Consider the following 57,005-nt stretch of genomic DNA (forward strand, 5'->3'; position numbering starts at 1 on the left):
GGCTTCCCATGTGAAAGTAGAACATCGTCAGGGCCAAATAAAAGAAACCCGTTGCAGCAATGCGACGGGTTTTTTGCATTTGAAGTAAAGTACTACCATGTAGTATCTCCCCTTCGCTTATCCATGCGCTCATTTCCCCGAACTGCGAAGCGTTGCTTCGGTTTCTTGTCACCCAAACTCAGAAGTGAAACAAAACAGCTCGAAGGCGAGCCCCGCGAAGGGTCGGCCCCGGTCAATGATAGTGTGGGCTTCCCATGTGAAAGTAGAACATCCTACTTCGTAGCGAGCCAAGGCCTTATTAAAGGTCGATTAACAGCATTCATCCATGATTCTAATCGACATTAGTACATCCATGTACGTCAAACCCGTTGCAGCAATGCGACGGGTTTTTTGCTATGTGGGGCATAGAGATTTGAGATATAAAACCTCGCGAGGTAAACTCGCTCCTACCACAGCATCAGCACTGAGCTGCGTGGTCGGAGGTGGTTTACCCGCCGAGCTGTTGGGCTCCCCAAACAAAAAGAATAAAACATCCTACTTCGTAGCGAGCTAGGACCTCATTGAAGGTCGATTAACAGTATTCATCCATGGCTCTAATCGACATTAGTACCTCCATGTACGTCAAACCCGTTGCAGCAATGCAGCGGTTTTTTTGCTATGTGGGATTTGAAAAGAACATATCACAAGCAATCAACACATCGCGAGGCAAGCTCACTCCTACAATAGCATCAGCACTGAGCAGCATTGTGGGAGCGCCGATAGCTTGTAATGAAAAGAACACAGAGTCAGTCTTTGCTTGTTTTCGCTTACGCTTAATAGCAATTAGTCTTAATACGTGCTCAATTAGCAGGAACAGATCTGACGCTAATAGTGTTAAAAATTTCTCATTTAGAACAAATAAATAGAAAAGTTTCGCCTTGCCTAAATGGATGTAGGTACCTCGTTGATAGTGGATACAGTAGTGGTGTTATCTACAAGGTTTTCTCGCCTCAAAAATGGAGCGTGTAATTATGCTAATTGGTATAAAATATGTTGAATAAAGAAACATTTGCGATTTTTTTTGAGCTGTATATACTTACAGTAAATAAACCACTGTATGGAATACCAGTTAATGCGTCCTCTAACGAAACGACAAGAACAAATCTTTGAATTAATAAAAGTATTCATAAAAGATACTGGCATGCCTCCAACTCGTGCTGAAATAGCTGATGCTTTGGGTTTCAAGAGTGCAAACGCAGCAGAGGAGCACCTTAAAGCTCTTGCTAAAAAGGGAGTTATTGAAATGGTCCCAGGAGCAAGTCGTGGAATTAGACTTGTAGAGGATGAACCTGAGCAACTAGGCTTACCTATTATTGGCCGTGTTGCAGCTGGAGAGCCGATACTGGCAGAGCAACATGTTGAAAGCCACTTTAATGTGGATGCCAGTTTTTTTAAACCGAATGCTGATTACCTTTTGAGAGTTAATGGTATGAGCATGAAAGATATTGGGATTATGGATGGTGATCTACTAGCGGTCCATAGCACTCAAGTGGCTGAGAATGGCCAAGTGATAGTTGCTCGTGTAGAAGAGGACGTGACTGTTAAGCGCTTAGAAAAGAAAGGAAAGAAAGTTCTCTTGCATGCTGAGAATGAGGAATTTAAAGCGATCGAAGTGGATCTAGAGCATCAAAATTTCTCTATTGAAGGATTAGCCGTAGGTGTGATCAGAAGCGCCGACTGGATGTAGTTTATGAGGGCGAGCGTAGCGTTAAATATCAAGTTGCGCTCGCTTTAACTATATATAGTGAAAAAAGTAATAATTAACTTTTCTAACTGTGTGAAAGTAAGATAATTATCGTGACTTTTCCATATCTCAATATTTTTTAGTTTTCTGATCTTTATACACAATTTTTCATCACTCTTCGTTTTACTACCAGTAGCCCCATTTTTGATTCTAAATTCAGTCTTCTCAAAAATCTTGCATTTTGTTTATTTTTTGACTAATTGGTTAATAGTCGTGCAGTAAGTCTATGTACAAATAGGCAATATGACAGTCATCCAATAATAACAAAAGGCAACCATGAGTCGCCTTGAAGGAGACGTCAAATGAAAATTTGTCGATTAGTTGTAGCATTGATCGCAGTGCTAATCGCCATGCCCTCACTCGCTAACAGCGCTTACAATATGAGGCAAGGCGTTACAGACATTAGCCATCAAGTATACGAGCTTCATATGACCATATTTCTAATATGCTGCGTCATTGGGGTGATTGTGTTTGGGATTATGTTTTGGGCGCTTTTAAAACATAGAAAGTCAAAAGGCGTTGTTGCAGCGCAATTTCATGAAAGCACCAAAGTGGAGATACTTTGGACTGCTATTCCCTTCCTGATACTCATTGGCATGGCAATACCAGCTACAAAAACACTCATTGCTATGGAAGACACTAGCAAAGCTGATTTAACGATTAAAGTTACGGGGTCGCAGTGGAAATGGCACTATGAGTACATGGGACATGACGTCGAATTCTATTCTTTACTATCCACTCCGAAAGAAGAAATCAGTGATCTTAAGGAAAAAAATGAAAATTATCTGCTCGAAGTAGATAAACATCTGGTTATCCCTACTGATAGGAAAGTTCGTTTTTTGATGACATCTGATGACGTTATTCACTCTTGGTGGGTGCCTGATTTTGCTGTGAAGAAAGATGCCAATCCGGGCTTTATAAATGAAGCATGGACTAAGGTAAATGATGAGGGAATTTACAGAGGCCAGTGTGCTGAATTATGTGGAAAAGATCATGGCTTTATGCCCGTCGTCGTCGAGGCTGTGAGTCCTGATCAATTTGATAAATGGCTGGAGGGGGCTAAGGAAGAAAAAGCAAAAGCAGAAGCAGAGTCACAAGCAGTAGCCCAGCAAACTCTTACCAAAGAAGAGTTGATGGAGGTAGGTGAACAAGCTTACATGGCTTACTGTGCTGCTTGCCATCAACCTACAGGGCTTGGTCTACCGGGGGTCTTCCCTGCAATGAAAGGGAGTAAAGTTGTCACAGGAGATGTTAAAGAGCATATAGATATTTTGCTTTTAGGTCGGCCTGGGACTGCCATGCAATCTTTCGCAAAGCAATTAACGATCAAGCAGATCGCAGGGGTAATTACCTATAAAAGAAATAGCTGGGGTAACGACACTGGTGATGTTATTCAACCCAGCCAAATTCAGCGTGAGATAAATGCATTAGAGGAGAGTAAGTAATGAGTGCCATCGTAGAAGAACATTCACACCATACGGCTCCCAAAGGTATTAAGCGCTGGTTGTTTACAACAAATCATAAAGACATTGGAACATTGTATTTATTGTTTTCACTGACCATGTTTCTAATTGGTGGTGCCATGGCTATGGTGATTAGAGCTGAGCTTTTCCAGCCTGGTTTGCAGCTTGTAGATCCACATTTTTTTAATCAAATGACGACAGTTCACGGGCTAATAATGGTATTTGGAGCGGTGATGCCCGCGTTTACCGGCCTTGCTAACTGGATGATCCCAATGATGATAGGAGCTCCTGATATGGCGCTCCCGAGAATGAATAACTGGAGCTTTTGGATACTACCGTTCGCGTTTGCAATTTTACTGATGTCATTATTTTTGGAAGGTGGTGGGCCCGCTTTTGGTTGGACTTTTTATGCGCCTCTCTCTACAACGTACAGCAACGACAATACCGCATTTTTTGTGTTTTCTGTACATATAATGGGTATTAGTTCCATCATGGGCGCTATTAATGTGATTGTGACCATTGTTAACTTAAGAGCTCCGGGCATGACATGGATGAAGCTCCCCTTGTTTGTCTGGACTTGGTTGATAACCGCATTCCTTCTGATAGCAGTTATGCCAGTACTTGCTGGCGCTGTGACTATGGTGCTGACCGACAAGTTCTTTGGGACAAGTTTTTTTGATGCTGCAGGTGGTGGTGATCCAGTGATGTTCCAGCACATATTCTGGTTTTTCGGCCACCCTGAAGTATATATCATGATATTACCCGCCTTCGGCATAATTTCTACGATAGTACCTACATTTTCAAGAAAGAAACTGTTTGGCTACGCATCGATGGTTTATGCAACTGCATCGATCGCATTGTTGTCGTTTGTCGTTTGGGCTCACCACATGTTTACCACAGGTATGCCTTTAGCTGGTGAGTTGTTTTTTATGTATGCAACTATGCTCATCTCAGTACCCACTGGCGTTAAGGTTTTTAATTGGGTAGCTACGATGTGGCGAGGCGCAATTAGTTTTGAAGTACCCATGTTGTTTGCCATTGCATTTATTGTGCTTTTCACAATAGGTGGGTTTTCAGGGTTGATGTTAGCGATCACACCCGCGGATTTCCAATATCACGATACTTACTTTGTTGTCGCTCACTTCCATTATGTGTTAGTTACTGGGGCTGTGTTCTCAATAATGGCCGCAGCATATTATTGGTTACCAAAATGGACGGGGCATATGTTTGATATCAAATTGGCTAAATTTCACTTTTGGTTCTCCTTGATTAGTGTGAACGTATTGTTCTTCCCTATGCACTTTGTTGGTCTTGCTGGCATGCCTAGGCGGATCCCAGATTATGCTCTGCAGTTCGCTGATTTCAACGCGATTATTAGTGTTGGAGGGTTTGCTTTTGGTCTTTCTCAACTGCTGTTTGTTGCAGTGGTTTATAAATGTATAAAAGGCGGGGAACAGGCTCCTGGAAAAGTGTGGGATGGGGCTGAAGGGTTGGAGTGGCAAGTACCATCTCCAGCTCCTTATCATACCTTTTCAACGCCTCCGGAGATTAAGTAATGCAACATGGACGCCTGCTTAGGAAGCTTATTTTGTTGACGCTAGGCATGTTTGCTTTTGCCTTTGCACTGGTTCCTCTATACGACGTTTTTTGTGATGTCACTGGCCTCAATGGTAAACCATCCATGGAAGTCGCAAGGCAGAGCGAGTCAATAGCACAAAGTCGACAAGTAGATGTGAGCTTCACAACGCATAGTCAAAGTCAGGCGCCATTTAAGGTCGATGCCGTTGAACATTCGGTTAGTGTTCAACCTGGAAAGCTAACCGATGTGAAGTTTATTGCAAAAAATCTGAGTGATAACGAGCGTGTGTTGCAAGCGATCCCTTCAGTGTCCCCTGGGAAAGCTGCAAAGTATCTACACAAAATGGCCTGCTTTTGTTTTGATCAGCAACCGATGAAAGGCAAAGAAGAAGTTGAATTTGTCTTGAGATTCTATGTAGATACGGAGCTTCCCATTGATGTTGAGGAACTCACGCTTTCATATACGTTGTTTGATATTACAGAGCGAGTTAGCAAACAAGACAGTGATGGGGTGAGTATGCTAGCCGCTCAAGAGGAGTTCAAATATGAACCATGAACAAGAAAAATATTACGTACCTGAGCAAAGCCCATGGCCGATAGTCGGTGCTTTTGCGTTGTTTTTCATCGCTGTTGGGGCTGCACTTACCATTATTCAGCTAAACTCTTCTGGGAACAGTGGAGTAATGTTACTGCTTGTGGGTATTGCTGTGCTGGTATATATGCTGTTTGGTTGGTTCAGGAATGTGATCCAAGAATCTCAAACCGGATTATATTCTGCCCAAATGGATCGTTCGTTTAAGCAGGGAATGGGATGGTTTATCTTTTCTGAAGTTATGTTCTTTGCAGCTTTTTTTGGTGCGCTTTTTTATGCACGGATGATTGCTGTTCCGTGGTTAGGTGGTGCAAGCAACAATGCCAGTACAAATGAGGTTTTATGGCCTCAATTTGAGGCTGTTTGGCCATTGCTCACAACACCAGATGGAACTGTTACTCAAGCTATGGGTTGGCAGGGACTTCCACTTATCAATACTATCATTCTATTAGCATCATCAGTAACCCTTAGCTTTGCTCATGTAGCTTTGGAAAAGGAGCAAAGGGCGAAAGTAAAGGCGTTTTTGGGGCTAACTGTACTACTTGGAATTGCATTCTTAACGTTGCAAGTGGAAGAGTATATTCATGCCTACCAAGATCTTGGGTTAACTCTGCAGTCGGGAGTATACGGCAACACATTCTTTTTACTTACAGGATTTCATGGGGTTCATGTCACACTTGGCGCGATCATTCTGTTCGTTATATGGATCAGAGTGTTGAAGGGGCATTTTACCGCTAAGAACCATTTTGCTTTTCAGGCTGGGGCTTGGTATTGGCATTTTGTTGATGTGGTTTGGCTATGTCTATTTGTATTTGTTTATGTGTTGTAACACCGGGTGAAGAGTGTAGTTTTATAAGATCAAATTGAGCTGCAAGACAAATTATAAGTAGCACAGCTATTGAAGCATAAACTCTTTTTTGCAATAGCTTCGCCATTGACTCTTGTTGCTCTGACTTGAGCATGACCAGCATAGCTTTAAATAAATTAAAAAAAACGAGCAGTAGTAATACAACAATAATAATTTTAATCATAAGGGGTGTCCGATGGATTTAGGTGCACTTTTTAAAGGTAGATCAAAAACCCCCATATTGGCAGCGTTAATCGTTGTTCTCTTATGCGGTTCACTTTCTTATTGGCAATTGCAAAGAGCACAGCAAAAACATGTGCTGCAGCAAAAAATTGAGAGAAAAAAGGCGCAAGACGTAATTAACGGACCGCAAGCAACGCCCCTGCCGCTCACTCAAAGTATTAATGCTGAGGTTTCGATAACAGGGAGCTTTGTAGACGGTGCTGTTTGGTATTTAGATAACCAAGTTGTAAAAGGCCGGATTGGTTTTGATGTGATTGGTATTTTTAAAATTTCCAAAACTGATGAGCACTTGGCTGTTAACTTAGGCTTTGTGCCGCAACAGGCTAGTCGCGTACCTACCGCTTTTTCTCTTCCAACCGGTACAGTTTCTCTACCTGTTTATATCAAATCTAGTGAAAACAAGCGGTTCACACTAGCCAAGTCTGCAGTAGATGAGGCGACAAGACAACCTGTGATCCAGTACATTGATGTCAATTACTTATCTAAGGAGTCAGATAAACCTCTTTTACCTTTAATCGCCTATATGACTAAAAATAGGTTGGCTGGAACTGAGCCTCACTATCAGCCTGTAGTAATGTCACCGCAAAAACATGAAGCTTACGCTTTGCAGTGGTTACTCATTGCCTTGGCCGCGTTGGTTATTGGCTGGAAGCTTTCAAAAAAGGAGATTAAAAATGTCTAAAAGTGCAGCGTGGTTTATAGGGCTATTCGTACTCCCAGTGTTGTTGGCATTTATTGCTTTAAAAGTCGGCTGGATACCTGATGGTACCACTAATCATGGTGAATTTTTAAGTCAGGAGGTTCGTCAATCAGAGCTAGCGCTAGAGACCGAATGGAGTATTGTTTATCAGCGACCAAAGCAGTGCAATAAGCAATGCTCTTTACTACTCGACAGCTTACCTAATTTGTATTTAGCACTTGGGAAAAACCAGCAAAAAGTATCGCTTGTGGTATTACAAGATCAAAATGAAAAAAGTATTGAGTTCGCAACTTCTTTACCGATACACCTCAACCAGCTAGAAGATAATTATCTATATTTGGTTGATAATAAAGGGTTATTTGTACTTAAGTATGCACCGGTAGATAGTCTAGAAGCAATGCGAAATGTACAAAAAGGGCTTTTGAGTGATCTAAAGAAACTATTGAACTACTCTCGCTCTAGTTAGGAGGTAAATATGTCCAAGGTAAGAATAAAAGTCGCAGTATTTACCTGTTTTGTTGCAATAACAGTGGTGACACTTGGTGCTTTTACGCGTTTAAGTGATGCAGGACTTGGGTGTCCAGATTGGCCTGGGTGTTATGGCTTTCTAACGGTACCAAATGAGAGTCATGAATTATCGGCAGCCAAAGACAACTTTCCACATTTAGATGTGGAAGAAGAAAAAGCTTGGATTGAAATGATCCATCGCTATTTTGCCAGCTTTCTTGGGTTACTTATATTAGTACTTGCATGTGTGAAACTGTTTAGTAAGCGAGAAACGGAGGGTCCTAGTCGTCATTATTACTTGCTGTTATTGCTCGTGTTATTTCAAGGGGCACTCGGCATGTGGACCGTGACTATGAATTTACAGCCAGTCATCGTGATGGGTCATTTGCTAGGGGGGTTTAGTATTCTTGCATTGCTGGTGTTATTGGTTCTAAGGCTGAAATACAACACTATTACTGCTAGCGTAACTAAGCTTACCTATCGCTTATGTTATGTGGCTCTTGGTGTGTTGATTATCCAAATTGCGTTGGGTGGGTGGCTTGCCGCCAATTATGCTGCACCGCATTGTACTGGGTTGCCGCTCTGTGACAATCTGCAACTTTTTTCGTGGCAGAGTTTATTGACGCTTCCAGAAGCCTCAGCGACTTACGAGTTTGGAGTGCTACCGTTCGAATCTAGAGTATCTATTCACTTCATCCATAGGGTGTGGGCAGTCACTACTGTTTTAATGCTACTTGCAGCGTGCTGGCCGTTGCTCAAAGTTAGTCAGAATCAAATACTCAGACGCTCAGCGCTTGTCGTCTTAGCTTTAGTCTCTATACAAGTTTTGGTGGGGGCTGCAATAGTACATTTCCAGTTTCCTCTACTGTTGACACTATTCCATAATTTCATGGCGGCTATGGTGTTATTAGCAATGGTTAGATTGTGCTTTTTTATCAGTCTGGCGCAAAAAGTTGGGGGAAAGTATGTATCAATTAACTAATTTTCCAGAGCTCCAAAAAGCAACTACGCTATTCAAAGCTTATTTTGGCATGTGTAAGTTCAAAGTAGTATGTATGTTGGTGATCACTGCGTGGGTCGGGATGATGTTAGCACCACAAAGTGATAAAACATTATTGGCACAATTCATGAGCTTATTTGGCATTGGTTTACTCTCAAGTAGTGCAGCAGCTGTAAATCATATAGTAGATAGAGAAATAGATAAAAAGATGGCGCGAACACGAAACCGGCCGTTAGCGACAGACTCTGTTTCTGTATCATCAGCTCTAATTTTTGCGATAAGCTTGGCAGTTTCCGGTTATGCTCTTTTAACAATTTTCGCCAATCAACTGTGCGCGCTTCTCACCTTAGCTGCATTATTCGGTTATGCCGTGGTTTATACGTTATTATTAAAGCGCGCAACACCTCAAAACATAGTAATAGGAGGGCTAGCGGGAGCAATGCCCCCATTGTTAGGTTGGGTCAGTGAGACTGGCCAACTCGGTGCTGAGCCTTGGTTATTGGTAATGATCATTTTTGCGTGGACACCACCGCACTTTTGGGCATTGGCGATTGCCCGTAAAAGAGACTACGAAAAAGCCGGAGTTCCTATGTTACCAGTAACGCATGGAAATGAATTTACAAAACTCTGCGTGCTATTCTATACCATCATTTTGACTTTGGTTTGTTTGCTACCTTACTTAGTGGGAATGTCAGGCTGGATCTATTTGCTGGCCTCTGGTATAGCAAATGTTGCTTTCATCTACAAAGCCACCAAACTTATGAAAACAAATAGTATAGAGTATGCGATGAGCGTATTTTATTTCTCTATCTGGCATCTTTTGATAGTGTTCGTTGCACTTTTTGTGGATAAAGCATTTATATGAAAAAGTTACTCTTAATCGTCTCTATTTTTATACTGTTTGGTTGTGGACCTGCACCAGATGTATCAGAAAAAGTGGTTTGGTACCCTAAACCGAAAGCTGTCAAAACGTTTGAATTAAAGGATCAATACGGTGAGGTAGTTACTAACCAAGACTTTACAGATAAATGGAATTTACTATTTTTGGGTTACACCAGTTGCCCAGATGTTTGTCCTATGACGCTGTTGAAATTAACTCACGTATATCAATCAGTAGAAAACAAAGATAGCCTTCAAGTATGGTTTATTTCAGTCGATCCTGAAAGGGATACAGAGGAAAAGCGTTTAGCCTACATTAGGCACTTTGATCCTGATTTTAAAGCGGTATCTGCTGAGCACTCTGTCTTATTTCCATTTGTTAGAGATCTCGGTTTAATTTATGCGATAAATCAGGAACAGACGAAAGAATATTATGTTGATCATAGTGCATCTGTAGCATTAATTAATCCAAAAGGTCAGCTTGAGGCTATTTTTAAGCCAACACATGCAGCAGGAGCTGTACCTACAATTGATGATAAATTACTTCTAGCCGATCTAGAAAAGATCATCAATTAATCTTATAGCGGCACTATTCAAGCTCGGTGTCGCTCTACTATGTTATCTCTAACACGTTAATTATTTGCGGATTTTTAATCAATCTTTGTGGCATTTTTACCATCACGGTCTAAGCTAATTTTATTACTCATTTTTACAAGGATAGTCTTCAGCTCATGTTGAAACTTCCACCTGAAATGGCGATTAACCATGTGGAAAGCCTGTACCATCAGATTTTCCAAGACTCTATGGAAACATCAGACATCACGATTGATATCAGTGAAGTACAAAGAGCCGACACGGCATCTATACAACTGCTATGTGCCGTACAGAAGCACTTGCTCTCGTTAGAACATAAAATTGTATGGCATGGTGAAAGTGAGGCTTTAGCGCAGGCGGTAAATGAGTTGGGATTAACCCATTATCTATTCCATAGTATTGAAAATTAAGAGGTGAATATGAAAAAGATTTTAGCTGTGGATGATTCTGCGTCAATGCGCCAGATGGTTGGCTTTACTTTGAAAAAAGCAGGTTTTGAAGTCACAGAAGCAAAAGATGGGAGTGAAGCGCTGTCTATTGCCAAACAGCAAGGGTTTGATGCTGTGATCTCTGATGTAAATATGCCTGTGATGGATGGAATTACTCTTATTAAAGAGCTGCGCAGTCTACCCAACTATAAGTTCACTCCTTTGCTAATGCTGACAACTGAGTCTGGATTAGATAAAAAAACAGAAGGTAAAGCGGCGGGTGCAACGGGTTGGATAGTAAAGCCGTTCAACCCTGAACAACTACTAGCGGTATTGAAAAAAGTCATAAGATAGATACAGAGAGGCGTCGATATGAGTATTGATTTAAGCCAATTTTTTGATGTCTTTTTTGAAGAAAGCTTTGAAGGGCTAGACGCAATGGAAGCTGAGCTGTTGAATTTACAGCCAGGCCATGAAGACTCAGAAACAATCAATACTATCTTTCGCGCAGCACACAGCATCAAAGGTGGTAGCGGAACGTTTGGTTTTACTTCTGTCGCGAACTTCACGCATGTATTGGAAACCTTACTCGATCAAATCAGAGATGGTCGTCGACAGTTAACCGCTGAACATGTCAATTTATTGCTCCAATCCGTTGATTGTTTGAGAGCCCTACTAACTGCCTTGCAAGCTGAAGAAACACCGGATCTTTCAAACGCGAATGATTTGAAAGTCAAATTCGAGGTAATTTTAGGTGGTGAAGAGAATGCTAGCTCAGATACTGTAGATAACGCACCTCAAGGGCGAGAATCTCAAACTTATCAAGTTGATTTCAAACCGCTTCCCCACTTGTTTAAAACTGGTAATGAGCCACTTTACATGCTTAGTGAGCTATCAGAACTAGGTGATTTAGAAACTCACGCGTTTTGTGATGCGATACCTGAAATAGATGATTTCAATCCTGAGGATTGTTACTTAAGTTGGCGGTTATATCTGACAACTAGCCAACCTGAATCAGCGATAAAGGAAATATTTGAGTGGGTCGAAGATGACGCTGAAATCTCCGTCACTTTATGCGGTGGTTTATTTGAAGATGATGTGAGTGCCTCTGCAACGCCTGAGCCTGAGTTTGATAAGGAAAAAACTACGGGCAAAGAGACTCAAAATATTGATGTAACAAAAGCACCTTTAGCGGCAAAGGCTAAGCCAGAGACTAGTAAAAAATCTGCAGAATCGACTTCGATCCGTGTTGGAATTGATAAAGTTGACTCGCTTATCAATATGGTAGGGGAGTTAGTTATTACCCAAGCTATGTTGACTCAATTAGGTGAGCAAGAGCCAACAGAAAATACGCTTGCCGCAATGCAAGAAGGTCTCGCTCAACTTGCCCATAACACGCGTGATTTACAAGAAAATGTAATGCGTATCAGGATGCTACCTATTAGTTTTGTATTCAGTCGTTTTCCCCGATTGGTAAGAGATACGTCACAGAAGTTGAATAAACAGGTAGAGCTGAAACTGCTAGGAGAGCAGACAGAATTAGACAAAACCGTGATGGAAAAAATTTCAGACCCTATGGTGCATTTAGTAAGAAACTCTCTGGATCACGGTTTGGAAACACCGGAAGACAGAATAAGGGCCGGAAAAGATCCTGTCGGTACAGTGACACTGAATGCTTTCCACCAAGGCGGAAATATTGTAATTGAAATCATGGATGATGGCAGGGGCTTGAATACCGAAAAAATAAAAAACAAAGCAATTGCCAATGGCTTAATTCAAGCCACAGACGAGCTGACTACCGAAGAGGTTAACGAACTTATCTTTAGGCCCGGGTTTTCAACGGCTGATGAAGTGAGTGATATCTCTGGTCGTGGAGTGGGTATGGATGTTGTTCGACGAAATATCCAAGCATTAAATGGTAGCGTTGAAGTAACTTCTGCAAAAGGGGTTGGCTCGACATTTACAATTAGGTTGCCATTAACACTTGCCATTCTTGATGGCCAATTGGTTAAAGTCGCCAAACATACCTACATTATTCCACTTATCTCTATTGTCGAATCGTTGCAGATACAAATTAAAAAAGTGAGCAAAGTCGGTAATGGTTTAGAAGTGCTCAGGCTAAGGGATGAATACATTCCTATACTCCGCTTGTATCAACTATTTAACCATGATGGCGCGATAGAAGAGTTAGATAAGACTTTGCTGGTAGTCGTTGAGAGTGACAATCATAAAGTAGGATTGCTGGTGGATGATTTATTGGCGCAGCAGCAAGTCGTAATTAAGAGCCTTGAAGCAAATTATCAGAAAGTAAATGGGATCTCAGGGGCGACAATTTTAGGTGATGGTAGAGTTTCTTTAATTGTCGATATTAGTGGTCTTATCAAACTAAGTGGCTTAAAGCGCCCTGGAACCCAAGAGTTATTGGTAGAGCAAGAGCTGGATGAGGCGGTGTCATGATCACTGAGAAAGCTTCTATTAATGAGCAAGTCATACTTGCCGACAGGGATGGGGACACACAATTTCTCACCTTTATGATGGCTGGCGAAGAGTACGGTATGGATATTTTAGCTGTACAAGAGATTAGAGGGTGGGAAGAAGTTACTGCTATTCCAAACTCACCTCAGTATGTGAACGGTGCAATAAATTTACGTGGCACGATAGTACCAGTCATAGATTTAAGAGTTCGATTCGGCCTACCACAGATCGACTATGGGGCCCTAACAGTTGTCATCGTTGTTTCTGTTGTAATAAAAGAGGCAACAAAAATTATGGGGTTAGTTGTTGATGCGGTATCTGATGTATACAGCATCGATGAAGAAACAGCGAAAGATGTTCCAGACTTTCAAGACTCGGAAAATAGTCAATTTGTACAAGGACTTGTTAATGTTGGTGAAAAAATGGTCGTACTTTTGAATTTGAAGAAGATATTGGATCTTGAAGTAAAGCATAGCGAGCAATTGGTTGTCGGGGGATAACATGAGCGATCAAGCATTAGCAAATCAACTCAATAATAGAGTTCTGATTGCAGGTGGCATCATATTTGTGGGCTTGGCAATTAGTGTTCAGATGTTGAATATTAATATGTCTACACAAGTCTATGTTGCAATGTTTATAGCTGCTGTCAGTGTGGTACTGGCAATTCTACTACTTAAGCAAAGCGCAAACTTACTGCTTGTTAAGTTACATGATGTTGAAAAAATCATTCCCGCTATAGAAAGTAAAGATGCGAGCTTGCTGAATGCAAGTAGTGTGTCATGTCAATCATCTTTATACAAAGCGGTTGCAAATTTATTAAATGGTGACGCGGCAGATAGTCAAGACCATAGCCAAAGTTTGTTACTGGCTTTGAAGGTCTGCCAAGCCAACATTATGCTGGCAGACGCCGCACTCAATATTGTGTACTTGAACGATTCAGTAACAAGTATGCTGCGTAAGAATCAGGCTAGGTTACAGCAAGAGTTATCTGGTTTTAACGTTGATAGCTTGATTGGTGCAAATATTGACATATTCCATAAAAACCCTAGTCATCAAAGAGGGATCCTAGCTAATTTGACTCGTCCACATGTCGCGCAAATAGAAGTGGCAGGATTGACCTTTGATCTTATCGCCACACCTGTTTTCGACGATGAAGGACAAAGGATCGCGACTTTAGTTGAGTGGAAAGACCTTACAAGAGAATTAGCGCTAGAGAAAAAGCAGGCGGATTTGGCGAGCCATAATGCTCGTATATCTAGCGCGCTGGACGTTTGTCAGGCAAACGTAATGCTAGCGGATGAAGGGTTGAATATTATTTATGTTAATGACTCTGTCGTTCGAATGTTGAGAGACAATCAAGCACAGCTAAGAAAGGCATTACCGAATTTTGATGTGGATACGCTGGTTGGGCAGTGCATTGACGTATTCCATACCAATCCCAGTCACCAAAGAGGTTTGCTTGAAAAACTGAGTGACGTCTATCGAACAGATATTAAAGTCGCGGGTTTTACGTTTGGTTTAATTGCGACACCGGTATTTGATGACGAGAGGAAACGGATTGGTACCGTCGTGGAATGGGATGACAAAACAGAACGCTTAGTTCGTGAAAAAGAAGAAAAAGCAGCAGCAGCTGAAAATTTACGCGTCCGAAGGGCATTAGACAACGTTTCAACGAATACGATGATAGCAAATGAGCAGTTTGAGATCGTTTACTTGAATCGCGCAGTGAAAGACATGATGAGAAATGCTGAGAGCGATTTAAGACGTGACTTACCTAATTTCGATAGTAACCACCTTCTAGGCGCGAATATTGATGTATTCCACCGTAATTCGAGTCATCAACGCAGTATGCTTTCTCGACTCGAAACTGAGTATAAAACCGAAATTACTGTTGGTGGAAGAACTTTTGGTTTAGTTGCTAACCCGATATTTGGTAGTAACCATGAACGTGTAGGTACTGTTGTCGAATGGGAAGATAGAACCACAGAAGTTACGATTGAGAAAGAAGTGAGTAGCCTAGTTCAGTCTGCAAATGGTGGCAATTTGAGTGCTCGTTTATCAGAAGATGGGAAAGATGGCTTCTATCTGAGACTGACACAGGGCTTAAATAGCCTAGTCTCCACAATTGATGAAACGGTTACAGACATGGGAGATATGTTAGATGCATTGGCAACCGGTAACTTAACTAGACGTATTGAAGGTGATTACCGTGGGGCTTATGAAAAGCTGAAGAAAGACGCAAATACTACCGCAGATAAGTTAACCGAGGTGCTGGGTCGAGTTCGTACTTCTGCAAATTTAGTTGCCAGTGGTGCTGATGAAATTTCCCAAGGTAACGCGGATTTAAGTCAGCGAACTGAAGAACAAGCATCCTCACTAGAAGAAACTGCTTCTAGTATGGAAGAGATGACGAGCACTGTTAGACAAAATGCAGATAACGCCAAAGTTGCGAACGAGTTGGCTGAAGAAACGTGTGACAAGGCGACTAAAGGTGGTGAAGTCGTTACACGAGCAGTCGAAAGTATGTCTGAAATTAATGATTCGAGTAAAAAAATTGCGGACATTATAGGTGTTATTGATGAAATCGCCTTCCAGACAAACTTATTGGCACTAAACGCTGCTGTTGAAGCCGCGAGAGCGGGCGAGCAAGGTCGAGGTTTTGCTGTGGTTGCTGGTGAAGTGCGTAATCTAGCTCAACGTTCTGCGGCAGCAGCTAAAGAGATTAAAGATCTGATCAGAGACAGTGTAAGTAAAGTCGAAGACGGTACGCTACTTGTGAATGAGTCTGGTGAAACGCTGAAAGAAATCGTAGAGTCAGTTAAGCGAGTAACTAATATGATTTCCGACATTGCCGAAGCTTCTATTGAGCAGAGTTCAGGTATTGAGCAGGTCAATAAAGCAGTGTCACAAATGGATGAAATGACGCAGCAAAATGCAGCCTTAGTTGAAGAAGCATCGGCTGCTGGGGAGTCGATGGCTGAACAAGCTAATGATATGAGAAGACTATTAAATTTCTTCACACTAGATGAATCATCAAACCGTAGCTTGGAAGCACCTGAGCCACCGAAAAGCTATAAAGCGCCAGAAAAACAATTACCAAAACGGGCAACGAATTCCAAAAAGGTCCCGCAGCAAAACACGAGAAGTAATCATTTTGCAGATGACTCGGAAGAGTGGGAAGAGTTCTAGGATAAGGTAATAGAGCTCCCCTACTTGGGGGGGCTGAAGGAATACGACGATGCGAGAGTTTCTGTTGACTGACAAGGATTTTTCCGAGATCGCAGCTCGGGTCTATGACACATGCGGTATAGTACTTGGACCGCATAAAAAGGAAATGGTTTACTCTAGATTAGCAAGGCGAATAAGAGCAAATGGATTGAAATCGTTTGAGGCGTATTTATCTTTTTTAGAAGAAAACCAAGATGTAGAGTTTAGTCATTTTATTAATGCAATAACGACTAACTTAACTTCTTTTTTTCGAGAAAACCATCACTTCGATTTTTTAGCAAAGAGAATAGTTCCTGAAATTATTGCCAGGCACAAACACGATAGAAAAGTCAGGATCTGGTCTGCCGGATGCTCAACAGGTGAAGAGCCCTACAGTATTGCAATGACCATTGCGAATGCTTTTCCTGGCGGCTGGGATGTCAAAGTGCTGGCAACTGATCTAGATTCCAATGTATTGGACAAAGCGAGCTTAGGAGAGTACACAGCAAGCAATGTTACGGGCTTAGATGAAGACAAGCTCAAAAAGTGGTTTCTTAGAAGTGCTGATGGAGCAATGTATAAAGTGAAGCCTAAATTGCAGTCCTGTATTCATTTCAAGCGGCTCAATTTGTTAGAGCCATGGCCAATGAAGGGGCCATTTGATGTTATTTTCTGTCGTAATGTTTTGATTTATTTTGATAAAGAAACCAAAGATAAGTTGTTTGAGCAATATCATGACATGTTAGTTCCCAATGGTTACTTACTTATTGGGCATTCCGAGACGATGGGAAAAGAGCACCTAGAATTTAAAAATTTAGGTAAAACCATTTATCAAAAAGGCCAGTTAAATGAGAGAGTTTAGACCGGTTCTCAGAGGCTTCGAACATGTAAAGCGCTTTTGGGATTCTGGGCGCGCTAAAGTCGTTGCAAAAGTACTTCCTGGGGAGTTCTATGTATCCAAGCAGGATGAACTGATTTCGACTGTACTAGGCTCCTGCATCGCCGCCTGCGTATACGACGAAAAATTAGGGATAGGTGGTATGAATCACTTTATGCTACCCGGAGCAAAGGCGCTAAGAGAGGTGCATGCGGATGACTTAAATTGCCGCTATGGTAATTGGGCAATGGAGTATCTGATAAATGAAGTACTCAAAAATGGGGCGTCTCGAAGCAATTTAAAAATTAAACTTTTTGGTGGCGGAAAAATCATCAGCGCCATGACTGATATTGGTGAAGGCAACATCAGGTTTGCGCAAGCCTATGTGGAAGAAGAAAGTCTGAATTTAATTTCACAAGATGTTGGTGGTCCTTGGCCAAGAAAAGTTATCTTCCATCCCCAAAGTGGCAAAGCGCAAGTTAAAAAGTTACGAACCATGCACAATAACACAATTGAACAACGTGAAGTGCGTTACTTACATGACATAGAGGCTCAAGACAATAAAACGGATATTGAGCTATTTTAGGTGTGAAATATGATCAAAGTTCTGATTGTTGACGACTCGCCGTTAATTCGTGGGTTGCTAAAAGAAATATTAAGTCAGGCGGATGGTATTAAAGTCGTTGGCACCGCAGAAGATCCTTATGAAGCTAGAGAACTCATTAAATCGACTTCGCCTGACGTATTAACGTTAGATATAGAAATGCCAAAAATGAATGGCATAAACTTTCTAAAAAACTTAATGCGTCTAAGGCCTATGCCTGTAGTGATGATCTCAACATTAACCCAGGAGGGGTCGCCCGCCACTATAGAAGCATTAGAATTGGGTGCAGTTGATTTTATTTCAAAGCCGACCAGTAATGTCGCTAACACTTTAATGTCTTATTCGGATTTGCTGATTAAAAAAATTAGGGTAGCGGCTGGTGCAAGAGTGAGGGCTTTTAAAGCACCAAGCCAAGAAAGTGAACTAGAAATTGGCCGTAACTATACATTTTCGCGTAATACTATTTTAGCAATAGGCGCCTCAACTGGGGGAACTGAAGCTATCAGAGAAGTGCTTATGCGATTACCAACACACGCGCCACCTGTTGTAATCACTCAGCATATTCCACCAGTTTTCAGTACTTCATTCGCACAAAGAATGGATCGCACCTGTGCTGTATCAGTAAAAGAAGCGGAAGATGGTGATATTTTATTACCCGGGCATGTGTTCATAGCTCCGGGAGACAAACATCTGAAGGTGGCACACACCACAACCGGATATGTATGCCGATTAGATGATACAGAGCCTGTTAATCGTCACAAACCTTCAGTTGAAGTGCTATTTAACTCCCTTATACCAATGGGCAAGCATGTTTGTGCTGCAATGCTCACGGGAATGGGCAGTGATGGCGCAAAAGCGATGCTAGCTTTGAAAGCCGCTGGTGCCAATACATTTGCGCAAGATGAACTTAGCTGTGTGGTATGGGGAATGCCTAGAGCTGCGTACGAGCTTGGTGCAGTACAAAGTCTGGTACCTTTGAGTAAGGTGACTGAAACTATGCTGAGCGCAGTTAAAAAGTAAGGGTAGGAGCGAACTTGTTCCTACCCAAAGCTGTTATTTCTCAATAACCCAAGGTTGTGAAAACCAATAATATCGGCCTGTGTCTTTGATCGAAGGCGCGGTACAGTTATATCGTGACCTTCCTATGGGCAGTGCTTTTGGGGTTTGGATACGTACGCTGGTTTCTGATAGCCACGTCAGCTCAGCTTGCCCAACACCTGAAACGTAGCATGCAAATTGACTCTGATGAAAATCCTTATTGTTAAAATGCAACGTGATTGCTGGCGTTTTATTATTCGTGACGCTATCAAGGTAATCTAATTTTTGTAGAGAGAACGCTTTGGTCTCGAGCTTAGTTTTTAATGTTTCTAAGCTGCTGTAATTTCCTGATGCGGGAAAGCGAGCGATACGTGTAAAATCTGAAGAAATACCAACCGCACCAGAGTGCTGTCCAATACCAATAAAGCCAAGCTCTGCCACTAGCTTTTGTAATTCATGGTTAAACTCGCCGTAGGGGTATGCGAGGTATGGGTAATCGTGGCCAATTTCTTCTTTAATACGGTGCTGTGACCATGTGATATCGTGCTCAATGCGTGCACGCCACTGCGCTGCTGTTTCATTTTTTAGTTTGAGATGGAGGTAATCGTGCTTAGCACTATGATTTGCGATAATAGCCCCGCGTTTTGCTAATGTTCTCAACTCATCCCACGTCATCACATAGCTTTTCTTTTCATCAATAAGTTGAGGGTTGACGAAAATGGTATAGGGAAAGCCAAAAGATTCCAGGATCGGGGCCGCCGCAGTGATATTGTTTTCATAGCCATCATCAAAGGTGATAGCTAACGTTTTTTCGGGTAGAGACTTACCTGCCTTTAGGCTATCTAGCAACTGTGGTAAAGGTATCACCGAAAAACCATGTTCTTTAATATGGTTAAGATGAGATTTAAAGGTTTCTTCACTCACGCTCGTAACCGCCGGGAGTTTCTCACTCACGTGATGATACTGTAAGATAACCGCACTCCAACTATTTGCTGAGAATAGGGCCAAACCAAAAATAATATGTTGTATCAATTTCTTAAATGCCATAAAGCGCAACATCTGAGCCTCTTACTACTTGCAGGTCCGATGATACTATCAAATATTACGGTGCCACTGTTAGGATTAGTCGATACTGCAGTGATTGGTCATATGGGGGAAGCGCATTTTTTGGCTGGGATTGCGCTTGGCTCTAGCGCTATTTCGGTACTATTTTGGCTTGCAAGTTTTCTGCGAATGAGTACAACAGGAGTGATCGCTCAATCAAGCGGCCAGCAAGACCATGACAAGCTAATACGTTCACTATATACCAGTATGCTTATCGCGCTACTCTTTGCCGTGAGTTTGATTGTGTTATCTCCTCTGTTGATCCAAGTTATTGCTCAGCTTTCAAATGCTTCTACTGAAGTATTTGAGCAGGCAAAATTATATTTTCAAATCCGTGTATTTAGTGCGCCTGCAGCAATGTTGAATCTTGTGCTGCTGGGCTTTATGCTTGGGATGCATTATGGGCGAGGGCCATTTTACCTGGTGCTGTTCACAAATATAGTGAATATCGCCTTGGACATTTTATTTGTTGTCGGATTTGAGTGGGGAGTGGCAGGTGCGGCTTGGGCTTCACTCATTGCAGACTACTCGGCATTAGGCTTATCCTTGTTTTTGAGTGCATTGGTCGCAAAGCGCCACGGTATTGCGTTGAAATTCATTCTACCAAAGCGTGCGCAGTGGCTCAGCTTACTCACCTTGAATCGTGATATTTTTATTCGTTCCTTGATCTTACAATTCTGCTTTAGTTTCATGACTTTCTATGGTGCAAGGCTTGGTGAGGTTACGTTAGCGGCCAACGCTGTCTTACTGAATTTTTTGATGTTAGTTAGCTTTGCGATGGATGGTATCGCTTATGCTGCGGAGGCTAAAGTCGGCAGAGCAAAAGGACAAGGCTCGTTGGGGCAATTGCAATTATGGGTAAAAGTAAGCCTGTTTTGGGGGGCTGCATTTGCGCTTTTATATAGTGCTATTTTTTATCTAGCTGGTGGCTGGATCATTAGTTTATTAACCGATATCACGGAGGTAATTACGTTGGCAGGTACTTACTTACCTTGGTTAGTCCTATTACCTATGATTGCCATGAGTTGCTTCTTGTTTGACGGCATCTTTGTTGGGCTTACTCGTGCTAAAGAAATGCGAAATAGCATGCTAGTTTCTGCGGTATTCGGTTTCTTCTTGCCATTTTTGATTGCCTTGCCACTCGGTAATCATGCGCTCTGGCTTGCGATGAGTTGTTTTATGGGGTTGCGTGGATTGACCTTGGCATATAAATATCACCAGCTCACTCGAGAGGTCGCTTTACTCGAATAATGGGGCTGCGTTAAGCAAATGGGTCGTTATCTTTTAGAGTTTGGCGGCGTTTTTCTCTGGCCTCGATAACTTGAGAAAAGCGATTAGCAAAAATACCAATATAACCGTAAAAGGCACAGCATAAACCAGGAAGCAAAAGCACTAAACCAGCGATTTGAAAGCGATGATCTTGATAGTAACCCAGTGCGATAAAAGCGCTCGCTAGTAACACAATAACAAGGCCAGAAAGGAAGAATTTGAGACTTCGCTTAGGGTGAGACCCTAAGCGATAAATGAGGGTTTTGCTCATTAATAGTAAGAATGTTCGCCGCGCGCGTGTTCCGTGATGTCACGTACGCCGTTGATTTCTTCAAACTTAGCGATCATCTCTTTTTCGATGCCTTCTTTTAATGTGACATCAATCATTGAGCAGCCGTTACAACCACCGCCGAACTGAAGAACTGCAATACCATCTGCGGTAATTTCTACTAGGCTAACTTGACCACCGTGATTGGCCAGTTGTGGATTTACTTCTGTCACAAGCATGTGCTCTACGCGCTCAGCAAGGCTCGCATCGTCACGTAATCGTTTAGCTTTGGCATTTGGTGCCTTAAGCGTCAACTGACTCCCCATTTTATCAGTAACGAAGTCGATATCGGCTTCTTCTAAAAATGGTGCGCTTTCTTCATCAACGATGGCTTCAAAACCATTAAATGGTAAGCGGATATCGCTCTGTTCAACGGCATCGGCTGGGCAATATGACACGCCACACTCAGCTTGAGAGGTGCCTGGATTAACCACGAAAACTCTAATATTAGTGCCTTCAGCCTGATCGGCTAATAGTTTCGCGAAATGGCTTTGGGCAGAATCTGAAATATGGATCATAATTCGCTCTATACTTGACTAAATTACTCGGTTAATACGTATCATACTCTCCTCGTCGTGTTGTCGCTAGTGTTCGGCGTAAAAATTTGGCAATCGACGGTGCGCTTGTTAGCTTGAAAAGTAATCGGAATTAAAGGACATTATCATGCGGTTAATAAGCTGTATTATCGTGCTGTTGAGCTTTAGCTTGCAGGCCAAGCCCATTGCCTATTATTTTGGCGATGAAGTAAAATTTAATCCCACAATAACTACGCCAAAACAAGCATTTGGATATGAAGTTGGGCAGTGGCATTTGCGCCACGATCAAATCGTTAATTATCTACATACCCTTGCAAGTGAAAGCCCAAGATTGAGTGTCGAAACAATCGGGTTTAGCCATGAGCGGCGTCCTTTGCTACTCCTAAAAGCGAGCTCGCCACACAACCAACAAAACTTGGCGCGTATTCAGCAAGATCATATTGCTTCATTGAGCAGTAGCCAAAACCGTTCAGACCAGCCTGTTGTGATGTGGATGGGCTATAGTGTGCACGGTAATGAGTCTTCAGGAAGCAATGCAGCGGTACTTATGGCATATTATTTAGCTGCGGCGCAGGGCGAGTCTGTTACGCAGCTCCTTGATAATGCAGTGATATTGTTAGATCCAGCCTTGAACCCTGATGGCTTATCACGTTTTGCTACATGGGCAAACGCCAATAAGAGCATGTCTCTATCAACCGATCCTGCACATCGTGAGCATAATGAGTCCTGGCCTTCTAGTCGCACTAACCATTATTGGTTTGACCTCAATCGTGATTGGTTACTACTACAACATCCCGAGTCAAAAGCACGGATCAAAGCATTCCACCGTTGGAAACCTAACGTACTGACCGATTTCCATGAAATGGGCCCAAATAGTACGTATTTTTTTCAACCTGGGATCCCATCAAGGACTCATCCAATTACCCCACTACAAAACGTAACGCTAACCAATGAGATTGGTAAGTTTCATGCTAAAGCCCTTGATGCACAAGGGGAGTTATATTTTACCCAAGAGAGCTTTGATGACTTTTATTATGGCAAAGGCTCCACGTACCCCGATGTAAATGGTGCGGTTGGCATTTTGTTCGAACAGGCAAGTAGTAGAGGGCATGCACAAGAAACTCAGTACGGTGTGTTGAGTTTTCCTGAAACGATTAAAAACCAGGTCACGACGAGTCTCTCAACATTCCAAGCTAGCACGACGCATCGACGCGCTTTACTTGATTATCAGCAGCAGTTTTATCAACAAGCGAACGAGCTTGCGAGTAAAGATGAAATCAACGGCTACGTTGTTGCACGGGGCAAAGATAGTTATCGCTTTCAAGCGTTTGTGGATTTATTGAAACAGCATCAGATAGGGGTGAAATATCTCTCAAAAGCTAAAGAGGTTGATGACACCGAATATCAGCAAGGGGATTTATACATTCCACTAGCCCAGCCGCAATATCGCTTGATAAAAGCACTATTTAGCACACAGACGCATTTTAAGGACAACACGTTCTACGATGTTTCAGGTTGGACGATGCCGTATGCTTATGATCTAGATTTTGCCGCAGTAAAAAGTGGCTGGGGTTTAAAGCTTCAAGGTGAATCGAGCTCTGACTCAAATCTATTGGCTCCCGTTGCAGGAAGTTATGCTTACACCATAGAATGGCATCATTACCTGGCGCCACAATTAGCAAATCGCCTCTTACAGGCTGGAGTGAAAGTAGCAGCTGCAATGTCACCATTTTCAGCATCAACCACCTCAGGCTCTCATGACTTTCAGGCCGGGACATTGGTGATAGCAAGTGGTATTCAGCAGCAAGCGGACTGGTTTACTCAGCTTGAAACAATCGCCAGAGAGCTTTCACTTCCAGTATATAGTGTGACTACAGGCATGACACAAAGTGGCGTCGATTTTGGGTCAAGACAGATGCTGCAGCTGCAAAAGCCAGAAGTCCTCATCATAGGTGGTGCGGGTGTAAGTCAATATGAAGCGGGTGAGCTTTGGTATCATTTGGATAGGCATTTAAAACTTGCCCCGTCGATTGTGGAAAAGCTGCATATCGAGAAACTCGATCTTACGCGCTATACCCACATTTTATTGGCTGATGGTAAATATGGAGATTTAAGTGACAAGAGCAAAGCTAAGCTCTTGAGTTGGGTTGCTAAAGGCGGTGTGATTTGGGGACAAAAGCGAGGTGCGCAGTGGCTAATCGAACAGCAGCTACTAGACGCTGAAATGGTTTCAAGCAAAGAAATGCGAGCCCAGTTTGACAGCAAAAATCTTACCTTTGCAGATCAAGATAGCCTTTCAGCAAAACAGCGGATTGCCGGCGCGATTTTTGATGCGCGTTTGGATTTAAGCCACCCCTTGTCTTTTGGCTTTGAGAACCGGGAATTACCTGTCTTTAAAAATAGCACTTGGGTGATGCATCGTAATAATAAGCCATTTATCGAGTCGTTGACGTATACTAAAAAGCCTTTATTGGCAGGGTATGCTGATAATACTAACGTTGAGCAGATCGCAGGTTCCTCAGTCTTGATTGCGTCAAAGTCTGGACGTGGAGTGGCTGTAGGAATGACTGATAACCCGGTATTTCGTGGCTTTTGGTTCGGTTCTAGCCGACTGCTAAATAACGCGTTGTTCTTTGCTCACGGCATATAAGGTCCAGATAAGTTTATCTGTGCAGTGAGATTTTTAGCGATTTGATTGATATCTATTGTCGTGATATCAAGCAAATAATACGCTTTTTAAGCGTCGAATGGTGTGAGGCTGATAGCCATCGCCCACACCATTTTTGCCCCGTTTTGTTTACACACTTTTGCCGCTGCATTCATGGTCGCGCCCGTTGTGATCACATCCTCAAGCAATATGATATTTTTTCCTTCAACAGATTGGTTGAGTACAAAGGCATTGTTTAAATTATGTTTTCGTTTAGCTTTGGTCAGCTCAGATTGCGGCTTGGTGTGCTTTGTTCTTTTGAGTATTGTTTGGGTGAGTGGTAGCCCTTGCCAAATTTGCTCAACTTGATTGTAACCTCGTCGGATTAACCGTCTTCGGTGTAGTGGCAAACAACAAACAAGGTCTACAGGGAAGCCATTTTCTTCACTGAAGCGCTGCCATAGTGTTTGAGCCAGCAGATTTAAGGCACATTGATACGCTTTACTGTGGTTAAACTTTACTCCTTGCAACCATGTGTTTATAGGCGTGCGATACCAAGTTGCCACGGTTAACCCATCGCAGTCTTCAAGGCTAACCATGCGTTGGATATTGGGGTAATTAAGTAGGTTAATCTCTTGATCCATAAAGTCTAAGCAGGCTTGTAAGCAGTGTGGACAAAGCAAGGTTTCTGTTGTGCGTTGTTCACAGCATACACAAGGCTGACACCACTTCTTAGGTAATAACCGATTAAGTTGGATCATTGCTTTCCATCCCGGGTTAGCTATCATGGCGTCAAGTTTGGTATAGAGAACAGATAAATGCAAAATGAAGTTATGCTGCTCCATGGTTGGGGGATGAACAAAGCGGTGTGGCAGTTATGCGAGGAAGCTTTAGCACCTACAACGCCAGTTAAAGCGGTCAATATTCCTGGATTTGGTGGTACACCAAGCGCCGAGGGGGATTATTCTCTTGAGCGTAACGCTTTACTTATTGCTGAGCAGCTGATGCCGCAAAGCGTGTTGATAGGCTGGTCTTTGGGCGGCTTATTTGCATTGTATTTAGCTGCTCATTTTCCAGACAAAGTTAGCAAGGTTATTTTGGTCGCTTCAACGCCATTTTTTTGTGAGCAAGCTGATTGGCCCGGAATAGCCCCTAAGGTGCTAAACAACTTTGAGACTCAACTGCAAACCAATAGCGCAAAAACGATAGAAAGGTTTTTAGCTATTCAAGCGATGGGCAGTGAACATGCCAGAGAAGACGTCAAACAACTTAAAGCGTTACTGGGTACACTGCCGGAAGCGGAGGCGAAAGCACTAGCTGGTGGACTGGAGATATTGAAATCGCAGGACTTACGTGATGAATTTTCACGGCTGCAACTCCCCACAATAGGCATATTCGGCCGTTTAGACTCTCTTGTGCCACAAGCGGCTGTAGAGAAAATGCAGGTACTCAATCCAAATTTTAAGGCTCATACGCTTGCAAAAGCCTCTCATGCGCCTTTTATCTCTCATAAAGAAGCCTTTTTATCACTCCTTAAATCAATTATTTAGATATTTGGAACAATAAAGCGGCAAAAAATTGCCGCTTTTACTTTTCTTTGTTGATATTTTGCGCAATAATTAGTCAGTAAGAAAAGGTTTATCTAGGTGCGAATATGCCAATAGGTGATGTGTTAAATAATGGAATCGACGGTTATAACCGCGCTGCTCAGGGGATTGCCCAAGCAAGTGCTGATATTAACCGCGCTGCCATCGATCAACAAAGCGATTCTGAACGTGCGTCTGGGCGGCAGTTGCAGGGTGCCAGCGCCGGTGAAGCTGTGACGGCTCCTGTGAGCGAAACCCCAAGCTTGACCGAATCCGTGGTAGCCTTAAAAGTTGAAGAGTTTAACGCGAAAGCCAATGTACAAACTATTCGCACTGCAGATGAAGTGCTAGGTACGTTGATTGATATTAAAGTGTAATGAACATAGTAACGCCACCACCGGCGATGAATTTAAACACTGCCAACGTGTACACCGAAACGGTTGTACGCGATAACCAGCTGCGTGAAGCGATCCCAAAACCTGCGCCAACTAATCCCTCATTTACTGAAAACCGCAACCTTTCCGATTCAGAAAAAGGCCGCTCTTCTGACGTAGACGATGCAAAAGTTTACGGTTCTGATGGTAAAACAGAGCAAAGCAAAACCATTCAAGGCGAAGAGGAAGGCGAAAAAGGCGAAAGCCAAGAAAAAGATAAGAGTGAGCAAGAGCAGCAGCAAGCCGAGCAAGATGAGCAGGTAATTCAAGAATTAAAAGCTCGAGATAGGGAAGTAAGATTACATGAGCAGGCTCATGCCAGAGTAGGTGGGCAATATGCTGGTTCTCCGAGTTATGAATATCAGCGTGGTCCTGATGGCAATAACTACGCTATCGGCGGTGAGGTAATGATCGACGTTACGCCGCTTGAAGGGGACCCGCAGGGCACGATTGAAAAAATGCAAACGGTGAGAGCGGCAGCGTTAGCACCAGCAGAACCCTCTGGCGCTGACAGAGCTATCGCGGCGGATGCGACTCAAAAACTCTCGGCGGCGCAGGCTGAGTTGGCAAAAGCTTCTATCAGTGGTGAAGAGCAAAGTGATAGCAAGCGGGTACAAAACATTCAAACTCGCCGCTTGAGTGGTGAGCAGGCAAAAGCAGAGAGTGAAGAGGAGCAAGCTAAGCTTAAGCAGGATGCAGATCCTTACGCTGTTGCGATGCCAATTGAAGCTGATCCTGAAATCCAAGCAAGATCACTCAGGATCTCAAATTTTTATCAACATGTAGCGATGCCAAACCAACCTGCATCGCTATCTGTACAGATTTAACCGTAGGTACTGGCCTTTTCCTCCGCGGGTCATTGCAGTGAAAACGAGTTAAAACCCCCGACAAACAAAAAGCGCGACTAAGGCCGCGCTTTTCTTTGTTCGCTGTTCTGTTGAGATTACTTCTTCAGCTTTGCGAAGGCTTCAGCAAACGCATTACCCATCGCAGCATTACCCGCATCTCGTGACTTTGGCTTAGAAGACTTAGGCGCCGGTTTTCCTTGATGTTTTTTTGCGCTCTGCTTTTGCGCTGGAACTTGAGATATGTCATCGTTTAGGCGCATGGTAAAGCTAATGCGTTTACGAGGCACATCAACCTCAATCACTTTGACCTTAACGATATCTCCCGCTTTAACGACTTCACGCGGATCGGAAATAAACTTATCCGTGAGTGCTGAAATGTGAACAAGTCCATCTTGATGTACACCTACATCCACAAAAGCCCCAAAGTTGGCGACATTAGAGACCACTCCTTCTAAAATCATACCGACTTTTAGGTCTGTGATTGTCTCAACACCTGCTTTAAACTGCGCTGTTTTAAATTCAGGGCGAGGGTCTCGGCCTGGTTTATCTAATTCTTTGATAATATCAGTGACCGTTGGTACTCCAAACTTATCATCTACATAGTCGTTTGCCACAAGGCCATTCAAGACCTCACGATTACCGATAAGGGAATTCACTTCTAGATTTTGTTTTTGACAGATCGCTTTGACAACAGGGTAAGCTTCTGGGTGCACTGCCGATGCATCCAGTGGATCGTCGCCATTGGCGATACGTAAGAAACCAGCCGCTTGTTCAAATGCTTTCGGTCCTAATCGCTCAACTTTTTTAAGCGCTTTGCGATCCGTGAAAGAGCCATTTTCGTCGCGGTACTTTACGATGTTGCTGGCTAATGTTTTATTCAAACCCGAGACGCGCGTTAATAATGGTATCGATGCAGTGTTCACATCAACACCTACCGAGTTTACGCAGTCTTCGACCACTGCCGTTAGTGTTTGACCTAACTGGCTTTGAGAAACATCATGCTGGTATTGGCCAACACCGATTGATTTAGGTTCGATTTTCACAAGCTCTGCTAACGGGTCTTGCAGTCTTCTTGCGATGGAAACTGCGCCGCGTAGAGATACATCAAGATCTGGAAATTCATTTGCGGCAAACTCAGACGCAGAGTACACCGATGCGCCCGCTTCACTCACCATGATTTTGTTGAGTTTTAATTCGGTAGCGCTTTTTAGCAGTTCTGCGGCCAGCTTGTCGGTCTCGCGAGATGCGGTTCCGTTACCGATGGCAATAAGCTCAACTTTGTATTGGCGACACATTTGCTCTAGTGTCTTTAGTGACTTATCCCACTGGTTTTGAGGGGCATGGGGGTGGATAGTACTGGTTGCAATCAGTTTACCTGTGGCATCGACAATGGCGACTTTACACCCAGTACGTAATCCCGGATCAATACCCATTGTCACTTTTGCACCAGCAGGCGCAGCCATCAGCAGATCTTTTAGGTTTTTCGCGAAAACTTCGATAGCGTCTAGCTCTGACTTTTCACGCATTGACCCTAAGAATTCGTTTTCCAAGTGCAGGGCGATTTTAATCTTCCATGCCCACTGGACCACACCCATCAACCAATCACTAGCAGCTTTACCAGAGACCGCGAGGTTATAATGATCAGCAATGATCTGTGCACAAAATTGAGCGGCGTCTTCTGCGCTTGGTTCCGGGTTGATAGATAACTGCAAAAAGCCTTCGTTACGTGCTCGTAGCATCGCCAGCGCGCGGTGTGATGGAATTTTATTTAGCAGCTCATTATGTTCAAAGTAGTCACGGTATTTGCTTCCTGCTTCTTCTTTACCTGCGATGACTCTTGCTTCGATTTGCGCGTTGTCTTTAAGGTGTGCTCGGAGCTTAGCAAGTAGTTTAGCGTCTTCTGCAAAACGCTCCATGAGAATGAATTTAGCGCCATCTAAAGCCGCTTTGCTGTCAGCAACGCCTGTGCTTTCATCAATGAAAGGGGCCGCTTGTTGTTCTGGGTCTAATGTTGGATCTGCAAATAAAGCGTCAGCTAAGGGTTCCAAACCTGCTTCTATCGCGATTTGGCCTTTTGTTCTGCGCTTTGGTTTGTATGGGAGATATAAATCTTCGAGTACGGTTTTGCTGTCGGCGGCTTTTATTTCTGCATTTAACTCAGCAGTAAGTTTACCCTGCTCATCGATGGTTTTTAAAATAAACTCGCGACGTTCATCAAGCTCTCGTAAGTAACCTAACCTTTGCTCAAGCAAACGCAGTTGAGTGTCATCTAAGCCACCCGTTACCTCTTTACGGTAACGTGCAATAAATGGAACGGTTGCCCCTTCGTCTAGCAAACTAATAGCAGCGTTAACTTGCTGTTCTCTGGCGTTAAGCTCAGTTGCTAAACGTTGTGTGATATTGCTCATGCAAAATCCTTATACTCTTCTTAATCGGTCTGTGCTGCCTAGATAATACTCATCTTTGGCAAACAAAATTTAGTTCAATGTTATCATTGTTCGGTGTTTCTGCGATATTCGATTTGGTTGATATACCAAAGTCTTTGGCCGTGCGGTGTGGTGACCGTAATTTCATCATCGACTTGTTTGCTTAGTAAGGCCCTAGCCATTGGCGCATCGATGGAGATGTAGTCATTGCGCTCGTATATCTCATCAGGTCCAACAATACGAAATGCACGAACCTCGCCTTCTTCGCTTTCCACTTCTACCCAAGCGCCAAAAAATACTTTACCTTCTTGTTCGGGACTGTATTCCACGACTTTTAGTTCGGGCATACGCTTTCGTAAAAAGCGCACCCGTCTATCTATCTGCCTTAATAAGCGTTTATTGAAGGTGTAGTCGGCATTTTCGGAGCGATCGCCTAAACTCGCAGCCCAGTTCACAATTTTGGTGATCTCTGGGCGCTTTTCAAACCACAGATGATCATGTTCTTGCTGCAGTTGGCGGTATCCTTCGGGCGTGATCAAATTCGTTTTCATGTTTCTCAGGTATTTTGGGTTAAACCCTTGTAATGTTCGGTAACAATCTAGTATCAATGTATGGTGTCGAAAAGCACCAAATTCAATTATATTTAAGCATAATAATATCATGGTCCATTATCGCCATGAGCGTTAAATGAACAGGATGATGATTTGTGCACGAAATGTCGCAGATCAGCAAGCTTTAGTAAATTAATAAATAGAAGAAATATAAATGGGAAATGAAACCACCAAAGTGCTCGTAGTTGATGACGATATGCGTTTACGCAGTCTGTTAGAACGTTATCTCGTTGAGCAAGGATTTATCGTCCGCAGCGCAGCCAATTCTGAACAAATGGATAGATTACTTGAACGCGAAAACTTTCACTTGATGGTGTTAGACTTGATGCTTCCTGGAGAAGATGGCCTTTCCATCTGTCGTCGTTTAAGACAAAAAGAGAATGAGATCCCAATTGTCATGTTGACGGCGAAAGGTGACGAAGTTGACCGTATTATTGGCCTTGAGCTTGGCGCGGATGATTACATTCCAAAACCCTTCAACCCAAGAGAACTGTTGGCGCGAATAAAAGCCATTCTCCGTCGTCGTGCCAAAGAAGTACCAGGTGCACCTGCGGCAGAAGAAAACGAAGTGAGCTTTGGTAACTTTACCCTTAATTTAGCGACGCGAGAGATGCAACATGGGGAAGCGACGATTTCACTTACCTCAGGTGAGTTTGCGGTACTTAAAGCACTGGTGAGTCACCCGCGAGAGCCGCTTAGTCGAGATAAGTTAATGAACCTTGCTAGAGGGCGTGATTATAGCGCACTTGAGCGTAGCATTGACGTTCAGGTTTCGCGCTTGCGTCGTATGATTGAAGATGACGCGTCAAATCCTCGCTATATACAAACGGTGTGGGGTCTTGGGTACGTATTTGTGCCAGATGGCGTGAAGTAGCCAGCATGTTACCTCGTAGTGCATTTGGTCAAACTGTCTTCTTTGTTGGCGCGTTGCTATTGATAAATCAAGTCGTGTCTTACATTACTGTTACCTTATACGTCTTCAAACCAACCTTTGAACAAGTGAACCTGATGCTTGCTAAGCAGGTTAAAACGGTCTTCATTGATTGGGAAGATGGTGTTGAAGTTGACAATACACTATCTCGCAAATTTTTTGAGATAACCGGCATTGAGGTGATGACACAAAGAGAGGCGTATGTAAATGGGCTGGGGCAGGCCAAAGAATATACATTGCTGTCTCGTAGTATGTCGGAGCAACTTAATGGCTCTGCGCGAGTCAGGATAAGCCAAGGAGATCCGGTTGTTTATTGGGTTGAGCCACCACAAGCGCCAGGGTATTGGGTAAGAGTGCCGCTGAGCGGACTCAGTGAAACAAAAATGGAGTTTTTAGTTTTCTACCTCTCCAGTATTGGTTTCTTAAGTGTGTTAGGGGGTTGGCTTTTTGCTCGGCATCTAAATAAACCGCTAAAATCACTACAAATTGCTGCTAGTCGAGTAGGCGTCGGGGACTTTTCAACCCGTCTTGTTGAAGAAGGGTCTACTGAAGTCATAGAGGTGACTCGGGCATTTAATAAAATGTCTAAGGGGATCGCAGACCTAGAAAGTGATAGACGACTGTTAATGGCTGGTGTTTCACACGATTTACGTACACCCTTAACCCGAATTCGTCTAGCAACTGAAATGATGTCGGATGAAGAAGACTACCTGCGCGAGGGAATAATCGATGATATTGAAGATATGAATGCGATTATCGACCAATTCATTGAATATCTCCGTCATCACAATGGTGCAGAAATGTCGGCAGATGACGTTAACACGGTTATTGAAGAAGTCGTTCATGCAGAGCAGCAGCATCAGCGACCAATTCACTTGCAAGCAGAGGAATACTTACCTGCGGTGATGATGAATGCCGTCGCGTTAAAGCGAGTGTTCACTAATATGATTGAAAATGCGATCCGTTATTCTGAACAAGATATTGAGGTGACAACAGAATACAGCCCCAAGCACCGTGCTGTTATCGTAAAAGTAATGGACAGAGGGCCTGGTATCCCGGAGTCAGAGTTAGAGTCTGTATTCGAACCATTTAAACAGGGAGATCAGGCTAGAGGGAGTGAGGGAAGTGGCTTAGGGCTTGCCATTATCAAACGTATCGTGACCACACATGGCGGTAAAGTAAGACTGCGAAATCGAGATGGTGGTGGTCTGATCGCGGAGGTTTCTTTGCCTGCTTATCGGGGAAAGCTTGAGCAAGCATGATTTTCAAAAGAGTGGGCGAGCAAGTTGAGCACAATAAAGCATAGGGATTTAAGCTATCAAAAGGGAATGTTAGATACACTGTATTTAAACCAATTGAAGCGAGTGATAGCGACAAGCTTTTCCAATGTAGAGGTAGAGCATTACTTTGCACTGTACTTTGAAAAAGGTGAAAGTACAAAGCGCAGACTTCGGTTGTTTTTATCAGGCGGGGATATTGTCGGCTATTGCTTATTGACCTTTGATGATAGCAATAATGACGTTTGTATTGTTGGCGCTTCAGCTGCTTTTTTACCTGACTTTAGAGGGAAAAACAGTACCTTTAGGTTTTCTCTTATCGAGGTATTAAAACGTTATATACGTAACCCACGTAGAAAACTGTTATATGCAGATACCATGCTAAGTCCCGCTATGTTTAGGGCTATGGCAAAAAATATCGCCGAAGTCTATCCGAATAACTTGTCTCAAAATAGCGCGATAGCAACGCTCTATGACACTATCAACCCGAGTGGCTTGGTAAGTTCTTATAATGGTTTAAGATGTTTGAAGGTTGTTGGGCGTAAAACCAATTATAGTGAGGCTGAAATTGTACGCTTTAGAGAAAGCAGCAAAACTGAGATTGCACTTTACTGCAGTGTTAATCCCGACTTTGATAAGGGAATTGCGCTTGTGACTATCATTCCAATCTCGATAAAACAATTTGTATTAACCTTTAAAAAGTTGGTGTTAAATAAGCTTTGGAGCACGTCGTAATAGGGCGGACTTCCGCCCTATTAACGGGTTTGATTTCTAGCAGATATCTGCTGAACGGCAAAGTCCCATTGATTCACAAATCGCAGGGTGAGTATCACAAATTTGCCAACTACCACAATCAATCCTAGAGCCAAAAGTCGCGCCCGCGGCAGCAATCTTTCTGGTCGCCTGATTGTTTAGATCTTTCGCTTGCAGCGATTTTAGTTGTTTCTTCTTTAATTTTAATTTCATGGTTTTCCTTATACATGCTGTTTAAATAATCAGCAATATATAAGCATGTATGTACCTAAATGTTAATACCAAGTTTGTTGAAAGATATTCATGTGTAAAATGGGCATAAAAAAACGCCCAAACAAGGGGCGCTTTTGATAAAGGAATCTTTCTTAGATTTAGCCGCGAGGACCTGCTGCTTTGATCGTTTCAGAAACATCGTATTTAGCGAAGTTTTCTTTGAAATCAGCTGCAAGCTTAGCTGCATATTCCGCATACTTAGCTTGATCTTGCCATGTATTTACTGGATTAAGTAGCTTGCTATCAACACCTTCCACTGCCACTGGTACATCTAAATTTAGTGCCTCAATGTGCTGTGTCTCAACGCCTTCTAATGTATCGTTCACGATTGCGTCAATCACGGCGCGAGTTGTTGGAATGTCAAAGCGTTTGCCAATACCATAAGGACCACCAGTCCAACCTGTGTTTACTAGGTAAACTTTAGCGCCAAACTCACGCACGCGTTTCATTAGTAGCTCAGCGTACACGCCTGCTGGGCGAGGGAAGAAAGGAGCACCAAAACAAGTCGAGAAAGTTGATTCGATATCAGAGGTTGAACCAATCTCAGTTGAGCCTACTTTCGCTGTGTAGCCACTAAGGAAGTGATAAGCCGCAGCTTCTTCGCTTAGGATTGAAACAGGAGGTAATACGCCACTCACGTCACAAGTTAAGAATACAACTGCACGAGGCTCGCCTGCGCGGTTTTCAACTTTACGTTTTTCAACATGCTCAAGTGGGTAAGCTGCACGCGTATTTTGCGTTAAGCTTGAATCGGTATAATCAGGAGTACGCGTTTCATCTAGTACGACGTTTTCTAAAATAGTACCGAAACGGATTGCATCCCAAATAACTGGTTCGTTCTTTTGTGACAGGTCGATACATTTCGCATAACAACCGCCTTCAATGTTGAATACGCTACCAGGCGCCCAACCGTGCTCATCATCACCGATAAGAAAACGCTTAGGATCCGCAGAAAGCGTGGTTTTACCTGTTCCTGATAGACCAAAGAATAGCGTCGTGTCGCCACCTTCACCTACGTTTGCACTGCAGTGCATAGGTAGTACGCCTTTTGCTGGTAGTAAGAAGTTCTGTACAGAGAACATCGACTTCTTCATTTCACCGGCGTAATGCATACCTGCGATAAGTACTTTGCGCTGTGCAAAGTTAATGATAACGGTACCGTCGCTGTTTGTGCCATCACGCTCAGGATCACAAACAAAAGAAGGTACGTTCATCACCTGCCATTCAGGTAAATCAGCTTTGTTATAAGAGTTAGGTTCGATAAACATGTTTTTAGCGAAAATGTGGTGCCAGGCAGTTTCCGTCGTTACAACGACTGGTAAATAATGCTCAGGGTCCGCACCGACTTCTAAGTGAGAGACGAAGTGGTCATTTTCAAGAACGTGCGCTTCTACGCGAGCCCATAAAGCATCAAACTTAGCACTTTCGAATGGGCGGTTTACGTTACCCCATTGGATGTCATTTTCTGTGCTTGATTCTTTCACGATGAAACGGTCGTTTGGTGAACGTCCAGTACGACGACCAGTTTTTGCAACAAAAGCTCCATTTGCGGCTAAAGTGCCCTCGCCACGACGGATAGCGTGTTCGACAAGTTCAGCTGCGGTTAAATCGACAAAACGAGTAGCGCTTGAAGTCATGTTTATACCTAAAAAGTGAGAGTTGAACGGGATAGCTCTGGGGTACTCTTGCCCTTAGCTAAATTTATAGTAACAGATGAAATTGAGATATTCGAGCCTTTAGAGTGCTTAAAATTACATAAAAACGTCAAAAAACTTGAATAATTTCAATGATACCGGTGTCATAATTTTTATATGTTTTATGACACCGGTATCACTCAATAGCCATAAAAAAACCGCCAAAAATGGCGGTTTCATTTTGTAATTAAGGGCTAAAGCGAAACTTAATTAAATAGTAATTTAATATCTTGCTCGTTAAAAATGTAGTTTTTCAAGCAGTAATGACAACTAATATTAACTTCACCGTGTTTTTGTATGTCTTCCATTAAGGCTTCTAGCCCAACATTGGCCAGCGCATTTTCGGTTTTTTCACGACTACATCCACATACAAACGAGATAGCTTGTGGTTCAAAAAGTTGAGGATTGTCTTCGTGATACAGTCTTGTTAGTACGGTATTCGCGTCCAAATCTAGTAGCTCTTCATCTTTAATCGTGTCGCTTAGTGCTTCTAGATGTTGGAAGTCGGCGATAGACTTTTCTTTATTGACAGGCAGTACCTGTAAAAATAGACCTGCAGCTTTTACTTTATCGCCAACTAGGCTTGTTGCGAACCATAAACGGGTTTTCAACTGCTCGGATTGCTCGAAGTATTCTTCTAAACATTCGGCAAGTGATGCTTTAGAAAGTGGAACTATGCCTTGATAGCGTTCGCCTTTTGTCGGTGTAATGGTGATAACCATATACCCTTTACCCATTAGCTCAGGTACAGATGATCCTGAAACCTCAGATTGCAGTCTTGCTACACCACGCATCTGTTGTTTGTGATTACCATTGATCACCGCATATTTTACTGGTCCATCACCTTGAAGCTGAACAGCAATGTCACCTTCAAACTTTAGCGTAGCGGTAAGCAAACTGGTTGCAACCAATAACTCGCCTAATAGCTGCTGCACAGGCTCTGGGTAGTCGTGACCGCTAATGATGTCAGTAAAAGTCTGTTCTATTTGTACAAGCTCACCACGTACGTCTAACTTGTCGAAAATATAACGGTGAAGTAAATCAGTCTGCATCAATGAAAATCCTAGTTTGATTTCAATTTAAGTAATTCACGGCGTTGTTTCTTGTCCGGCTTAGTGGCAGGACGAGGCGCAAACAAACTGTTGTTTTGGCGCGCCAACGCATTTTGAGTTCGTTTTTCAATGCTTGCTTCAGACTCTTCATAGAGAGTTTGAGCAATAGGAGCGGCTTGTCGCTTTTCCATGATTTTGAGTATGGTGACTTCTTTCTCTTCATATCCTTGGGCTAACTTTACCACGGCGCCAACTTCAACCGTTTTACTTGGTTTACAGCGCTGACCGTTGTAATGTACCTTGCCACCTTGGACCATATCGCGAGCAAGTGCTCGTGTTTTGTAGAAGCGAGCAGCCCATAACCACTTATCAATACGAACTTTCTGTTCGGATTGGTTGTTTTCCTGTTGGAGTTTTGTCACAATTCGTTAACTATTTGCCAGTGTGAAATTTAACCTAGCAAATTTAGCATATTTCGTTATGCAAACAAAGTAGATGGCAGGCACTAAACTTGTGAGTTAATCGCACTTTACCTAAAAAATGAACTAATATGTGTATCTATGTTCCAAGGTTAAGTTTAGATTCAGTTAATTGGCCTAGGGTGTACCTATTTAATTAAAAGTTTAACAATTGCACGCTTGTTGAAAAAATGTCGAGGCGGTACACTGGGGCGTTCAGAGAATAAGAAAAGTATTATATGGAATTACAGTTACAACAGCTCCAGAAGTTTTGGCTTAGTTTACCTCACGCAAAATTGAGTCGTATCCTTGTTGTCCTGTCGGTTGTTTACGTTGCGTTTCTCTTTTCGCAATTATTTTGGTTGTTATGGCCAGTGCCGCAAACGCAGCCTCTGCTCCCAGCATCACAACTGTATAGTCAATCAAGTAGCGGTATTACTAGCCAAGGAATTGTCACTCAAAACTTGTTCGGGGAAGCAAATGCTAAACCTGATATCAAGCCGCAACCTGTGGTTTCTGATGCGCCAGAAACTACGCTAAATGTCAGGCTCACTGGGATTGTAGCGGTTAGCCAAGACGATGGCGCTGGCCTTGCTATTATTGAATCTCAAGGCCGCCAAGAGACCTACTCTGTGGATGCATCAATTACAGGAACTCGCGCGAAGCTTGCCCGAGTATTACCTGATCGTGTGATTTTGGATGTTAGTGGACGTTTTGAAACGCTGATGTTGGATGGATTAGAGTTCAGTCGCACAGTTGCGATGCCATCTAGGGCTAAGCAAATTGTTAATACTAATACTGCGCCAAACCCTGCTGCCAGTGAATTAGCGAATCGACGTCAAGAGTTACTTAGCGACCCTGGAAAGTTATTTGATTATATAAAAATCTCTCCAGAGCGGCGCAATGGTGAATTGGTTGGGTATCGACTTACACCAGGCAAAGATCCCGACCTATTTAAACAGGTGGGACTGCAATCGAATGATTTAGCAATCGCGATAAATGGATTTCAGCTTACGGATATGAAACAGGCTATGTCAGCTATAAATGAACTTAGAACCAGCACAGATGCAAACATCACTATCGAGCGAGACGGTCAAGTGATGGATGTTCAGTTTAGCCTGTAAAGTTACTAATTTTGGAGTTTTAGAATAATGGGTAAAAAGCTACACCTCACAAAAACCAAAAAAGGGTTAGCTAAGTATGCAACGCTCTTGATTGCTGCTGGTATTTCACTTTCTGTTTCTGCGGTTGAATATGCCGCGAACTTCAAAGGTACAGATATTAATGAATTCATTAATATCGTCAGTGATAAGCTGAATAAAACCATCATCATAGATCCTAACGTACGCGGTAATATCAATGTCCGCAGTTATGAGTTGATGGATGAAAAACTGTATTATCAATTCTTTTTAAACGTGCTTGAAGTGTATGGCTATTCAGTTATTGAAATGGATAGTGGTGTGCTTAAGGTGGTTCGTAGTTCTGATGGTAAAAAGTCGAACGTGCCTTTGGTATCTGGTGAGGAGCTAGGTAACGGTGACGTTATGGTAACGCGTGTTGTTCGTGTGAGAAATGTCAGCGTGCAAGAGCTTGGTCCACTTATTCGTCAATTTAGTGACCAAAAAGATGGAGGTCATGTAACAAACCTGAATTCAGCAAACGTGATGATGCTAACGGGTCATGCATCCTCAGTGAACCGTCTAGTTGATATTATTAAAACGGTTGATCAAGCAGGTGATAAGCGTGTTGATATCGTTAAATTGAAGCATGCTACTGCTGAAGATGTAGTTAAAGTCGTTGAAAAGATTTTCCAAGATTCAGGCAAAGGTGGTGTACCGGATTTCCTTATCCCGAAAATAGTATCAGACACTCGTACCAACAGTGTGATTGTTAGCGGTGAGTCGCAAGCACGTAGCCGAGCTGCAGAGCTTATCAAGCGTTTAGACGATGAGTTGCAATCTCAAGGCAACACTCAGGTTTTTTACCTTAATTACGCTAAAGCGGAAGATCTGGTTAAAGTTCTTCAAGGCGTGAGTAAATCGATTGAAGAAGAGCAAGCGGCAGGTCAGCAGGCGAGAACTCGCAGTAGCAGCAAAAATGAAACTAGCATTGAGGCGCATGAAGATTCAAATTCACTGGTGATCACAGCGCAGCCGGACACCATGCGTTCGCTTAGCCAAGTGATAAAAAAACTGGATATTCGCCGAGCGCAAGTGTTGGTTGAGGCAATTATTGTTGAGGTTTCAGAAGCTGACGGTATTAACCTTGGTTTACAGTGGATCTCAGAGAAAGGCGGTATGTTACAGTTTAACGATGGTAAAGTAGCGCCAATTGGGTCTTTAGCCGTCGCAGCGCAACAAGCTCGAGATATTGAGGTGAAAGGTACGATCGTTGGTAGTGATGATAACAAGGTTTCGAACACAGTTGAGACTCAGCGAGGTGACTACACAGGATTAGCAAAAGTACTTGGTGGCATTAATGGTTTAGCCGCAGGTATTGTTAAGAATGATTGGGGTGCAATTATTCAAGCTGTAACGACGGACTCTAACTCGAACATTCTGGCCACGCCGTCTGTGACAACAATGGACAATGAAGAAGCTTCCATGATTGTCGGTGAAGAAGTACCAATCGTTACTGGCTCTACGGCAAATGATAATAACTCAAACCCATTCCAAACCGTTGATCGTCAAGAAGTAGGGATTAAGCTCAAAGTAACTCCGCAAATCAATGATGGTTCTGCGGTTCAGCTTACCATTGAACAGGAAGTATCAAGCGTGAAAGGTGCAACATCGGTGGATATTCGGGTTGCGAAACGTGCCATTAACACTACCGTTATTGCAGATGATGGCGGTATGGTGATTTTAGGCGGCCTAATTGACGAAACAGTAAACGAAGGGGTATCTAAGGTACCTTTATTGGGTGATATTCCAGTACTGGGACATCTATTTAGATCGACAAGCTCAAATAAAGAGAAGCGCAACTTGTTGGTATTTATTCGCCCAACTATTGTGCGCGATAGCCGTAGCATGAATGAGATCAGTCATTCCAAATATAACTTCATTCGTGGTGAGCAGTATAAGAAAAGAGAAGACGGTATCGAGTTGATGCCATTTGAAAATACGCCAATCCTACCAAAGTGGGATGACAAGTTGACTCTGCCACCGACGTATGAAGAGTTCTTAAAAGAACAAAACAAAAAAGAGCGTGAAAATGATTGATGAGAAAGTCACGCCGGATTTAGGAGCTGAGGCTGAAGAGATGGCAGCGCAGCTTCAAAGCGCAGAGCCAATACTAGATGAGGTGGCTGAAATGCCGCCTGTCCCCGCAATCACATTACGTTTGCCATTTTCGTTTGCACGTCGAAAAGGCGTACTACTTAGTCCAGATGGCGATCAAGCTAAGCTTTTCCATAAAGGTACCCTTGATCTCGAAACGCTAATGGAAGTACGTCGCGTTGCAGGCAAAACATTACATCTCGAAGCATTAGATGAAGAACGTTTTGAGCATATGCTTGAAGCGTCTTATCAAAGAGACAGTTCAGAAACACAACAGATGATGGAAGACATTGGCAACGAGATGGACTTGTTCTCGCTTGCTGAAGAATTACCACAAACAGAAGACCTGCTTGCTGCGGATGATGACGCGCCTATCATCAAGCTCATCAACGCTATGTTGAGTGAAGCGATAAAAGAAGGCGCATCAGATATCCATATCGAAACCTTCGAGCAAGAACTGGTTATTCGCTTTAGGGTTGATGGTGTACTGAAAGAAGTATTGAAGCCAAACCGGAAACTGTCTTCATTGTTAGTGTCTCGTATCAAAGTAATGGCTAAGCTCGACATCGCAGAAAAACGTGTACCGCAAGATGGCCGTATCAGTTTGCGGATCGCGGGACGTGCTGTAGATGTACGTGTATCAACGATGCCATCAAGCTTTGGTGAGCGCGTGGTACTGCGTCTACTAGACAAAAATAATGCGCGATTAGATCTCGAAGATCTGGGCATGACTCAAGCAAACCGCGACGCATTTGCAGAGATAATTGCTAAACCGCACGGTATTATATTGGTTACCGGTCCAACGGGTTCAGGTAAGAGTACGACCTTGTACGCAGGCATGACCCAAATCAATTCTAAGGACCGCAATATTCTAACGGTTGAAGATCCGATTGAATATGAGATCCCAGGCATTGGTCAAACACAAGTAAATCCAAAAGTGGATATGACATTCGCTCGAGGTTTACGTGCGATTCTACGTCAAGATCCAGACGTGGTGATGGTTGGTGAGATCCGAGATTTAGAAACCGCACAAATTGGTGTTCAAGCCTCTTTGACCGGACACTTGGTATTATCCACACTGCACACGAATACGGCCGCTGGTGCTATCACGCGTATGGAAGACATGGGGGTTGAACCGTTCCTGTTAAGTTCATCACTACTAGGCGTGCTGTCACAACGATTGGTAAGAACGCTTTGCCCTAATTGTAAAGAAGCGCATTTGGCGGATGAACGAGAATGTGAGCTACTGGGTGTGGCCAAAGACAGTGGCACGCAAATCTTCCGTGCGGTCGGCTGTGAAGAATGCAACTTCAATGGTTACAAAGGTCGGACAGGTATTCATGAGCTTCTCATTGTCGATGAGCCTATCCGTGAACTGATTCATAACGGTAAAGGTGAGCAAGCGGTAGAGAAGTATATTCGTAAGCGTACACCAAGCATCCGACAAGATGGCTGTTCGCGAGTACTCGCTGGTCAAACAACCTTAGAAGAAGTAATGCGTGTAACGCGTGAGGAAGGCTAATGGCAGCGTTTGAATACCGCGCTTTAGATGGTAAAGGCAAAGAGAAGAAAGGAATTTTAGAGGCGGATACGGCAAAGCAAGTTAGGCAGATGCTGAGAGAAAAAGCCATGATGCCACTTGAAGTTTTGCCTGCTGCTGAGAAAGATAAAAACCAAAGTAGTGGTGGTTTTACGCTTTTTAAAGGCTATCGTCCTTCGGTATCAGATCTTGCCTTGATCACGCGTCAGTTGGCGACCTTGATCCAATCCTCTTTACCTGTTGAAGCAGCAGTGATGGCGGTAGCGGAGCAATGTGAAAAGCCAAGACTAAAGCGTATGCTGATGGCGGTAAGATCAAAAGTCGTTGAGGGTTATACGCTTGCAGATGGAATGTCGGAATTTCCTCACGTATTTGATCACTTGTACCGCTCAATGGTTGCCGCTGGAGAAAAGTCGGGGCACTTAGATGAAGTACTAAATCGCTTGGCCGATTACACTGAGCAGCGCCAACATATGCGTAGCCAAATTACGCAAGCGATGGTGTATCCCATTATTTTGGTCATCTTTGCTATCGCGATTGTTTCCATTCTATTAGGGACGGTAGTACCAAAGATCTTGAAGACCTTTGAGAAGTCTAAGCAAGCACTGCCTTGGACAACTGAGTGGGTTATGGCTGCCAGTAATTTTGTACAAAACTACTGGATGATCACGTTGGCAGTGGTTGTCATTGGTACCTACGCGATTAAAAAAGCATTACAAAAACCTAAGATCCGCTTTTGGTATGATAGCAAGTTGTTGAGTTTACCGGGTCTTGGTAAGGTAACTCGCAGCGTGAATACTGCACGATTTGCGCGTACCTTAAGTATTCTCTCATCGAGTTCTGTTCCACTGCTTGAGGGTATGAAGATATCAGGCCAAGTACTTGAGAACGAAAAAATCAAAGCATCTGTTGCAGAAGCAGCGACTCGGGTGAGTGAAGGTGCAAGCCTTAGAGCGTCGTTGCAACAGACTAAAATGTTCCCACCTATGATGCTGCATATGATTGCCAGCGGTGAGAAGTCGGGTGAATTAGAGCAGATGCTTGAGCGTGCAGCGAATAACCAAGAAAGAGAATTTGAAAGTATGGTAAATGTCTCGCTGAAGTTGCTAGAACCTGCGATGATAGCGACGATGGCAATTATTGTACTGTTTATAGTTATGGCGATTCTTCAGCCGATTATGGCGATGAACAAAGCCGTAGGATTGTAGTCAAAAAGGAAAGGCCATCGCATGTTTTTGCATGGTCATCAATAACAGCATTGAGGTAAACATTGTGAAAAAACAATCAGGTTTCTCACTACTAGAAGTGATGGTGGTACTTGTTATCATCGGTATGATCTTATCTATCGTTGCGCCTAACGTGATGGGCCAACAAGAAGAAGCTGCAAAAGAAAAGGCACGTCTAGATATTCGTCAGATTGAAGACGCAATGAAGATGTACAAGTTAAAAAACAAGCGCTACCCAACCACAGAGCAAGGTCTAGAAGCTCTAGTAACGCAAACAAATATTGACCCTGTACCGAAGCGTTTCCCTGAAGGTGGCTTCATTTCTAAGCTTCCAGAAGATCCATGGGGTAACCCTTACCAATTAGTAAGCCCAGGCGAAATGAGTCAAATCGATATTTTTTCAATGGGCCCTGATGGCGAAGTTGGAACCGACGATGATATTGGTAACTGGGATTCGGAAGACGAACGTTAATCTATGTTAGCCACCCTGTACAAACCGGCATTAGCTAAGGCAAAGGGCTTCAGTTTACTTGAAGTCCTTATCGTCTTGGTGATCATTGCTTTTTCAGTAAACCTCATTACTTATACTGTCAGTGATAGTGATGAGGAAGAGCTGGAAACCATGGCTATGCGTGTGCAGGGAACGGTTAATCTCGCCTCAGAATTTGCGGTACTTAATCAGGTTGAACTTGGTTTTCACTTAGATAAAGGTGTGATTGAGTTTTTGGTTTTTGACGGTGAGAAGTGGCGAACTTTCGAAGCCGACGATATCTACAAACCAATTGAGCTGCCTGAGCAGTACAAAGTGGAATTGATCCTAGAAGATCTGCCATGGTCTCAAGATAACTTACTTGAGCAAGCGAATTGGCGAGAGCTGATGAGTGGTGGTGACGACGACAATTTACTTGAACTTAAAAAGCTTAAGATCCCGCAAGTACTTATTTTATCTTCCGGTGAAGTCAGCGCATTTAGGTTAAGTGTGGAAAATAAAGATCTGCAAGAGCCCATATTTTTCATTGAAGGTGAGTTTATGGCGCCAGTCGGGCTTAAGCGGGAACCTGAAGAATGAACGCTAGAAAAAGCGTAGGCTTTACCTTGCTTGAAGTCATGGTTGCACTAAGTATTTGCGCCGTTGCTGGTATTGCCGCAATGCAAGCAACGAGCGAACATATAAATCATATCAGCTCGCTTGAGGAGCAAACCTATGCGTCATGGGTAGCAGAAAATCGCTTGGTATTTTTACGTGCACAAGGCGATGACTGGCATGGGAAGAATGGTAACAAAGGCGAAGAGGAAATGGCAGGGGTTACATGGTATTGGCAACAGCATATCCAACAGACCACAGATCCCAGCTTTGTAAAACTCACTGTTCATGTGTTTCGTGAGCCAGAACTTAAAAATTCAGTGTATGACATCACCACTTTTATGTACCGGAGTAAGTAGTGACAGTGCATACACCACAGCGTGGTTTCACGCTTATAGAAGTCTTGTTGGCACTGGCTATTCTAGCGGTAGTGGTAACGGCAACGCATCAGATTTTAGATTCAACGCTGAAGGCTCAAGCGGCTTCAGCGGAAAAAATAGCCGAAATTGAAGGTTTACAAACAACTTTCCGCTTGATGGATCAGGATTTTAATCAGATCACTAAGCGAGAAGTCAGAAATGAAGCTGGGGATTTTAGCCCAACTTATATCATCCATGGCCGTTATGAGCTTGAGAGCCAATATGATGGTATCGCTTTTGTTCGTGATGGTTGGACTAACCCTATTAGTTTATTACCACGCTCCGAACTCCAGGCTGTGGGCTACCGGGTTATCGATGACAAGCTTGAACGTATTTATCGGATATACGTTGATCAACTAGATGGGACAGAGCCTCGTGCTCAAGTTATTTTGGAAGACGTCGAAGAATTAAAGTTTGAATTTTTGGATGACAAGCAAAAGTGGCAAGCTGATTGGAAGTCTAAATCGTTACCTAAAGCCGTTAGAGTGACATTACAAAGAAAAGACTCAGATCCGATTAGCCGTTTATTTTTAACGCCAGGTAGTGGCGTTGTTGACGACAAGGGACAACAGCCATGAAGCAGCAAGGTGCGGCGCTCGTTATAGTGCTTTTTATTGTCGCTTTGGCCGCGACAATTGCAGCTGAAATGGCGAGTAGTTTAATGGTGCAGGTACAAAAGGCCTCGAATATTCAAACTCAGCAACAAGCCAAGTGGTATAGCTATGGCGCTGAGGAATTAGTCAAAAGAGCATTAGTACAAGCGAAAAAAGATGATCCTGATACCGTTAATCTAGACCAGCCTTGGGCCCGTGAAGAAGTGCCTTACCCTGTTGACCATGGTACGTTGAGCGGTAAAGTTACAGACTTACAGGCATGCCTAAACCTAAATGCTTTGAGAGCAAAGTCACAAACAAATGGAAATGACCAAGGTAGTAAGCAGGTTGGTGGAAAGAATACTAACCCAGCCCATGCTGCGCTATTGGAGCTTTTGAAGAATATTGAGGATTTGCCGAGTAACGAAAGCGAGGAAGCCCTTGCTGATAGTGTCTACGATTGGCTTGATGAAGACAGCATTACTTACCGCTCCGGGGCAGAGGAAGACGAATATATGTCTAATCAGACGCCTTATTTAACGGCTAATAATTTGATGGCGTCTGTTAGTGAGCTACGAGTAATTAAGGGCTTTAATCCGCTGGTGATGGAAAAGATTAAGCCTTACGTTTGTGTGATCCCTGGGAGTGAGGAGCTCGCAGTAAACGTCAATACGATACTGCCAGAGCAAGCACTTTTACTCAGTGCGCTTATACCAGGTTTATCGAAATCAGGTGCTGAAGCTATTATTTCTGCAAGACCAAAAAAAGGTTTTACAGATATCAACGAATTTTACACGGAAGTCGCGAATCAAGGGGTCAAAAACCCTAACAAGACTTCCAAAATTTTTACGATTAACAGCAATTATTTTCAGTTGCGAGCAACTGCTGTGTTTGATGAGCGACGCTTTTCTCTCACATCAATTATAGAAACAAAAGATGGTAAAGCGTACGTGCTTGCTCGTAAATTTGGAGGCGTAGAGTGACAGAACAATTATTGATCCGTGTGGATCAGTCACACCAGGCGACAATACACTGGTTAGTGTGGTCAACAGAACAACAACAAATTATTGCCAGTGGTGAACTTGAAGGGAGTGAACAACTTGGCACCCTCGCTGAAAAAGCGCATACAAGACCGGTTGTTTTGTTACTACCAGCGACAGCGGTGCAGTTACGCACACTTGAGTTACCAGCAAAATGGAATAGGAAACTAGAACAAGCCTTACCGTTTATGCTTGAGGAACACGTTGCGACCGACATTGATGCGCTGTTTATCGCAATTGGTAAGCCGGGTATGAGAGCCGACACACATACAATTGATGTCGCGATTTGTGATAACAATTGGCTACAAAGCTGGTTTAGTACTTTCGATGATGCAGGGATAAGTATAAATAAAGCATTACCGGATGCCCTATGTTTGCCCCTTCATGAAGAGATGACTAGTGCCGTGCAGTTGGGTCAGCAATGGCTATTCAAACACAACGCTTGGCAAATTGGCACTGCTGAACTTAGCTGGGTCAATGAGTACCTCGCCATTGCGGGTGTTGAACAGTTAGCGCATTTTAGCCCAGCAAGTGATTTCTCAAAAACGATAACGCTTACTGCGCAACAGCAAGATTACGACTTACCTTTAGCCATCTTCGCGAAATCACTATCAAGTATTGACTTTAATTTGCGTCAAGGGCGGTTTGCTGCCAAGAAAAAGCAGCCGCAGTGGTGGCGAGATTGGCGCAGTGGCCTAATAGCGGCGAGTGTGGCAGTAGTAAGCTTTATCGCAATTAAAGGCACACAGCTGTATGTGATAAGTCATCAAGCTAATCAGCTAGAAACCCAAGCGGTCACTATGTATCAACAGGCATTTCCAAATAAAGTAGTGCGTCCACACTTATTGAAAAAGCAGATCCAGAATGAGCTTGATGCGTTATCTGGCACGGAACAGGGCGGTTTGCTCGAATTAACTAATCACTTTGTGGCGATTTATGAAGAGATTGATGCCTTTGCCCCTGAAACGCTGCGTTATGACAAACGTAGGAATGAACTCAGAATTAGAGCGCGCGCAAAAGAGTTCCAAGTATTTGGTCAGGTTAAAGCAATTTTAGAGCAACGTGGTGTGAGCGTTGAACAGGGTGCCTTGAACAATGATGGCGACTTTGTGGTGGGTGAAATTCGTATTCGAGGTGCAGCATGAAGCAGCAAGCAGTTAATTACTGGCGTGGTTTAAAAGAGCAAGAACAAAAACTGCTGATCGTTGCCGGCGTTATTTTTGTCGTTTTTGTTCTGATAATGGGCATATTCAAACCGCTAAATCAGGCTGTCAGCGATGCCGAAGCTAAGCTAAAACGTAATCACGAACTCGTAAATTGGGTTGGTCAAAGCGTTAATAAGCTGAAATCTAGCAGTCCTGCACAGGTGATCAGCGGCGGTAATATCAGCCAGATAGTCAACAACACTCGTGGCCGTTTTCAAATTGATATCAGCAAAATGCAACCTAGTGGCGAAAGTTTGCGTTTAACCATCGATGATGTGGAATTTAATAAACTTGTTGCTTGGATAGATGAACTGACAAATAAGCATGGCGTAAAAGTAGAAAACCTAGACCTTACACAAGGGAATTTACCTGGCTTTGTGCGTGTTAGTCGCTTGGTTTTAGAGAAATAATTATGAAAAAAACACTATCTCTACTCATTATTTTTTTACTCGCATTTATTATTTTTAGTGCGTTTACTATGCCAGCAGCAGTATTGCTGCAAGTTTTTAAAGGTCAATTGCCAGCTAATTTGCAGCTAGGTGCAGTAAATGGCTCTGTTTGGCATGGTCAAGTGAGCGGTGTGAGATTCAATAACGTTCAATTGAATCAGGTTAAGTGGGAGCTTGAACCGTCATCGCTATTAATGGGTAATCTTGCAGGTAACCTACAGTTTGGTAATCCGAGAGATAAAAATGAGATCTCGGGCAAAGCCACCTTCTCATCGAATTTAGTAAGTAAATCAGTGACGGTAAATAATGCCTTACTTCGTTTCAGTGTTGAACAAGCTATGGAGCAAGTAACCTTGCCATTACCGGTTGATGCCAAAGGACGTGTTATCGTCAATGTGAAGAAGTACCAAAGTGGTGCACCTTACTGTGATGGACTAAATGGTGAGATCAGTAGTCCAAATATTGACGTGAAAGGCATGAATGGTTGGTTTAGTATTGGTGATCTCAGTGGTCAGCTCGATTGTAAGTCAGGAGACATAGCTGTGGTTGTTGACCCTGAAAACCGCCTGGGTTTACAGGCCGATGCAACACTGGCTGCCAATTTCCAATTTCGCGTTTCTGGTAATATTAAGCCAGATGCAAGTCTACCAAAAGAAGTACACGATGCGGTTAAGTTTTTGGGTAGACCGGATGGCGAAGGTCGCTACCCAGTAAATTTATAATATACTTCTGTCATATCAGACTTTAGTTAATCTAATCTCAGGTTAGTTATTAATATAAAAGCATTTTTATAGGCGCTGATATGGCGCCTAAGTTCAAGGCAACATTATGCACGACTTCTCTTTTACCGCAGCGGATCAGTTGAATCTAGAGAACTACTTTTCTGCGCGCAAACTTTCTATTGATATTGCTTTTTTACAAGGATATTTATTTGCTACCTGTATAGACCCAAACGGTATCGAGGTAGATAAGTGGCTTAAGACTTTAACCAATGCAGATCCCGAACTAGATGAGAGTATTGCATTTGCATTGATGGCTTTACATCACGAGATTTCAGAGCAGGTATACGAAACTGAATTTCAATTGCCTTGGAGTGGTGAAACACCACTTGAGCAAAAAATTAATTGGGCCGAAGGATTTTTAATGGCGGCGACGCCCTTTTATGAGCAATTGATGTCCAGTCCGCTCGCCGACGATATCAAACAAGCTTTGCAAGTGAGCACAGAACAACTTGGGCTTTTTGCACTTGGCGAGCAACAACTAACTATTTATTGTGACAAAGTAGGACAGTCACTGACCGAGTTTCAACTGACTCAGGCGCAATTAGCTGATGAGTTTGCCGCATCTTATGCTGAGTTAGTCGAAGTTGCCGCGGTGAATAGCGGACTATTTGAATAATCTTTATGCGAGATCTAACTCGATAAATGTGCAACCCTGTTGGCATTGAGCCACAGCTCTATTTGATGTCGATTGACTTAGACTGAGCACAATGGGTTGCTGACAGTCTGGGCAATTGACAACACGTCCTTGGCTAAGCTTTTTGATAAGCGCTTTTTGATCATTAAAGGATTTTGCCGACTTTTTATTTAATTGACTAAAATCCATTATAACCCCTTCGCTTCTTGAATAGCTTGCTCTGCAATTTCACAGATTTTTACCAGTTCAGGGCCGTAAAAATACAAGTTATAGTCATTTTCTTTACAATACTTGAGATGGAAAAGTCTCACTTTTTCATCTGTTGCCAAGGCTTCGTCAATATAGCGCTTTTCATCATCTGTCATAGTAATCGTCTTTACGACATTGGCTCTGGCGATTCTTGCGGCCGTGCTGCGTTGTACTTTGCTGGACTCGCTGAGTACTTCAACGCCTTGACCTAGCAATCTATCTCTTGGCTCTTTAATCAATGGATGATCCACAGTAAACAGAGCAACGACTATAATGGCTAATACTAAGAATTTTTTCATAATCTGACGCTGATTTGATCTAGCTAACAAAAATCTTGTTCCTAGTGTAATAAACTTGTCTGTCAGGTCGCAACAAGTCTCTCATCATTTATGGTGGGTTTTAGCTCAACTTACTATTAATCATAGAGTTTCAAAGCGTATAATAGTAAGCGCTAAACTATGTCATGGGGCACATTGCAATAGTTTAGCCTGTATTTTTCAAGGTCACTGTAGCAAGTGCATCTCGTTCCAAAGCACTAAGGAGCTTCCATGGAGAACGAAAGAATCAAGGTTAAAAATATACCGTCTGAAGTAAAAATTCAAAAGCCAACAGCTGGCACTGAAGGGAAATCGCTCAATAGCTCTACGCCCGATCGTTTTAATCCTCGCAATCGCATCTATGTCCGGGCGGTATCAGGCCTACACCAACTGCTAAGAAGGCGTATCGGCTTTATTGGTATGTTGGCATTTATGGCTTTGCCTTGGTTAAACTTTCACGGTCATCAGGCGGTGTTGTTCGATATTTTTGAGCAGAAGTTTAATATTTTTGGCATGACTCTATGGCCACAAGATCTCACTATTTTTGCTTTTATTCTAATGATAGCGGCATTTGCTCTGTTCTTGGTGACTACCTTCTATGGTCGGGTATGGTGCGGCTACACCTGCCCGCAAACTGTTTGGACGTTTATCTTTATTTGGTTTGAAGAAAAGTTTGAAGGAACGGCAAACCAGCGGAAAAAACTAGATCAGAGACCGATGGATTTTGATAAGTTTTGGCGGAAAACTGCAAAACACGGCAGCTGGATACTCTTTTCACTGTATACCGCAATCACTTTTGTTGGTTACTTTACCCCAATCCGCTCTTTGCTCCCTGATTTACTTACTTTTTCTGCAGGCTTTTATTCCGTCATTAGCATCATCGTTTTTACCATTTGCACTTATGGTAATGCCGGTTGGATGAGAGAAATCATGTGTTTACACATCTGTCCTTACTCTCGCTTCCAATCAGCCATGTTTGATAAGGACACGTTTACCGTCGCCTATGATAGCGAACGAGGTGAAAGTCGAGGTCCTCGAGGACGCAAACAAGATCCAAAAGCGCTAGGTCTAGGTGATTGTATTGATTGCAACCTGTGCGTTCAGGTTTGTCCTACCGGTATCGACATTCGTAATGGCTTGCAATATGAATGCATCAATTGTGGTGCGTGTATCGATGCCTGCGATGGTGTTATGGATAAGATGAACTACCCGCGCGGATTGATTGCTTACACTACAGAGCGCAATTTAGAATCATCTAGCGAAAAGACTAAACCAGTACGTGGTAAATTAATCGGTTATTTAATGATTCTAGTCGTCATCACGGGGGCATTAGTTGCGAACATTGCGATGCGTAAACCGATGGATCTTGATATTATTCGTGATAGAAATCAGCTTTATCGTGTCAATATTGAAGGGTTAGTAGAAAATACCTATACCCTGAAAGTGATAAACAAAGCGCAAGTTGAGCAGAAATTTTCTATTGCAATAACGGGTCTAAGTAATTATCAGGTGATCGGTAAACAAGAGGTGCACTTAGCTGCAGGCACGACATTAGATGTGCCACTCTCTGTTGTGATTGATCCATATGATTTGAAAAAGCCAGTGACTGAATTTGAGTTTGTGCTTATTAACCAAGATGATCCTGAAGAGCGGCTGGCGCAGCCGACCAATTTCTTCAAAGGAAGATAATAAGGTAAAAGCGAGGTATAAAACCTCGCTTTTTTATAAATATTATGAATGATTTTAGTTTTAATGCACTGACACCGGATCTTATTTTAGATGCGATTGAGACACTTGAGATATATCCGACAACGGGATTATTGGCCTTAAACAGCTATGAAAACCGTGTTTATCAATTTGGCGCTGAGGATGGCAAGCGCTATGTGGTGAAGTTTTACCGCCCAGCGCGTTGGACGGATGAACAAATTCTTGAAGAGCATGAATTCGCGCTGGCAGCAAAAGAAGCCGAAGTGCCAGTTGTGGCGCCCTTACTTATTGCCGAGCGTAGTCTGCATTTTTATGAAGGTTATCGCTACACGTTGTTTCCAAGTGTTGGTGGACGCCAGTTCGAGCTCGATAATCTAGATCACTTAGAAATTTTAGGTCGCTACCTAGGGCGCTTGCATTGTCTGTCGGCTGAGCGAGCATTCGAACATAGACCACAGCTCAACACTCAGCGGTTTTTGGTTGATGCACAACAAACACTGCTAAAAAGCCAGTTAGTGCCTAGTCATCTACATACTCCATTTGTTACTATTCTTGAGCAAGTTATTAACAAAGCAACCTCAAAGTATCAAGTTGCCAAAACGCTTCGGCTTCATGGTGATTGTCATGCTGGAAATTTATTGTGGTCTAGAGACCAATTGATGTTGGTGGATCTTGACGATTGTCAGCAAGGTCCAGCGGTACAAGACTTGTGGATGATGTTAAATGGTGACCGCAACGAGCAATTAGTACAATTAGATACCCTGCTTGTGGGTTACGAAGAGTTTATGCCGTTTGATGCAAAAGAGCTTGCGTTAATTGAGCCGCTACGCGCCATGAGAATGGTTAACTATATGGCTTGGGTGGCCCAACGCTGGCAGGATCCTGCATTCGAACGGAACTTTTCTTGGTTTGCGACAGACAAATACTGGGAACAACAGATCCTAGCGTTAAAAGAGCAATTTGCCGCATTAGATGAACCAAGTTTGAGCCTATTTCCTTAAAATTAGAGAGAGTAACATGCTAAAAAAATTAAAAGTCGCACTTATCGCATTACTTTTGCCCATTGCTGCGATGGCTTCAGACTTTACCGAGGGTGAGCACTACACAACCTTAACAACCGAACAGAGTAAATCAGAGAAAGTTACTGAATTTTTCTCTTTTTACTGTCCTCATTGTTTCCGCTTTGAGCCAATTGCTAAAGCGATTAAAAAGAACTTACCTGAGGGAGCGTACTTTGAAAAAAGCCATGTAAACTTCCTACGTGGTATTCCTACAGAAACGCAGAGCAATCTTAGCTATGCCTATATTATTGCTGAGCAAGAAGGCAAAGAGGATGTGATTGCTGAAAAGATTTTTAATGCTATTCATGTTGAAGGAAACAAACTGTTAGACATTAAAGATTTAAAAACGCTAATGGAGCTAAATGGGATTGCTGCTGAAAAGTTTGATCAGGCTGTAACGAGTATGCCAGTCGTGAGTGCTGAAAATAACATGCTTAAAGCACAAGAAAAGTTTTCTGAAGCGGGGGCGCTTACAGGCGTTCCAACTTTTATCGTAAACGACAAATACAGAATCGAAATGAAAGGTATCAAGAGCCAAGAACAGCTTGATGAATTGATCGCATATCTATTAAAAAAATAAGGACTGGAGAAAGTTAGTATGTTGAAAGTATTAAAAGGCTTAGCGGTTGCACTAATGCTTCCTCTTCTTGCTCAGGCTGCACCATTTGAAGAAGGTGTGCATTATGAAGTTATTGCCGAGCGCGGCACGAAAAAGCCTGAGGTAATGGAATATTTTTCTTTTTATTGTCCAGCCTGTAACGCAATGGAAAATTTAATCGTTGACGTTAAACCAAAGCTGGATGAGGGTGTTAAGTTTAAAAAAAGCCATATAGATTTTGTCGGTCCAAGAGAGCCTGAGATCCAACAGGTGTTGGCACAAGCACTTGCAACTGCTGAAGTGCTGCCACAAAAAGACAAGATAGTTGCAGCCATGTTTAATCATATCCATGGCAAGCGTGCAAAAATCAATGAACTTGCTGATGTAAAAGATATCTTTATTGCTCAAGGTGTTGAAGAAGAGAAGTTTGATAAACTTTATGCCAGTTTCTCTGTTCGTACTAAAGCTTCAAAAATGCAACGTATGCAGAAGACTCTTTCTGATAAAGGCGCGCTAACAGGGGTACCAATGTTCGTGGTAAACGGTAAATACAAGCTATTACTTCGTGAATCTGGTACGACTAAGCCAGAGCAAATTGCAGCTTTGGTGAATTATTTAGCAAAGAAATAAAATCTAATTTGTATTAGACTAGCCCTGCAATTATTGCGGGGCTTTTTTATGTTTAAAATTTTAGTTTCTAGCTGCTTATTAGGTTATCCAGTGAGGTATGACGCTTCTTCACAAAGCCTTCAAGACAATACCTTGCAGTATTGGCGGCAAAAAAATTGGGTCTTACCGCTATGTCCCGAAGTATCTGGTGGTTTACCAACACCTCGCCCATCGGCTGAAATAGCAGATGGTAAAGTTTTGAGTAAACATGGCGATGATTTTACCTCCGCGTTTGAACTCGGTGCTAAAAAAGCGCTAGCGGCTTGCCTACAGCACGATATAAAGTTTGCGTTGTTAAAAGAGTCCAGTCCGTCTTGCGGCAGCAATCTGATTTACGATGGTAGTCATACAGGTAAAAAAATAGTAGGGCAGGGGCTGACTGCGTCTTTATTACGGCAATCCGGTATTCAAGTCTTTAGCGAAACTCAACTGCCAGCACTTATCACAGCGATGGCAGCCAGTCGTTAATCGTTAGAGATCACTTTCTCACTAAGTAAACGCCAGATTCAATATGATGGGTATAAGGGAACTGATCGAAAATCGCCATACGTGCGATTTTATGTGTTTCACATAATAAGGCTAAATCACGTTCTAACGTGTCTGGATTACATGAGATATAAATAATGTTGTCGTAGTTGCTAACTAATCGACAGGTCAATTCATCCATACCTGCACGAGGCGGATCGACGAGAATCGTTTGGCAATCATAGGACTGTAAATCGATACCATCTAATCGAGAAAACTTTTGCCCTTTCATGGCTTGTGTAAACTCTTCACTCGACATGCGAATAATATCTAAGTTATCGACTTTATTTGCTGCAATATTAAATTGTGCAGACTTTACTGATGATTTAGAAATCTCAGTAGCCAGCACTTTATTGAATGAGCCTGCCAATGCAATTGAAAAGTTACCGTTACCACAATAAAGCTCAAGTAGATCGTTGCTTAGCGGTTCACTAATAGACTGTGCCCAAGCTAGCATTTTCTGATTCACTTCCGCATTCGGTTGCGTAAAGCTGTTCTCAACCTGCTGATAAATATATTCTTTACCGTTAACGCTTAGTTTTTCAGTTACATAGTCATTGCCAAACACAACCTTTTGTTTTCTAGCACGACCGATAAAATCAACTTTGTAGGTTTGCTGCAACTCGGTTCTTAATGTCTGCATGGCAGTCTGCCACGCTTCATCTAACTGCTTGTGATAAAGCAAGCTGATCAGTACTTCCCCACTCAGCGTCGTGAGATAGTCGATTTGAAACAGCTTACGACGCAATATTTCGTTGTCTTTTAGCTGGTGTATCATCACTTGCATCATTTCATTGACAAGCGGCGCACCAGGATCAAAGCTATCAACACGGATCTTTTCTTTTGTTTGCTGGTCAAACATGATGTGAAACAGATCTTCACCATCATGCCATACTCTAAATTCACAGCGCTGGCGGTAATGGCGAGATGCAGACTCATACACTTCAAGTGCAGGTGCATTAAACGGTGCAAATTGTGTTGTGATACGCTCAGCTTTATCCGCTAACTGTTGCTCGTATGCTGAATCATCAATTTTTATTACTGCCATGCTAAAACCATCTATGTTGAATTAAGAGGCGCTATTTTAGGGAGCGTTGCTAATTTGTCCAGTCTAGCATCACTGATGCATCTGGTTTGCTGTTTTTTTAATCATTATACTTTAGCTTTGCGCAAATATGCCGATAATCTAACTAATATATTGGAGGGCATACCATGAAAATCGGGCAATTAAATCAGTTGCTCAATCCAGCGATGCAGCATAAGCCTGGAAAGAGCAAAGGGATAGGACCAAATATCCAAATTAATTCAGACAGCTATGCGGGTGATAAATCCAAATTAGCTGCAAAAATTCTTGATGATAAGCTTGCAGAAGCGTTGGGGATTGAGAAGCCGACACAAGACAAAAAAGACAAGCCATTATTTGATTTTGAATCTATTGTCAAAAATGTACTCGATTTTGTTCAGGGTGCAGTGAAGAAAGCCAAAGTCGACGGCAAAAATGATGACGAGTTGAAATCCATGCTCGATGGGGCACGTAAGGGCGTGCTTCAGGGGATAGATGAAGCCAGCGAAGAGTTAAAAGGCATGGGGGCTTTTAATTCCGACATCGAAGATGGTATTGAAAAATCACGAGAAGGGATTTTTAAAGGTTTAGATGATTTTGAAAAAGAGCTGTTTGAAGAAAAGTCGCCAAAAGCATTAGCGATCAGTGCCGCGCAGTTTGCGAGCCTCTCTAATCAGGCTGAATATGCATTTACAACAGCTGAAGGAGATGAAGTCGTTATTTCATTCTCCGATGCATATTCTCAGGGAGCCGCTGCGAGTGTTGCTCAAAAAGGTAATGATTATGGCATGGCATATGGCACTAAGTCCTCTCACGAAGTCAGTTTCTCAATTAAGGTAAATGGTGAGTTGAACGAAGAGGAGCAGCAAGCAATTAACGATATGATGGAAGATATCCGTAATGTCAGTGACTCTTTTTTCGGTGGTGAATACGATGAAGCGTTCGATTTAGCAAAGTCGCTTAGTTTAAATTCAGATCAGATCACTAATTTCACGATGGATCTAAGACAAAGTAAAACGTCTGCTGCGATTGCTCAATATCAGCAAGGCAATCCAATGAAAGAGTTAGAGAAGGCATTTATGCCACTGAATAAGCAGTTAGCAGATGTGCAGGAGCAAGCTAAGGGACTCAATGCTGATAATGAGTTGCCAAACTTGTTTGCTTGGATGAATGAAGGCCAGTCGAGACTAAATGAGTTTTTGGATTATGCAAGTAGCTTTTTTAGTAAACTGAATGAATTAAATAAAGAGCATGTAGAGCAAAAACAAACAAGCTAAGCGAGTTTATTTTCGCGAGGACTCGTGGCAAACTTCATGCTCCATTGATTTGAGGAATGAAGTTTGTCGCATATTTTGGTTTTCGATTCGGGGATAGGTGGCACCAGTGTGCTGTCGCACTTAAAGGCATGTTTGCAGGGGGGTTCATTCAGCTATGTTATGGACAACGCTTTTCTCCCATATGGCCTTCAGCCTCAAGAGCTAATCAAATCACGTATCAAGGGACTGATTTGTTGGCAACAGCAATGTT

General features: G+C 42.9%; 60 protein-coding genes (1 of these 60 running past the window's edge). 46 read left to right on the top strand and 14 right to left on the bottom strand.

What is annotated here, in order from left to right; genetic code table 11:
• Window positions 1-1,111: 1,111 nt before the first annotated feature.
• The 5 genes from lexA to DRB05_RS01640 all read left to right on the top strand — a co-directional run bounded on the left by lexA (window position 1,112) and on the right by DRB05_RS01640 (window position 6,245).
• On the top strand, window positions 1,112-1,726 hold the full coding sequence (gene lexA / locus DRB05_RS01620) for a transcriptional repressor LexA (protein WP_128725383.1): 615 nt from the start codon (window positions 1,112-1,114) through the stop codon (window positions 1,724-1,726).
• Between the two features lie 359 nt (window positions 1,727-2,085).
• Complete coding sequence (gene coxB / locus DRB05_RS01625; RefSeq protein WP_128725384.1) at window positions 2,086-3,228, top strand: cytochrome c oxidase subunit II; 1,143 nt, start codon at window positions 2,086-2,088, stop codon at window positions 3,226-3,228.
• On the top strand, window positions 3,228-4,802 hold the full coding sequence (gene ctaD, locus DRB05_RS01630; protein ID WP_128725385.1) for a cytochrome c oxidase subunit I: 1,575 nt from the start codon (window positions 3,228-3,230) through the stop codon (window positions 4,800-4,802). The genes coxB and ctaD overlap by 1 nt, the downstream gene beginning before the upstream one ends.
• Entirely contained in the window at window positions 4,802-5,380 is a 579-nt protein-coding gene (locus DRB05_RS01635; protein WP_128725386.1) for a cytochrome c oxidase assembly protein, read from the top strand. The genes ctaD and DRB05_RS01635 overlap by 1 nt, the downstream gene beginning before the upstream one ends.
• Complete coding sequence (locus tag DRB05_RS01640) at window positions 5,370-6,245, top strand: cytochrome c oxidase subunit 3 (protein ID WP_128725387.1); 876 nt, start codon at window positions 5,370-5,372, stop codon at window positions 6,243-6,245. The genes DRB05_RS01635 and DRB05_RS01640 overlap by 11 nt, the downstream gene beginning before the upstream one ends.
• On the opposite strand, the gene DRB05_RS01645 is transcribed toward DRB05_RS01640, so the two are convergent.
• Window positions 6,151-6,447: a DUF2909 family protein gene (locus DRB05_RS01645; RefSeq protein WP_128725388.1), complete on the bottom strand. Its 297-nt coding sequence runs from the start codon at window positions 6,445-6,447 to the stop codon at window positions 6,151-6,153. The genes DRB05_RS01640 and DRB05_RS01645 overlap by 95 nt on opposite strands.
• Before the next feature lie 12 nt (window positions 6,448-6,459).
• Between DRB05_RS01645 and DRB05_RS01650 the strand changes: the two genes are divergently transcribed.
• The 13 genes from DRB05_RS01650 to DRB05_RS01710 all read left to right on the top strand — a co-directional run bounded on the left by DRB05_RS01650 (window position 6,460) and on the right by DRB05_RS01710 (window position 18,797).
• Window positions 6,460-7,188 carry an SURF1 family protein gene (locus tag DRB05_RS01650; RefSeq protein ID WP_128725389.1) on the top strand — a complete coding sequence of 243 codons (729 nt, stop codon included), beginning with the start codon at window positions 6,460-6,462 and terminating at the stop codon, window positions 7,186-7,188.
• Entirely contained in the window at window positions 7,181-7,672 is a 492-nt protein-coding gene (locus DRB05_RS01655) for a transmembrane cytochrome oxidase associated protein (RefSeq protein ID WP_128725390.1), read from the top strand. The genes DRB05_RS01650 and DRB05_RS01655 overlap by 8 nt, the downstream gene beginning before the upstream one ends.
• A 9-nt stretch (window positions 7,673-7,681) precedes the next feature.
• Complete coding sequence (locus tag DRB05_RS01660) at window positions 7,682-8,695, top strand: COX15/CtaA family protein (protein ID WP_128725391.1); 1,014 nt, start codon at window positions 7,682-7,684, stop codon at window positions 8,693-8,695.
• Entirely contained in the window at window positions 8,679-9,578 is a 900-nt protein-coding gene (cyoE, locus tag DRB05_RS01665) for a heme o synthase (protein ID WP_128725392.1), read from the top strand. Before DRB05_RS01660 ends, cyoE begins: the two co-directional genes overlap by 17 nt.
• On the top strand, window positions 9,575-10,168 hold the full coding sequence (locus DRB05_RS01670) for an SCO family protein (RefSeq protein ID WP_128725393.1): 594 nt from the start codon (window positions 9,575-9,577) through the stop codon (window positions 10,166-10,168). Before cyoE ends, DRB05_RS01670 begins: the two co-directional genes overlap by 4 nt.
• A gap of 155 nt (window positions 10,169-10,323) precedes the next feature.
• Window positions 10,324-10,596: an STAS domain-containing protein gene (locus DRB05_RS01675; protein WP_128725394.1), complete on the top strand. Its 273-nt coding sequence runs from the start codon at window positions 10,324-10,326 to the stop codon at window positions 10,594-10,596.
• A gap of 9 nt (window positions 10,597-10,605) precedes the next feature.
• Entirely contained in the window at window positions 10,606-10,968 is a 363-nt protein-coding gene (locus DRB05_RS01680; protein WP_128725395.1) for a response regulator, read from the top strand.
• Between the two features lie 18 nt (window positions 10,969-10,986).
• Window positions 10,987-13,071, top strand: a complete 2,085-nt coding sequence (locus DRB05_RS01685) for a chemotaxis protein CheA (protein ID WP_128725396.1) — start codon at window positions 10,987-10,989, stop codon at window positions 13,069-13,071.
• Complete coding sequence (locus tag DRB05_RS01690; RefSeq protein ID WP_128725397.1) at window positions 13,068-13,589, top strand: chemotaxis protein CheW; 522 nt, start codon at window positions 13,068-13,070, stop codon at window positions 13,587-13,589. Before DRB05_RS01685 ends, DRB05_RS01690 begins: the two co-directional genes overlap by 4 nt.
• Window position 13,590: 1 nt before the next feature.
• Window positions 13,591-16,278: a methyl-accepting chemotaxis protein gene (locus DRB05_RS01695; protein WP_128725398.1), complete on the top strand. Its 2,688-nt coding sequence runs from the start codon at window positions 13,591-13,593 to the stop codon at window positions 16,276-16,278.
• Between the two features lie 49 nt (window positions 16,279-16,327).
• Entirely contained in the window at window positions 16,328-17,158 is an 831-nt protein-coding gene (locus DRB05_RS01700; RefSeq protein ID WP_128725399.1) for a protein-glutamate O-methyltransferase CheR, read from the top strand.
• Window positions 17,145-17,759: a chemoreceptor glutamine deamidase CheD gene (gene cheD, locus DRB05_RS01705; protein ID WP_010378457.1), complete on the top strand. Its 615-nt coding sequence runs from the start codon at window positions 17,145-17,147 to the stop codon at window positions 17,757-17,759. The genes DRB05_RS01700 and cheD overlap by 14 nt, the downstream gene beginning before the upstream one ends.
• Before the next feature lie 9 nt (window positions 17,760-17,768).
• The gene (locus DRB05_RS01710; protein WP_128725400.1) at window positions 17,769-18,797 is read left to right on the top strand and encodes a chemotaxis response regulator protein-glutamate methylesterase; all 1,029 of its coding nucleotides are present in this window, start codon (window positions 17,769-17,771) and stop codon (window positions 18,795-18,797) included.
• A gap of 33 nt (window positions 18,798-18,830) precedes the next feature.
• On the opposite strand, the gene DRB05_RS01715 is transcribed toward DRB05_RS01710, so the two are convergent.
• Entirely contained in the window at window positions 18,831-19,874 is a 1,044-nt protein-coding gene (locus DRB05_RS01715) for a polysaccharide deacetylase family protein (protein ID WP_128725401.1), read from the bottom strand.
• 27 nt (window positions 19,875-19,901) lie between these two features.
• Between DRB05_RS01715 and DRB05_RS01720 the strand changes: the two genes are divergently transcribed.
• The gene (locus tag DRB05_RS01720; RefSeq protein ID WP_128725402.1) at window positions 19,902-21,170 is read left to right on the top strand and encodes an MATE family efflux transporter; all 1,269 of its coding nucleotides are present in this window, start codon (window positions 19,902-19,904) and stop codon (window positions 21,168-21,170) included.
• Window positions 21,171-21,180: 10 nt separating this feature from the next.
• On the opposite strand, the gene DRB05_RS01725 is transcribed toward DRB05_RS01720, so the two are convergent.
• Both DRB05_RS01725 and nfuA read right to left on the bottom strand, forming a co-directional pair.
• Window positions 21,181-21,459 (bottom strand): hypothetical protein, encoded by a 279-nt coding sequence (locus DRB05_RS01725; RefSeq protein ID WP_128725403.1) that lies wholly within the window; start codon window positions 21,457-21,459, stop codon window positions 21,181-21,183.
• Complete coding sequence (nfuA, locus tag DRB05_RS01730) at window positions 21,459-22,034, bottom strand: Fe-S biogenesis protein NfuA (RefSeq protein ID WP_010378467.1); 576 nt, start codon at window positions 22,032-22,034, stop codon at window positions 21,459-21,461. The genes DRB05_RS01725 and nfuA overlap by 1 nt, the downstream gene beginning before the upstream one ends.
• Before the next feature lie 145 nt (window positions 22,035-22,179).
• On the opposite strand from nfuA, the gene DRB05_RS01735 reads away from it, so the two are divergent.
• Complete coding sequence (locus DRB05_RS01735) at window positions 22,180-24,702, top strand: M14 metallopeptidase family protein (protein WP_128725404.1); 2,523 nt, start codon at window positions 22,180-22,182, stop codon at window positions 24,700-24,702.
• An 86-nt stretch (window positions 24,703-24,788) separates the two neighbouring features.
• On the opposite strand, the gene DRB05_RS01740 is transcribed toward DRB05_RS01735, so the two are convergent.
• The gene (locus DRB05_RS01740) at window positions 24,789-25,460 is read right to left on the bottom strand and encodes a phosphoribosyltransferase family protein (protein ID WP_128725405.1); all 672 of its coding nucleotides are present in this window, start codon (window positions 25,458-25,460) and stop codon (window positions 24,789-24,791) included.
• A gap of 57 nt (window positions 25,461-25,517) precedes the next feature.
• Between DRB05_RS01740 and bioH the strand changes: the two genes are divergently transcribed.
• The 3 genes from bioH (at window position 25,518) to DRB05_RS01755 (ending at window position 27,546) form a co-directional block, all read left to right on the top strand.
• Entirely contained in the window at window positions 25,518-26,249 is a 732-nt protein-coding gene (gene bioH, locus DRB05_RS01745; RefSeq protein ID WP_128725406.1) for a pimeloyl-ACP methyl ester esterase BioH, read from the top strand.
• A gap of 104 nt (window positions 26,250-26,353) precedes the next feature.
• Window positions 26,354-26,662 carry a hypothetical protein gene (locus DRB05_RS01750; protein ID WP_010378475.1) on the top strand — a complete coding sequence of 103 codons (309 nt, stop codon included), beginning with the start codon at window positions 26,354-26,356 and terminating at the stop codon, window positions 26,660-26,662.
• Window positions 26,662-27,546: a putative metalloprotease CJM1_0395 family protein gene (locus tag DRB05_RS01755; RefSeq protein ID WP_128725407.1), complete on the top strand. Its 885-nt coding sequence runs from the start codon at window positions 26,662-26,664 to the stop codon at window positions 27,544-27,546. Before DRB05_RS01750 ends, DRB05_RS01755 begins: the two co-directional genes overlap by 1 nt.
• Before the next feature lie 116 nt (window positions 27,547-27,662).
• Here DRB05_RS01755 and DRB05_RS01760 read toward each other — a convergent pair whose 3' ends face one another.
• Together DRB05_RS01760 and greB are read right to left on the bottom strand one after the other, a co-directional pair.
• The gene (locus DRB05_RS01760; protein ID WP_128725408.1) at window positions 27,663-29,975 is read right to left on the bottom strand and encodes a Tex family protein; all 2,313 of its coding nucleotides are present in this window, start codon (window positions 29,973-29,975) and stop codon (window positions 27,663-27,665) included.
• 83 nt (window positions 29,976-30,058) lie between these two features.
• Window positions 30,059-30,544: a transcription elongation factor GreB gene (gene greB / locus DRB05_RS01765; RefSeq protein WP_128725409.1), complete on the bottom strand. Its 486-nt coding sequence runs from the start codon at window positions 30,542-30,544 to the stop codon at window positions 30,059-30,061.
• Window positions 30,545-30,758: 214 nt separating this feature from the next.
• Between greB and ompR the strand changes: the two genes are divergently transcribed.
• The 3 genes from ompR to DRB05_RS01780 all read left to right on the top strand — a co-directional run bounded on the left by ompR (window position 30,759) and on the right by DRB05_RS01780 (window position 33,547).
• Window positions 30,759-31,478 (top strand): two-component system response regulator OmpR, encoded by a 720-nt coding sequence (gene ompR / locus DRB05_RS01770; protein ID WP_010378483.1) that lies wholly within the window; start codon window positions 30,759-30,761, stop codon window positions 31,476-31,478.
• A gap of 5 nt (window positions 31,479-31,483) precedes the next feature.
• A complete protein-coding gene (envZ, locus tag DRB05_RS01775; protein ID WP_128725410.1) occupies window positions 31,484-32,797 on the top strand; it encodes a two-component system sensor histidine kinase EnvZ in 1,314 nt (437 codons plus the stop codon).
• Between the two features lie 66 nt (window positions 32,798-32,863).
• A complete protein-coding gene (locus DRB05_RS01780; protein WP_128725436.1) occupies window positions 32,864-33,547 on the top strand; it encodes a hypothetical protein in 684 nt (227 codons plus the stop codon).
• Between the two features lie 36 nt (window positions 33,548-33,583).
• Here DRB05_RS01780 and DRB05_RS01785 read toward each other — a convergent pair whose 3' ends face one another.
• The 4 genes from DRB05_RS01785 to hslR all read right to left on the bottom strand — a co-directional run bounded on the left by DRB05_RS01785 (window position 33,584) and on the right by hslR (window position 37,006).
• The gene (locus DRB05_RS01785; RefSeq protein WP_128725411.1) at window positions 33,584-33,778 is read right to left on the bottom strand and encodes a hypothetical protein; all 195 of its coding nucleotides are present in this window, start codon (window positions 33,776-33,778) and stop codon (window positions 33,584-33,586) included.
• Window positions 33,779-33,936: 158 nt separating this feature from the next.
• Window positions 33,937-35,475, bottom strand: a complete 1,539-nt coding sequence (locus DRB05_RS01790) for a phosphoenolpyruvate carboxykinase (protein WP_128725412.1) — start codon at window positions 35,473-35,475, stop codon at window positions 33,937-33,939.
• Between the two features lie 263 nt (window positions 35,476-35,738).
• Entirely contained in the window at window positions 35,739-36,584 is an 846-nt protein-coding gene (hslO, locus tag DRB05_RS01795; RefSeq protein WP_128725413.1) for an Hsp33 family molecular chaperone HslO, read from the bottom strand.
• An 11-nt stretch (window positions 36,585-36,595) separates the two neighbouring features.
• The gene (gene hslR / locus DRB05_RS01800; RefSeq protein WP_010378496.1) at window positions 36,596-37,006 is read right to left on the bottom strand and encodes a ribosome-associated heat shock protein Hsp15; all 411 of its coding nucleotides are present in this window, start codon (window positions 37,004-37,006) and stop codon (window positions 36,596-36,598) included.
• Window positions 37,007-37,281: 275 nt separating this feature from the next.
• On the opposite strand from hslR, the gene gspC reads away from it, so the two are divergent.
• The 13 genes from gspC (at window position 37,282) to DRB05_RS01865 (ending at window position 49,271) form a co-directional block, all read left to right on the top strand.
• Complete coding sequence (gene gspC, locus DRB05_RS01805) at window positions 37,282-38,166, top strand: type II secretion system protein GspC (protein WP_128725414.1); 885 nt, start codon at window positions 37,282-37,284, stop codon at window positions 38,164-38,166.
• Window positions 38,167-38,193: 27 nt separating this feature from the next.
• Window positions 38,194-40,260, top strand: a complete 2,067-nt coding sequence (gene gspD, locus DRB05_RS01810) for a type II secretion system secretin GspD (protein ID WP_128725415.1) — start codon at window positions 38,194-38,196, stop codon at window positions 40,258-40,260.
• 91 nt (window positions 40,261-40,351) lie between these two features.
• Entirely contained in the window at window positions 40,352-41,839 is a 1,488-nt protein-coding gene (gspE, locus tag DRB05_RS01815) for a type II secretion system ATPase GspE (protein ID WP_174171065.1), read from the top strand.
• The gene (gene gspF / locus DRB05_RS01820) at window positions 41,839-43,065 is read left to right on the top strand and encodes a type II secretion system inner membrane protein GspF (protein ID WP_010378505.1); all 1,227 of its coding nucleotides are present in this window, start codon (window positions 41,839-41,841) and stop codon (window positions 43,063-43,065) included. Before gspE ends, gspF begins: the two co-directional genes overlap by 1 nt.
• Before the next feature lie 64 nt (window positions 43,066-43,129).
• The gene (gspG, locus tag DRB05_RS01825; RefSeq protein ID WP_275669069.1) at window positions 43,130-43,555 is read left to right on the top strand and encodes a type II secretion system major pseudopilin GspG; all 426 of its coding nucleotides are present in this window, start codon (window positions 43,130-43,132) and stop codon (window positions 43,553-43,555) included.
• A 3-nt stretch (window positions 43,556-43,558) separates the two neighbouring features.
• Complete coding sequence (locus DRB05_RS01830) at window positions 43,559-44,152, top strand: prepilin-type N-terminal cleavage/methylation domain-containing protein (protein WP_128725418.1); 594 nt, start codon at window positions 43,559-43,561, stop codon at window positions 44,150-44,152.
• Window positions 44,149-44,526, top strand: coding sequence for a type II secretion system minor pseudopilin GspI (gene gspI / locus DRB05_RS01835; RefSeq protein WP_128725419.1), 378 nt, complete (start codon window positions 44,149-44,151; stop codon window positions 44,524-44,526). Before DRB05_RS01830 ends, gspI begins: the two co-directional genes overlap by 4 nt.
• Window positions 44,526-45,164 (top strand): type II secretion system minor pseudopilin GspJ, encoded by a 639-nt coding sequence (gene gspJ / locus DRB05_RS01840; protein WP_128725420.1) that lies wholly within the window; start codon window positions 44,526-44,528, stop codon window positions 45,162-45,164. Before gspI ends, gspJ begins: the two co-directional genes overlap by 1 nt.
• Complete coding sequence (gspK, locus tag DRB05_RS01845; protein WP_128725421.1) at window positions 45,161-46,162, top strand: type II secretion system minor pseudopilin GspK; 1,002 nt, start codon at window positions 45,161-45,163, stop codon at window positions 46,160-46,162. Before gspJ ends, gspK begins: the two co-directional genes overlap by 4 nt.
• Window positions 46,159-47,364, top strand: coding sequence for a type II secretion system protein GspL (gene gspL / locus DRB05_RS01850; protein ID WP_128725422.1), 1,206 nt, complete (start codon window positions 46,159-46,161; stop codon window positions 47,362-47,364). The genes gspK and gspL overlap by 4 nt, the downstream gene beginning before the upstream one ends.
• Window positions 47,361-47,834: a type II secretion system protein M gene (locus DRB05_RS01855; RefSeq protein ID WP_128725423.1), complete on the top strand. Its 474-nt coding sequence runs from the start codon at window positions 47,361-47,363 to the stop codon at window positions 47,832-47,834. Before gspL ends, DRB05_RS01855 begins: the two co-directional genes overlap by 4 nt.
• Before the next feature lie 2 nt (window positions 47,835-47,836).
• The gene (locus tag DRB05_RS01860; RefSeq protein WP_128725424.1) at window positions 47,837-48,595 is read left to right on the top strand and encodes a type II secretion system protein N; all 759 of its coding nucleotides are present in this window, start codon (window positions 47,837-47,839) and stop codon (window positions 48,593-48,595) included.
• 106 nt (window positions 48,596-48,701) lie between these two features.
• A complete protein-coding gene (locus tag DRB05_RS01865) occupies window positions 48,702-49,271 on the top strand; it encodes a UPF0149 family protein (protein WP_128725425.1) in 570 nt (189 codons plus the stop codon).
• A gap of 3 nt (window positions 49,272-49,274) precedes the next feature.
• Here DRB05_RS01865 and DRB05_RS01870 read toward each other — a convergent pair whose 3' ends face one another.
• Both DRB05_RS01870 and DRB05_RS01875 read right to left on the bottom strand, forming a co-directional pair.
• Entirely contained in the window at window positions 49,275-49,478 is a 204-nt protein-coding gene (locus tag DRB05_RS01870) for a hypothetical protein (RefSeq protein WP_128725426.1), read from the bottom strand.
• On the bottom strand, window positions 49,478-49,837 hold the full coding sequence (locus DRB05_RS01875) for a hypothetical protein (protein WP_235956582.1): 360 nt from the start codon (window positions 49,835-49,837) through the stop codon (window positions 49,478-49,480). Before DRB05_RS01875 ends, DRB05_RS01870 begins: the two co-directional genes overlap by 1 nt.
• Window positions 49,838-50,086: 249 nt before the next feature.
• Here DRB05_RS01875 and ccoG point away from each other — a divergent pair, with 249 nt between their 5' ends.
• Genes ccoG through DRB05_RS01900 form a run of 5 tightly spaced genes read left to right on the top strand, consistent with a single transcriptional unit; the run spans window position 50,087 to window position 54,358 of the window.
• Entirely contained in the window at window positions 50,087-51,544 is a 1,458-nt protein-coding gene (gene ccoG, locus DRB05_RS01880) for a cytochrome c oxidase accessory protein CcoG (protein ID WP_128725428.1), read from the top strand.
• 44 nt (window positions 51,545-51,588) lie between these two features.
• Window positions 51,589-52,563 (top strand): serine/threonine protein kinase, encoded by a 975-nt coding sequence (locus DRB05_RS01885; RefSeq protein WP_128725429.1) that lies wholly within the window; start codon window positions 51,589-51,591, stop codon window positions 52,561-52,563.
• Window positions 52,564-52,579: 16 nt separating this feature from the next.
• Entirely contained in the window at window positions 52,580-53,203 is a 624-nt protein-coding gene (locus DRB05_RS01890; RefSeq protein WP_128725430.1) for a thiol:disulfide interchange protein DsbA/DsbL, read from the top strand.
• Between the two features lie 18 nt (window positions 53,204-53,221).
• Window positions 53,222-53,851 (top strand): thiol:disulfide interchange protein DsbA/DsbL, encoded by a 630-nt coding sequence (locus tag DRB05_RS01895; protein WP_010604382.1) that lies wholly within the window; start codon window positions 53,222-53,224, stop codon window positions 53,849-53,851.
• Window positions 53,852-53,899: 48 nt separating this feature from the next.
• Entirely contained in the window at window positions 53,900-54,358 is a 459-nt protein-coding gene (locus DRB05_RS01900) for a DUF523 domain-containing protein (RefSeq protein ID WP_128725431.1), read from the top strand.
• Between the two features lie 10 nt (window positions 54,359-54,368).
• On the opposite strand, the gene trmA is transcribed toward DRB05_RS01900, so the two are convergent.
• Entirely contained in the window at window positions 54,369-55,463 is a 1,095-nt protein-coding gene (gene trmA, locus DRB05_RS01905) for a tRNA (uridine(54)-C5)-methyltransferase TrmA (RefSeq protein WP_128725432.1), read from the bottom strand.
• Window positions 55,464-55,627: 164 nt separating this feature from the next.
• Between trmA and DRB05_RS01910 the strand changes: the two genes are divergently transcribed.
• The gene (locus DRB05_RS01910; protein ID WP_128725433.1) at window positions 55,628-56,755 is read left to right on the top strand and encodes a DUF5610 domain-containing protein; all 1,128 of its coding nucleotides are present in this window, start codon (window positions 55,628-55,630) and stop codon (window positions 56,753-56,755) included.
• 63 nt (window positions 56,756-56,818) lie between these two features.
• Window positions 56,819-57,005, top strand: the start of a protein-coding gene (gene murI / locus DRB05_RS01915; RefSeq protein WP_128725434.1) for a glutamate racemase. The gene runs 590 nt beyond the window's last position; the window shows 187 of its 777 coding nt (coding positions 1-187); the start codon lies at window positions 56,819-56,821; its stop codon lies off the right edge, out of view.

The organism is Pseudoalteromonas sp. A757 (assembly GCF_004103285.1).
Taxonomy (GTDB): Bacteria; Pseudomonadota; Gammaproteobacteria; order Enterobacterales; family Alteromonadaceae; genus Pseudoalteromonas; species Pseudoalteromonas galatheae.

Bases quoted from the DNA above. Each gene is read 5' to 3' on its own strand.
- lexA (WP_128725383.1), top strand. From the start codon at position 1,112: ATGCGTCCTCTAACGAAACGACAAGAACAAATCTTTGAATTAATAAAA.
- coxB (WP_128725384.1), top strand. From the start codon at position 2,086: ATGAAAATTTGTCGATTAGTTGTAGCATTGATCGCAGTGCTAATCGCC.
- ctaD (WP_128725385.1), top strand. From the start codon at position 3,228: ATGAGTGCCATCGTAGAAGAACATTCACACCATACGGCTCCCAAAGGT.
- DRB05_RS01635 (WP_128725386.1), top strand. From the start codon at position 4,802: ATGCAACATGGACGCCTGCTTAGGAAGCTTATTTTGTTGACGCTAGGC.
- DRB05_RS01640 (WP_128725387.1), top strand. From the start codon at position 5,370: ATGAACCATGAACAAGAAAAATATTACGTACCTGAGCAAAGCCCATGG.
- DRB05_RS01645 (WP_128725388.1), bottom strand. From the start codon at position 6,447: ATGATTAAAATTATTATTGTTGTATTACTACTGCTCGTTTTTTTTAAT.
- DRB05_RS01650 (WP_128725389.1), top strand. From the start codon at position 6,460: ATGGATTTAGGTGCACTTTTTAAAGGTAGATCAAAAACCCCCATATTG.
- DRB05_RS01655 (WP_128725390.1), top strand. From the start codon at position 7,181: ATGTCTAAAAGTGCAGCGTGGTTTATAGGGCTATTCGTACTCCCAGTG.
- DRB05_RS01660 (WP_128725391.1), top strand. From the start codon at position 7,682: ATGTCCAAGGTAAGAATAAAAGTCGCAGTATTTACCTGTTTTGTTGCA.
- cyoE (WP_128725392.1), top strand. From the start codon at position 8,679: ATGTATCAATTAACTAATTTTCCAGAGCTCCAAAAAGCAACTACGCTA.
- DRB05_RS01670 (WP_128725393.1), top strand. From the start codon at position 9,575: ATGAAAAAGTTACTCTTAATCGTCTCTATTTTTATACTGTTTGGTTGT.
- DRB05_RS01675 (WP_128725394.1), top strand. From the start codon at position 10,324: ATGTTGAAACTTCCACCTGAAATGGCGATTAACCATGTGGAAAGCCTG.
- DRB05_RS01680 (WP_128725395.1), top strand. From the start codon at position 10,606: ATGAAAAAGATTTTAGCTGTGGATGATTCTGCGTCAATGCGCCAGATG.
- DRB05_RS01685 (WP_128725396.1), top strand. From the start codon at position 10,987: ATGAGTATTGATTTAAGCCAATTTTTTGATGTCTTTTTTGAAGAAAGC.
- DRB05_RS01690 (WP_128725397.1), top strand. From the start codon at position 13,068: ATGATCACTGAGAAAGCTTCTATTAATGAGCAAGTCATACTTGCCGAC.
- DRB05_RS01695 (WP_128725398.1), top strand. From the start codon at position 13,591: ATGAGCGATCAAGCATTAGCAAATCAACTCAATAATAGAGTTCTGATT.
- DRB05_RS01700 (WP_128725399.1), top strand. From the start codon at position 16,328: ATGCGAGAGTTTCTGTTGACTGACAAGGATTTTTCCGAGATCGCAGCT.
- cheD (WP_010378457.1), top strand. From the start codon at position 17,145: ATGAGAGAGTTTAGACCGGTTCTCAGAGGCTTCGAACATGTAAAGCGC.
- DRB05_RS01710 (WP_128725400.1), top strand. From the start codon at position 17,769: ATGATCAAAGTTCTGATTGTTGACGACTCGCCGTTAATTCGTGGGTTG.
- DRB05_RS01715 (WP_128725401.1), bottom strand. From the start codon at position 19,874: ATGTTGCGCTTTATGGCATTTAAGAAATTGATACAACATATTATTTTT.
- DRB05_RS01720 (WP_128725402.1), top strand. From the start codon at position 19,902: ATGATACTATCAAATATTACGGTGCCACTGTTAGGATTAGTCGATACT.
- DRB05_RS01725 (WP_128725403.1), bottom strand. From the start codon at position 21,459: ATGAGCAAAACCCTCATTTATCGCTTAGGGTCTCACCCTAAGCGAAGT.
- nfuA (WP_010378467.1), bottom strand. From the start codon at position 22,034: ATGATCCATATTTCAGATTCTGCCCAAAGCCATTTCGCGAAACTATTA.
- DRB05_RS01735 (WP_128725404.1), top strand. From the start codon at position 22,180: ATGCGGTTAATAAGCTGTATTATCGTGCTGTTGAGCTTTAGCTTGCAG.
- DRB05_RS01740 (WP_128725405.1), bottom strand. From the start codon at position 25,460: ATGATCCAACTTAATCGGTTATTACCTAAGAAGTGGTGTCAGCCTTGT.
- bioH (WP_128725406.1), top strand. From the start codon at position 25,518: ATGCAAAATGAAGTTATGCTGCTCCATGGTTGGGGGATGAACAAAGCG.
- DRB05_RS01750 (WP_010378475.1), top strand. From the start codon at position 26,354: ATGCCAATAGGTGATGTGTTAAATAATGGAATCGACGGTTATAACCGC.
- DRB05_RS01755 (WP_128725407.1), top strand. From the start codon at position 26,662: ATGAACATAGTAACGCCACCACCGGCGATGAATTTAAACACTGCCAAC.
- DRB05_RS01760 (WP_128725408.1), bottom strand. From the start codon at position 29,975: ATGAGCAATATCACACAACGTTTAGCAACTGAGCTTAACGCCAGAGAA.
- greB (WP_128725409.1), bottom strand. From the start codon at position 30,544: ATGAAAACGAATTTGATCACGCCCGAAGGATACCGCCAACTGCAGCAA.
- ompR (WP_010378483.1), top strand. From the start codon at position 30,759: ATGGGAAATGAAACCACCAAAGTGCTCGTAGTTGATGACGATATGCGT.
- envZ (WP_128725410.1), top strand. From the start codon at position 31,484: ATGTTACCTCGTAGTGCATTTGGTCAAACTGTCTTCTTTGTTGGCGCG.
- DRB05_RS01780 (WP_128725436.1), top strand. From the start codon at position 32,864: ATGTTAGATACACTGTATTTAAACCAATTGAAGCGAGTGATAGCGACA.
- DRB05_RS01785 (WP_128725411.1), bottom strand. From the start codon at position 33,778: ATGAAATTAAAATTAAAGAAGAAACAACTAAAATCGCTGCAAGCGAAA.
- DRB05_RS01790 (WP_128725412.1), bottom strand. From the start codon at position 35,475: ATGACTTCAAGCGCTACTCGTTTTGTCGATTTAACCGCAGCTGAACTT.
- hslO (WP_128725413.1), bottom strand. From the start codon at position 36,584: ATGCAGACTGATTTACTTCACCGTTATATTTTCGACAAGTTAGACGTA.
- gspC (WP_128725414.1), top strand. From the start codon at position 37,282: ATGGAATTACAGTTACAACAGCTCCAGAAGTTTTGGCTTAGTTTACCT.
- gspD (WP_128725415.1), top strand. From the start codon at position 38,194: ATGGGTAAAAAGCTACACCTCACAAAAACCAAAAAAGGGTTAGCTAAG.
- gspE (WP_174171065.1), top strand. From the start codon at position 40,352: ATGCCGCCTGTCCCCGCAATCACATTACGTTTGCCATTTTCGTTTGCA.
- gspF (WP_010378505.1), top strand. From the start codon at position 41,839: ATGGCAGCGTTTGAATACCGCGCTTTAGATGGTAAAGGCAAAGAGAAG.
- DRB05_RS01830 (WP_128725418.1), top strand. From the start codon at position 43,559: ATGTTAGCCACCCTGTACAAACCGGCATTAGCTAAGGCAAAGGGCTTC.
- gspI (WP_128725419.1), top strand. From the start codon at position 44,149: ATGAACGCTAGAAAAAGCGTAGGCTTTACCTTGCTTGAAGTCATGGTT.
- gspK (WP_128725421.1), top strand. From the start codon at position 45,161: ATGAAGCAGCAAGGTGCGGCGCTCGTTATAGTGCTTTTTATTGTCGCT.
- DRB05_RS01855 (WP_128725423.1), top strand. From the start codon at position 47,361: ATGAAGCAGCAAGCAGTTAATTACTGGCGTGGTTTAAAAGAGCAAGAA.
- DRB05_RS01860 (WP_128725424.1), top strand. From the start codon at position 47,837: ATGAAAAAAACACTATCTCTACTCATTATTTTTTTACTCGCATTTATT.
- DRB05_RS01865 (WP_128725425.1), top strand. From the start codon at position 48,702: ATGCACGACTTCTCTTTTACCGCAGCGGATCAGTTGAATCTAGAGAAC.
- DRB05_RS01870 (WP_128725426.1), bottom strand. From the start codon at position 49,478: ATGGATTTTAGTCAATTAAATAAAAAGTCGGCAAAATCCTTTAATGAT.
- DRB05_RS01875 (WP_235956582.1), bottom strand. From the start codon at position 49,837: ATGAAAAAATTCTTAGTATTAGCCATTATAGTCGTTGCTCTGTTTACT.
- ccoG (WP_128725428.1), top strand. From the start codon at position 50,087: ATGGAGAACGAAAGAATCAAGGTTAAAAATATACCGTCTGAAGTAAAA.
- DRB05_RS01885 (WP_128725429.1), top strand. From the start codon at position 51,589: ATGAATGATTTTAGTTTTAATGCACTGACACCGGATCTTATTTTAGAT.
- DRB05_RS01890 (WP_128725430.1), top strand. From the start codon at position 52,580: ATGCTAAAAAAATTAAAAGTCGCACTTATCGCATTACTTTTGCCCATT.
- DRB05_RS01895 (WP_010604382.1), top strand. From the start codon at position 53,222: ATGTTGAAAGTATTAAAAGGCTTAGCGGTTGCACTAATGCTTCCTCTT.
- DRB05_RS01900 (WP_128725431.1), top strand. From the start codon at position 53,900: ATGTTTAAAATTTTAGTTTCTAGCTGCTTATTAGGTTATCCAGTGAGG.
- trmA (WP_128725432.1), bottom strand. From the start codon at position 55,463: ATGGCAGTAATAAAAATTGATGATTCAGCATACGAGCAACAGTTAGCG.
- DRB05_RS01910 (WP_128725433.1), top strand. From the start codon at position 55,628: ATGAAAATCGGGCAATTAAATCAGTTGCTCAATCCAGCGATGCAGCAT.